This is a genomic window from Bradyrhizobium iriomotense (assembly GCF_018130765.1).
GTDB lineage: Bacteria > Pseudomonadota > Alphaproteobacteria > Rhizobiales > Xanthobacteraceae > Bradyrhizobium > Bradyrhizobium iriomotense_A.
This window is the reverse complement of record NZ_JAFCJZ010000020.1, coordinates 115,344-164,846: the sequence shown is the minus strand read 5'-3', so window position 1 is coordinate 164,846 and position 49,503 is coordinate 115,344. Positions and strand designations below refer to the sequence as shown.

At 64.5% G+C, this 49,503-nt stretch carries 50 protein-coding genes and 1 tRNA gene (1 of these 51 cut by a window edge); 27 read left to right on the top strand and 24 right to left on the bottom strand.

The window, feature by feature from the left end; all coding sequences use genetic code 11:
• Positions 1 to 104 precede the first annotated feature (104 nt).
• From JQ635_RS29280 to trxB, 3 genes are all read right to left on the bottom strand, one after another.
• Positions 105 to 1,013, bottom strand: coding sequence for a 4-hydroxy-tetrahydrodipicolinate synthase family protein (locus tag JQ635_RS29280; RefSeq protein WP_211413237.1), 909 nt, complete (start codon positions 1,011 to 1,013; stop codon positions 105 to 107).
• A gap of 446 nt (positions 1,014 to 1,459) precedes the next feature.
• Positions 1,460 to 2,383: a LysR family transcriptional regulator gene (locus JQ635_RS29275; RefSeq protein WP_027575284.1), complete on the bottom strand. Its 924-nt coding sequence runs from the start codon at positions 2,381 to 2,383 to the stop codon at positions 1,460 to 1,462.
• Positions 2,384 to 2,388: 5 nt separating this feature from the next.
• Entirely contained in the window at positions 2,389 to 3,354 is a 966-nt protein-coding gene (gene trxB, locus JQ635_RS29270; protein ID WP_211413236.1) for a thioredoxin-disulfide reductase, read from the bottom strand.
• Positions 3,355 to 3,621: 267 nt separating this feature from the next.
• Between trxB and JQ635_RS29265 the strand changes: the two genes are divergently transcribed.
• Positions 3,622 to 4,101 carry an Lrp/AsnC family transcriptional regulator gene (locus tag JQ635_RS29265; protein WP_026312113.1) on the top strand — a complete coding sequence of 160 codons (480 nt, stop codon included), beginning with the start codon at positions 3,622 to 3,624 and terminating at the stop codon, positions 4,099 to 4,101.
• Between the two features lie 291 nt (positions 4,102 to 4,392).
• Here JQ635_RS29265 and greA read toward each other — a convergent pair whose 3' ends face one another.
• The 3 genes from greA to JQ635_RS29250 form a co-directional block, all read right to left on the bottom strand.
• Positions 4,393 to 4,866, bottom strand: a complete 474-nt coding sequence (gene greA, locus JQ635_RS29260; RefSeq protein ID WP_018643807.1) for a transcription elongation factor GreA — start codon at positions 4,864 to 4,866, stop codon at positions 4,393 to 4,395.
• Between the two features lie 209 nt (positions 4,867 to 5,075).
• Positions 5,076 to 8,540: a carbamoyl-phosphate synthase large subunit gene (gene carB, locus JQ635_RS29255; RefSeq protein WP_211413235.1), complete on the bottom strand. Its 3,465-nt coding sequence runs from the start codon at positions 8,538 to 8,540 to the stop codon at positions 5,076 to 5,078.
• A 142-nt stretch (positions 8,541 to 8,682) separates the two neighbouring features.
• Positions 8,683 to 9,852, bottom strand: a complete 1,170-nt coding sequence (locus JQ635_RS29250) for an MFS transporter (protein WP_211413234.1) — start codon at positions 9,850 to 9,852, stop codon at positions 8,683 to 8,685.
• Between the two features lie 114 nt (positions 9,853 to 9,966).
• On the opposite strand from JQ635_RS29250, the gene JQ635_RS29245 reads away from it, so the two are divergent.
• The gene (locus tag JQ635_RS29245; RefSeq protein WP_211413233.1) at positions 9,967 to 10,344 is read left to right on the top strand and encodes an ArsR/SmtB family transcription factor; all 378 of its coding nucleotides are present in this window, start codon (positions 9,967 to 9,969) and stop codon (positions 10,342 to 10,344) included.
• Between the two features lie 148 nt (positions 10,345 to 10,492).
• On the opposite strand, the gene JQ635_RS29240 is transcribed toward JQ635_RS29245, so the two are convergent.
• A tRNA-OTHER gene (locus JQ635_RS29240) sits at positions 10,493 to 10,568 on the bottom strand.
• A 54-nt stretch (positions 10,569 to 10,622) separates the two neighbouring features.
• Complete coding sequence (locus JQ635_RS29235; RefSeq protein WP_211413232.1) at positions 10,623 to 11,324, bottom strand: class I SAM-dependent methyltransferase; 702 nt, start codon at positions 11,322 to 11,324, stop codon at positions 10,623 to 10,625.
• Between the two features lie 114 nt (positions 11,325 to 11,438).
• Between JQ635_RS29235 and JQ635_RS29230 the strand changes: the two genes are divergently transcribed.
• Positions 11,439 to 11,963: a Dps family protein gene (locus JQ635_RS29230; RefSeq protein ID WP_211413231.1), complete on the top strand. Its 525-nt coding sequence runs from the start codon at positions 11,439 to 11,441 to the stop codon at positions 11,961 to 11,963.
• A 126-nt stretch (positions 11,964 to 12,089) separates the two neighbouring features.
• Here the strand turns inward: JQ635_RS29230 and JQ635_RS29225 are convergent, their stop codons facing one another.
• Complete coding sequence (locus JQ635_RS29225) at positions 12,090 to 12,611, bottom strand: cupin domain-containing protein (protein ID WP_211413230.1); 522 nt, start codon at positions 12,609 to 12,611, stop codon at positions 12,090 to 12,092.
• Between the two features lie 149 nt (positions 12,612 to 12,760).
• Here JQ635_RS29225 and JQ635_RS29220 point away from each other — a divergent pair, with 149 nt between their 5' ends.
• The gene (locus JQ635_RS29220) at positions 12,761 to 12,976 is read left to right on the top strand and encodes a hypothetical protein (RefSeq protein WP_211413229.1); all 216 of its coding nucleotides are present in this window, start codon (positions 12,761 to 12,763) and stop codon (positions 12,974 to 12,976) included.
• Positions 12,977 to 13,012: 36 nt separating this feature from the next.
• Here JQ635_RS29220 and carA read toward each other — a convergent pair whose 3' ends face one another.
• On the bottom strand, positions 13,013 to 14,203 hold the full coding sequence (gene carA / locus JQ635_RS29215; RefSeq protein WP_211413228.1) for a glutamine-hydrolyzing carbamoyl-phosphate synthase small subunit: 1,191 nt from the start codon (positions 14,201 to 14,203) through the stop codon (positions 13,013 to 13,015).
• Between the two features lie 146 nt (positions 14,204 to 14,349).
• Here carA and JQ635_RS29210 point away from each other — a divergent pair, with 146 nt between their 5' ends.
• The 7 genes from JQ635_RS29210 (at position 14,350) to JQ635_RS29180 (ending at position 20,024) form a co-directional block, all read left to right on the top strand.
• Positions 14,350 to 15,051 carry an alpha/beta fold hydrolase gene (locus tag JQ635_RS29210; protein WP_211413227.1) on the top strand — a complete coding sequence of 234 codons (702 nt, stop codon included), beginning with the start codon at positions 14,350 to 14,352 and terminating at the stop codon, positions 15,049 to 15,051.
• Positions 15,052 to 15,111: 60 nt separating this feature from the next.
• Positions 15,112 to 15,567, top strand: coding sequence for a GatB/YqeY domain-containing protein (locus JQ635_RS29205; protein WP_211413226.1), 456 nt, complete (start codon positions 15,112 to 15,114; stop codon positions 15,565 to 15,567).
• Between the two features lie 208 nt (positions 15,568 to 15,775).
• Complete coding sequence (locus JQ635_RS29200) at positions 15,776 to 16,915, top strand: epoxide hydrolase family protein (protein WP_211413225.1); 1,140 nt, start codon at positions 15,776 to 15,778, stop codon at positions 16,913 to 16,915.
• A 126-nt stretch (positions 16,916 to 17,041) separates the two neighbouring features.
• Complete coding sequence (locus tag JQ635_RS29195; protein WP_211413224.1) at positions 17,042 to 18,652, top strand: acyl-CoA synthetase; 1,611 nt, start codon at positions 17,042 to 17,044, stop codon at positions 18,650 to 18,652.
• A gap of 9 nt (positions 18,653 to 18,661) precedes the next feature.
• Complete coding sequence (locus JQ635_RS29190) at positions 18,662 to 19,129, top strand: MarR family winged helix-turn-helix transcriptional regulator (protein WP_211413223.1); 468 nt, start codon at positions 18,662 to 18,664, stop codon at positions 19,127 to 19,129.
• 80 nt (positions 19,130 to 19,209) lie between these two features.
• The gene (locus JQ635_RS29185) at positions 19,210 to 19,578 is read left to right on the top strand and encodes a YybH family protein (RefSeq protein WP_211413222.1); all 369 of its coding nucleotides are present in this window, start codon (positions 19,210 to 19,212) and stop codon (positions 19,576 to 19,578) included.
• A gap of 2 nt (positions 19,579 to 19,580) precedes the next feature.
• Entirely contained in the window at positions 19,581 to 20,024 is a 444-nt protein-coding gene (locus JQ635_RS29180; RefSeq protein WP_211413221.1) for a hypothetical protein, read from the top strand.
• On the opposite strand, the gene JQ635_RS29175 is transcribed toward JQ635_RS29180, so the two are convergent.
• The gene (locus tag JQ635_RS29175; protein ID WP_211413220.1) at positions 20,025 to 22,256 is read right to left on the bottom strand and encodes an ATP-binding protein; all 2,232 of its coding nucleotides are present in this window, start codon (positions 22,254 to 22,256) and stop codon (positions 20,025 to 20,027) included. It lies immediately after the preceding gene.
• Positions 22,257 to 22,519: 263 nt separating this feature from the next.
• On the opposite strand from JQ635_RS29175, the gene JQ635_RS29170 reads away from it, so the two are divergent.
• Positions 22,520 to 23,293 (top strand): DUF2189 domain-containing protein, encoded by a 774-nt coding sequence (locus tag JQ635_RS29170; protein WP_211413219.1) that lies wholly within the window; start codon positions 22,520 to 22,522, stop codon positions 23,291 to 23,293.
• A 202-nt stretch (positions 23,294 to 23,495) separates the two neighbouring features.
• Here the strand turns inward: JQ635_RS29170 and JQ635_RS29165 are convergent, their stop codons facing one another.
• From JQ635_RS29165 to JQ635_RS29155, 3 genes are read right to left on the bottom strand one after another with little or no spacing between them, the layout of a single operon-like run.
• Entirely contained in the window at positions 23,496 to 24,008 is a 513-nt protein-coding gene (locus JQ635_RS29165) for an SRPBCC family protein (protein WP_211413218.1), read from the bottom strand.
• Positions 24,005 to 24,475, bottom strand: coding sequence for an SRPBCC family protein (locus JQ635_RS29160; RefSeq protein ID WP_211413217.1), 471 nt, complete (start codon positions 24,473 to 24,475; stop codon positions 24,005 to 24,007). Before JQ635_RS29160 ends, JQ635_RS29165 begins: the two co-directional genes overlap by 4 nt.
• Positions 24,468 to 24,782: an ArsR/SmtB family transcription factor gene (locus tag JQ635_RS29155; protein ID WP_211413216.1), complete on the bottom strand. Its 315-nt coding sequence runs from the start codon at positions 24,780 to 24,782 to the stop codon at positions 24,468 to 24,470. The genes JQ635_RS29160 and JQ635_RS29155 overlap by 8 nt, the downstream gene beginning before the upstream one ends.
• Before the next feature lie 116 nt (positions 24,783 to 24,898).
• On the opposite strand from JQ635_RS29155, the gene JQ635_RS29150 reads away from it, so the two are divergent.
• The 4 genes from JQ635_RS29150 (at position 24,899) to JQ635_RS29135 (ending at position 28,792) form a co-directional block, all read left to right on the top strand.
• A complete protein-coding gene (locus JQ635_RS29150; protein WP_211413215.1) occupies positions 24,899 to 26,344 on the top strand; it encodes an LVIVD repeat-containing protein in 1,446 nt (481 codons plus the stop codon).
• A 2-nt stretch (positions 26,345 to 26,346) separates the two neighbouring features.
• Positions 26,347 to 26,880, top strand: coding sequence for a hypothetical protein (locus JQ635_RS29145; protein WP_211413214.1), 534 nt, complete (start codon positions 26,347 to 26,349; stop codon positions 26,878 to 26,880).
• Between the two features lie 233 nt (positions 26,881 to 27,113).
• Positions 27,114 to 27,734, top strand: a complete 621-nt coding sequence (locus tag JQ635_RS29140; RefSeq protein ID WP_211413213.1) for a LysE family translocator — start codon at positions 27,114 to 27,116, stop codon at positions 27,732 to 27,734.
• Between the two features lie 74 nt (positions 27,735 to 27,808).
• Entirely contained in the window at positions 27,809 to 28,792 is a 984-nt protein-coding gene (locus tag JQ635_RS29135) for a DUF3592 domain-containing protein (RefSeq protein ID WP_211413212.1), read from the top strand.
• A gap of 209 nt (positions 28,793 to 29,001) precedes the next feature.
• Here the strand turns inward: JQ635_RS29135 and JQ635_RS29130 are convergent, their stop codons facing one another.
• Positions 29,002 to 29,805 carry an N-formylglutamate amidohydrolase gene (locus JQ635_RS29130; protein ID WP_211413211.1) on the bottom strand — a complete coding sequence of 268 codons (804 nt, stop codon included), beginning with the start codon at positions 29,803 to 29,805 and terminating at the stop codon, positions 29,002 to 29,004.
• 91 nt (positions 29,806 to 29,896) lie between these two features.
• Here JQ635_RS29130 and JQ635_RS29125 point away from each other — a divergent pair, with 91 nt between their 5' ends.
• From JQ635_RS29125 to JQ635_RS29115, 3 genes are all read left to right on the top strand, one after another.
• Positions 29,897 to 30,808, top strand: coding sequence for a transglutaminase family protein (locus tag JQ635_RS29125; RefSeq protein ID WP_211413210.1), 912 nt, complete (start codon positions 29,897 to 29,899; stop codon positions 30,806 to 30,808).
• Positions 30,809 to 31,639 (top strand): transglutaminase-like domain-containing protein, encoded by an 831-nt coding sequence (locus tag JQ635_RS29120; RefSeq protein WP_211413209.1) that lies wholly within the window; start codon positions 30,809 to 30,811, stop codon positions 31,637 to 31,639.
• A gap of 222 nt (positions 31,640 to 31,861) precedes the next feature.
• Positions 31,862 to 32,260, top strand: a complete 399-nt coding sequence (locus tag JQ635_RS29115; RefSeq protein WP_211413208.1) for a gamma-glutamylcyclotransferase family protein — start codon at positions 31,862 to 31,864, stop codon at positions 32,258 to 32,260.
• 173 nt (positions 32,261 to 32,433) lie between these two features.
• Here JQ635_RS29115 and JQ635_RS29110 read toward each other — a convergent pair whose 3' ends face one another.
• Positions 32,434 to 32,997, bottom strand: a complete 564-nt coding sequence (locus JQ635_RS29110; RefSeq protein WP_211413207.1) for a chlorite dismutase family protein — start codon at positions 32,995 to 32,997, stop codon at positions 32,434 to 32,436.
• A gap of 288 nt (positions 32,998 to 33,285) precedes the next feature.
• Between JQ635_RS29110 and dnaG the strand changes: the two genes are divergently transcribed.
• From dnaG to JQ635_RS29095, 3 genes are all read left to right on the top strand, one after another.
• Complete coding sequence (gene dnaG / locus JQ635_RS29105; protein WP_211413206.1) at positions 33,286 to 35,298, top strand: DNA primase; 2,013 nt, start codon at positions 33,286 to 33,288, stop codon at positions 35,296 to 35,298.
• Positions 35,299 to 35,673: 375 nt separating this feature from the next.
• Complete coding sequence (rpoD, locus tag JQ635_RS29100) at positions 35,674 to 37,830, top strand: RNA polymerase sigma factor RpoD (RefSeq protein ID WP_211413205.1); 2,157 nt, start codon at positions 35,674 to 35,676, stop codon at positions 37,828 to 37,830.
• A 255-nt stretch (positions 37,831 to 38,085) separates the two neighbouring features.
• Entirely contained in the window at positions 38,086 to 38,466 is a 381-nt protein-coding gene (locus JQ635_RS29095) for a thiol-disulfide oxidoreductase DCC family protein (RefSeq protein ID WP_211413204.1), read from the top strand.
• 18 nt (positions 38,467 to 38,484) lie between these two features.
• Here the strand turns inward: JQ635_RS29095 and JQ635_RS29090 are convergent, their stop codons facing one another.
• The 4 genes from JQ635_RS29090 to JQ635_RS29075 all read right to left on the bottom strand — a co-directional run bounded on the left by JQ635_RS29090 (position 38,485) and on the right by JQ635_RS29075 (position 41,414).
• Entirely contained in the window at positions 38,485 to 38,721 is a 237-nt protein-coding gene (locus tag JQ635_RS29090; RefSeq protein ID WP_211413203.1) for a hypothetical protein, read from the bottom strand.
• A gap of 533 nt (positions 38,722 to 39,254) precedes the next feature.
• A complete protein-coding gene (locus tag JQ635_RS29085; RefSeq protein WP_211413202.1) occupies positions 39,255 to 39,593 on the bottom strand; it encodes a hypothetical protein in 339 nt (112 codons plus the stop codon).
• Between the two features lie 236 nt (positions 39,594 to 39,829).
• A complete protein-coding gene (locus JQ635_RS29080; protein ID WP_211413201.1) occupies positions 39,830 to 40,774 on the bottom strand; it encodes an OmpA family protein in 945 nt (314 codons plus the stop codon).
• Between the two features lie 112 nt (positions 40,775 to 40,886).
• Positions 40,887 to 41,414 carry a hypothetical protein gene (locus JQ635_RS29075; RefSeq protein WP_211413200.1) on the bottom strand — a complete coding sequence of 176 codons (528 nt, stop codon included), beginning with the start codon at positions 41,412 to 41,414 and terminating at the stop codon, positions 40,887 to 40,889.
• A 166-nt stretch (positions 41,415 to 41,580) separates the two neighbouring features.
• On the opposite strand from JQ635_RS29075, the gene JQ635_RS29070 reads away from it, so the two are divergent.
• Positions 41,581 to 42,387 (top strand): lytic murein transglycosylase, encoded by an 807-nt coding sequence (locus tag JQ635_RS29070; RefSeq protein WP_211413199.1) that lies wholly within the window; start codon positions 41,581 to 41,583, stop codon positions 42,385 to 42,387.
• 142 nt (positions 42,388 to 42,529) lie between these two features.
• On the opposite strand, the gene JQ635_RS29065 is transcribed toward JQ635_RS29070, so the two are convergent.
• Positions 42,530 to 43,360: an SDR family NAD(P)-dependent oxidoreductase gene (locus tag JQ635_RS29065; protein WP_211413198.1), complete on the bottom strand. Its 831-nt coding sequence runs from the start codon at positions 43,358 to 43,360 to the stop codon at positions 42,530 to 42,532.
• Positions 43,361 to 43,483: 123 nt separating this feature from the next.
• Here JQ635_RS29065 and JQ635_RS29060 point away from each other — a divergent pair, with 123 nt between their 5' ends.
• The 4 genes from JQ635_RS29060 (at position 43,484) to JQ635_RS29045 (ending at position 47,168) form a co-directional block, all read left to right on the top strand.
• Positions 43,484 to 43,858 carry a response regulator gene (locus JQ635_RS29060; RefSeq protein WP_211413197.1) on the top strand — a complete coding sequence of 125 codons (375 nt, stop codon included), beginning with the start codon at positions 43,484 to 43,486 and terminating at the stop codon, positions 43,856 to 43,858.
• Between the two features lie 56 nt (positions 43,859 to 43,914).
• Positions 43,915 to 44,526 carry a LysE family translocator gene (locus JQ635_RS29055; RefSeq protein ID WP_211413196.1) on the top strand — a complete coding sequence of 204 codons (612 nt, stop codon included), beginning with the start codon at positions 43,915 to 43,917 and terminating at the stop codon, positions 44,524 to 44,526.
• Positions 44,527 to 45,294: 768 nt separating this feature from the next.
• Positions 45,295 to 46,506, top strand: coding sequence for a GGDEF domain-containing protein (locus JQ635_RS29050; RefSeq protein ID WP_211413243.1), 1,212 nt, complete (start codon positions 45,295 to 45,297; stop codon positions 46,504 to 46,506).
• Positions 46,507 to 46,541: 35 nt separating this feature from the next.
• Positions 46,542 to 47,168, top strand: coding sequence for a peptidoglycan recognition protein family protein (locus JQ635_RS29045; protein WP_211413195.1), 627 nt, complete (start codon positions 46,542 to 46,544; stop codon positions 47,166 to 47,168).
• A gap of 154 nt (positions 47,169 to 47,322) precedes the next feature.
• On the opposite strand, the gene JQ635_RS29040 is transcribed toward JQ635_RS29045, so the two are convergent.
• From JQ635_RS29040 to JQ635_RS29030, 3 genes are all read right to left on the bottom strand, one after another.
• Positions 47,323 to 47,664, bottom strand: coding sequence for a hypothetical protein (locus JQ635_RS29040; protein ID WP_211413194.1), 342 nt, complete (start codon positions 47,662 to 47,664; stop codon positions 47,323 to 47,325).
• A 182-nt stretch (positions 47,665 to 47,846) separates the two neighbouring features.
• Positions 47,847 to 48,746, bottom strand: a complete 900-nt coding sequence (gene rpoH, locus JQ635_RS29035; RefSeq protein ID WP_018643767.1) for an RNA polymerase sigma factor RpoH — start codon at positions 48,744 to 48,746, stop codon at positions 47,847 to 47,849.
• 217 nt (positions 48,747 to 48,963) lie between these two features.
• Positions 48,964 to 49,503 carry the 3' portion of an RluA family pseudouridine synthase gene (locus tag JQ635_RS29030; protein ID WP_211413193.1) on the bottom strand. 468 nt of this gene lie beyond the right edge of the window, so only the last 540 of its 1,008 coding nucleotides appear in the window; its start codon lies beyond the right edge, outside the window; it ends in the stop codon at positions 48,964 to 48,966.

Genomic DNA, 49,503 nt, shown 5'->3' with positions numbered 1-49,503 from the left:
CAACAGACCTGAACGAAACGAGAATTGTGTTACCCATGTCGTCGGTCTGAACTGTTACCTATGTTGCCGGTTGCTCAGTGCAGCGTGCGTGTGGAGAGGAAAAACTACGCCGCGACTTTCATCCGTCGCTCGATCTCGCGATCGATCGTGGCGGCGAGCTCGCTGCTCACTTCCACCATCGGCAGGCGCACTTCGGGGCTGTCGATCAGGCCGGATCGCCACAGCCAGTACTTTGCCGGCGCAGGGCTCGGCTCGGTGAAGAGCAGCCGCGTCAGCTCGGCCACCTCGTGCCAGCGCGCCTGCGCAGCGTCATGGTTGCCGCGCTTGAGCTCGCTGTAGATCGCCGCGAACGTCGCGGTCTCGACATGGGCCGACAGCACGATGCCGCCATCGGCGCCGTCGGTGAGTGCTTCAAAATAGTTCGCGTCCTCGCCGGTCAGCACGCGGAAATTCTTCGGCCGGTCGCGCAGCAGCGCGATCGATTGCTCGCGGCTGGCGCCGCAATCCTTGAGGCCGACGATATTGGGATGCTCGGCGAGCCGCAGCATGGTCTGGTTGGTGATGTTGACCGCGCAGCGATAGGGAATGTTGTAGAGCGCGATCGGCCAGGCGGCGTGGTCGGCGAGCGCCTCGAAATGCGCCAGCAGACCGCGCTGCGACGGCCGCACGTAATAGGGGCTCGCGATCAGATAGCCCTCGATCGGCCAGTCCGCGGTTTCATCAAGGCGATCCTCCAGCCGTGCCGTGTCCGCGCCCGACAGGCCGAGGCAGATTGGCAAGGTGCGGCGGCCGGCCGCGATCTCATCGCGGACGATCGCGACGAGGCGCTCGAGCTCGCCCTCGCGCAGCGTCATGCCTTCCCCGGAGGTCGCCCCCAGGATGAAGCCGTCGACAGCTTGTCCGCTGTAGTGCCGCGTCAGCCGCCGCAACGAGGTTTCGTCGAGCTTGCCGTCACGGAACGGCGTCACCAGCGGCAGCCAGAGCCCGTGCAAATGTTCGCGTAGTCCGGTCATGTTCCATCTCCTTCTCGGAAAAAACCTGAGACGGAGGGCACATGAAAAAACCCCGTCCAGGTGGCGGGGTTTTCGGGATTGGCTCGCGATGACGAAGTCAGCCTAGCGCGCGCAACATTCCGAGGTCCCCGGATGGGGGCCTTTTTTCGAAACGAGTGCGCACGACTTCGTGATCATTGGCAAATGATGCGGGGCACGCCCAAGACTGTCAATACACGCGGAGGGCGAAAGCCGTTTTCGGCAGAAAAAAAGCCGGACCCGAAGGGCCCGGCTTAGGTATTGGCCACGTGAGGCCGACACAATCACCTTCCAAGAGGGATTACTGAACTCCCGCGCCACTGGAGGAGGGGGACAAATGCGCAACGCGAAGGCTCAGCGTGCAAACAGTATGGGCTTGACGAGCGCCATGCAGCAACAGCCGAGGCCGCATGTCAGACATGCGGAAATCAGGACGGCCAGCGTTGCGCCTTGCTCACCACGAAGTCGCGGAACACTTGCACGCGCGCGACCGTCTTCAACTCCTCGGGATAGACGAAATAGGTGTCGAGCTGGATCGAATCCGATTCGCCAAACAGTTGCACGAGCTTGCTCTGCTCCTCGACCAGATAGTCGGGCAGCGCCGCGATGCCGAGGCCCTGCTGACAGGCGCGCACGAGACCGAGGATGTTGTTGACCTTGAAGTAAGCTTCGCGCGGGCCCGAGCCGTTGCGCCCGGCTTCGACCAGCCAGTTGCGGTTCTGCAAATGCGGCGCGAAGTTGCCGTCGGCGAGCGTGATAATGCGGTGGGAGTCGAGTTCCTCCAGCGTCCGCGGCGTGCCGAAACGCTTGATGTATTCCGGCGAGCAATAGGCATGGAATCCCATCGCGAACAGCTTGCGCTGGATCAGATCCGGCTGCGTCGGCTTGCGGGTGCGGATCGCGACGTCCGCCTCGCGCATCGACAGATCGAGCTCCTCGTCGGTGACGATCAGCGAGATCCGGATCTCCGGATAGAGCGCGGTGAATTCGCCGAGCCGCGGGATCAGCCAGTTGATGCCGACGCCGGGCGTGGTGGTGATCTTGAGATCACCGCTCGGCCGCTCGCGGCTGTCGGTGAGCTTGGCGCGCGCCGCCTGCAGCTGCATGAACACGTCATGCGCGGTGCGGAACAACAGGTCGCCCTGCTCGGTGAGGATCAGGCCGCGGGCATGGCGGTGGAACAGCGAGACCGAGAGCTCCTGCTCCAGCGCCGAGACCTGGCGGGAGACCGCCGATTGCGACAGGCCGAGCTGCTCGCCCGCGTGCGTGAAGCTGCCCGCTTCCGCTGCCGCGTGAAACACCTTCAGCTTGTCCCAGTCCATATCCGTAAATCCGTCGCGTGTTCGAGGCATGATCTTCATTCCGCTGCCGCGCGCTCGCTGGCGCGAAGGGCCAAGAAACGTTCGGCTTCGAGCGCTGCCATGCAGCCGAGGCCTGCGGCCGTCACGGCCTGGCGATAGGTTTCGTCGGCGACGTCACCGGCGGCGAACAGGCCGGGCACCGACGTGGCGGTCGAGTTCGGGGCGACCTCGACATAGCCCGACGGTTTCAGCTTGACCTGCCCCTTGACCAGCTCGGTTGCCGGGGCATGGCCGATGGCGATGAAGACGCCGTCAGTCTTCACGTCCGTCAGCGCGCCTGTCCTGACGTTCTTCAGGCGGACATGGGTGACCTTGTTCGGGCTCTCGGTGCCGCAGATCTCGTCGATGGCGGAGTCCCAGATCACCCTGATCTTCGGGTGCTTGAACAGGCGTTCCTGCAGGATGCGCTCGGCGCGGAAGTGATCGCGGCGATGCACGATGGTGACCTGCGAGGCATGGTTGGTGAGGTACAGAGCCTCCTCGACCGCGGAATTGCCGCCGCCGACCACCACGACCTCCTTGTTGCGGTAGAAGAAGCCGTCGCAGGTGGCGCAGGCCGACACGCCGCCGCCCTGGAATTTCACTTCGGACGGCAGCCCGAGCCAGCGTGCTTGTGCGCCCGTGGCGAGGATGACGGAGTCGGCGAGATAGACGTCGCCGGAGTCGCAGGTGAGGCGGAACGGCCGGTGCGCCGTCTCCAGCTTGACGACCAGGTCGGTGACGATTCTGGTGCCGACATGGACCGCCTGCTTCTCCATCTGCTCCATCAGCCAAGGGCCCTGGATCACGTCGGCGAAGCCCGGATAGTTCTCGACGTCGGTGGTGATGGTGAGCTGGCCGCCCGGCTGGATGCCCTGGATCAGGATCGGCTCGAGCATCGCGCGCGCGGCGTAGATGGCGGCGGTGTAACCGGCGGGGCCGGAGCCAATAATGACGACCTTTGCATGAACAGGAGCGGACATTTCGATGGACGCCTTTCACGGGGGATCTGCAGCGCGGGCGCGGAAGAAGCCAGGAGGCCTCGCGGAGGCGCTGAAATATCAGAGCTAATCTAAGCCTTCTGGTGAGCTATGCAAGAATTGCATTCCCTCTCGGCGGATTTTTCCAACAGGGAACAAAAGTCGATTGCGCTGCACGCGCAATAAAATTGCGCTAACCGCGCGGACTAGGCTATGAGGATTGCGACAGACCCACCCAATACCGCCGCAAAGGCCAGGAGTTCCAATCACGTGTCGCGGAGCCTAGACGAGATCGACCTGAAAATTCTCACCGAGATTCAGGCCGACGGTCGAATCACCAATGTCGAGCTCGCCAAGCGCGTCGGCATCTCGCCGCCGCCCTGCCTGCGCCGGGTCCGGGCGCTGGAGGAGGAGGGCTACATCCACGGCTATCGCGGGCTGCTGGATGCACGAAAGCTCGGTTTCGACGTCACGGTGTTCGCCGCCGTGCACCTGTCCAGCCAGGCCGAGGCTGACTTGCGCGCCTTCGAGGAGTTCGTCCGCGCCGAGCCCCTGGTGCGGGAATGCTGGATGCTGTCGGGCGAGGTCGATTTCATCCTCAAATGCGTCGCCCCTGACATGGCTACGTTCCAGGATTTCGTGACGCACCTGACGGCGGCGCCGCACGTGCGCAACGTGCGGACGTCACTGGTGCTGCACAATTCGAAGTACGAGGCGGCGGTGCCGCTCGAGGTGAAGGGACGGCGATAAGTTTCCGCTCTCGTGCCCCGGACGCAGCGCAGCGCCCCGGCGATGCGAAGCATCGTCCGGTGCGGTGCTGCGCGTCCGGGACACGAGAGTTGGGCGCGCTGCTGCCACACCGTCATTGCGAGCGTAGCGAAGCAATCCAGACTGTCTTCGCGGAAAGATTCTGGATTGCTTCGCTGCGCTCGCAATGACGGGCGGTGAGAGTGTGCTTCGCTATGCGCAGGCAACACGCGGAAACAAAAAGGCCGCGCAATGCGCGGCCCTTTCGGAGGTCAGTGCGACAGCGGCAAACGCTTACCGCCACTCCACCTTGGTGATCTCATACGCCTTGGCGCCGCCGGGTGCATTGACCTCGACGGTCGAGCCCTTCTTCTTGCCGATCAGTGCGCGCGCGAGCGGCGAGGTGATGGAGATGCGGCCCTTCTTGGCGTCGGCCTCGACCTCGCCGACGATCTGCCACACCGTCTTCTTCTCGGTGTCCTCGTCGACCAGCGTCACGGTGGCGCCGAACTTGATGGTGTCGCCGGACAGTTTCGAGATGTCGATGATGTCGGCGCGCGCGAGCTTGTCCTCGAGCTCGGCGATGCGGCCCTCATTGTGGGACTGCTCTTCCTTCGCGGCATGGTATTCCGCGTTTTCCGACAGGTCTCCGTGCGAGCGCGCCTCGGCGATGTGCTCGATGATCCGCGGGCGGTCCTCCGACTGGCGCTTCTTCAATTCTTCCCCAAGCGCGACAAAGCCGGCCTGGGTCATCGGAACCTTTTCCATCTCTTCTCTCGTCCTTCGGCCGGCGCGCCCCACCAAACAGAGGGGCGCGGCAACCTTGATTCGTCGATATGTCCGGGGCTGAATACGCCACCACCGGAACGTTACGTGGGTCTGGCGCCGGAACAGAACAACCACATGGCCGGACAGTTCCTCCGGCCATTGTAGCTTCATTGCCAATCACTTAGCGGCGGGTCCACCGCCGCTCGCGATCAGGTTTCCGAAAAGTAGCTCTGCAGGGTACGAACCTCAAGGTCCCCGCCCAGATAGGCGCGGATGCCCTGCGCGGCCGCCACGGCCCCGGAAAGAGTGGTGTAATACGGCACTTTATGCAAGAGGGCCGCGCGCCGCAGCGAACGGCTGTCGGCGAGCGCCTGCGGGCCTTCGGTGGTGTTGAGGACGAGCTGGACGTCGCCATTGGTGATGGCGTCGACGATGTGCGGCCGTCCCTCCAGCACCTTGTTCACCTTCTCCGCCGGGATGCCCTGGTCGGTCAGGAAGCGCGCCGTGCCCGAGGTCGCCAGCACCTTGAAGCCAAGCGAATGCAGCTGGCGCACGGCGTCGGCGATACGGACCTTGTCGCTCTCGCGCACCGAGACGAACACCGTGCCCTTGCGGGGCACCCGCGTGCCGCCGCCGAGCTGGCTCTTGGCGAATGCCACCGCGAAGGAGCGGTCGATGCCCATGACCTCGCCGGTCGAACGCATCTCGGGGCCGAGCACCGTGTCGACGCCCGGGAAACGGGCGAACGGAAACACCGATTCCTTGACGCCGACATGCTTGAGATCGGCCTTCTTCAATTTGAAGTCGGCGAGCTTTTCGCCGGCCATGATGCGCGCCGCGATCTTGGCGACCGGCGTGCCGATCACCTTGGCGACGAACGGCACCGTGCGCGAGGCGCGCGGATTGACTTCCAGCACGTAGATCTCGCCGTCCTTGATCGCATATTGCACGTTCATCAGGCCGACGACGTCGAGGCCGAGTGCGAGCTCGCGCGTCTGCCGCTCCAGCTCCGCGATCATCTTGGTGTCGAGCGAGTGCGGCGGCAGCGAGCAAGCGCTATCGCCGGAATGGATGCCGGCTTCCTCGATGTGCTCCATGATGCCGACGATGAAGGTGTCCTTGCCGTCGCAGAGGCAGTCGACGTCGATCTCGGTCGCATCCGACAGGTAGCGGTCGAACAGCAGCGGGTTCTTGCCGAGCACGGTGTTGATCTGCCCGGTCTTGTCGTTCGGGTAGCGCGCCTTGACGTCGGCGGGCACCAGTTCCGGCAGCGTGCCGAGCAGATAGTCGTTGAGCTGGTTCTCCTCGCGGATGATCTGCATCGCGCGGCCGCCGAGCACGTAGGACGGACGCACCACCAGCGGCAGGCCGAGATCGGCGGAGACGAGCCGCGCCTGCTCGACCGAATAGGCGATGCCGTTCTTCGGTTGCTTGAGGCGAAGCTTGTCGAGCACGCGCTTGAAGCGGTCGCGGTCCTCCGCGAGGTCGATCGCATCGGGCGAGGTGCCGAGGATCGGCACTTCGGCGGCTTCCAGCGCACGCGCGAGCTTCAGCGGGGTCTGGCCGCCGAACTGCACGATCACGCCGTGCAGCGTGCCGTTCGAGCGTTCCTTCGCGATGATCTCCAGCACGTCTTCGGCGGTGAGCGGCTCGAAATAGAGCCGGTCCGCGGTGTCGTAGTCGGTCGACACCGTCTCCGGGTTGCAGTTGACCATGATGGATTCGTAGCCGGCATCATGCAGCGCGAAGCAGGCGTGACAGCAGCAATAGTCGAACTCGATGCCCTGGCCGATGCGGTTCGGGCCGCCGCCGAGGATGATGACCTTCTGCTTGTCCGAGGGCGTGCTTTCGTCCGCCGGTACGCCCGCGAACGGCGCTTCATAGGTCGAATACATGTAGGCGGTGGGCGAGGCGAACTCGGCCGCGCAGGTGTCGATGCGCTTGTAGACCGGACGGACGCCGAGCGCGTGGCGCTTGGCGGTCACCTCGGCATCCGTGGTGTGCGCGAGCACCGCGAGCCGCGCATCCGAAAAACCCATGGCTTTCAAGGTGCGCATGCCGAACGCGTTGGCGGGAAGGCCGCTCTTCTTGATCTTCTCTTCCATGTCGACGATGCCGCGCATCTCGCCGAGAAACCACGGATCGATCTTGCAGGAGTTGAAGATGTCCTCGTTCGACCAGCCGAGCCGCATCGCCTGCGCGACCTGAAGGATGCGGTTCGGCGTCGGCGTGCCGAGTGCGGCGCGGATCGCGTTCTTGTCGTCGTCGCGGCCGAGACCTTCGATCTCGATCTCGTCGAGGCCGGTGAGGCCGGTCTCGAGCCCGCGCAGCGCCTTCTGAAGGCTCTCCTGGAAGGTGCGGCCGATCGCCATGACTTCGCCGACCGACTTCATCGAGGTCGTCAGCGTCGAGGAGGCGCCGGGGAATTTCTCGAAGGCGAAACGCGGGATCTTGGTCACCACGTAATCGATCGTCGGCTCGAACGAGGCCGGCGTCGCGCCGCCGGTAATGTCGTTGGCGATCTCGTCGAGCGTGTAGCCGATCGCGAGTTTTGCCGCGACCTTGGCGATCGGGAAGCCCGTCGCCTTCGAGGCCAGCGCGGACGAACGCGACACGCGCGGATTCATCTCGATCACGACCATGCGGCCGTCTTCCGGATTGACGCCGAATTGCACGTTGGAGCCGCCGGTCTCGACGCCGATCTCGCGCAGCACCGCCAGCGAGGCGTCGCGCATGATCTGGTATTCCTTGTCCGTCAGCGTCAGCGCCGGCGCGACCGTGATGGAGTCGCCGGTGTGCACGCCCATCGGATCGAAATTCTCGATCGAGCAGACGATGATGCAATTGTCCTTCTTGTCGCGCACCACCTCCATCTCGAACTCTTTCCAGCCGAGCACCGATTCTTCGATCAGCACTTCGTTGGTCGGAGATGCATCGAGACCGCGCTCGATGATGTCGAGGAACTCTTCCTTGTTGTAGGCGATGCCGCCGCCGGTGCCGCCCATGGTGAAGGAGGGACGGATGATCGCGGGCAGGCCGATCTCGGACAGCGCCATCATGGCCTGGCCGAAGGCGTATTCCTGATAGCGCTTGCGGCGGTCGCTTTCGCCGAGGGTCCATTGCCGATCAAGCTCTTCGAGCGCGGCGCCCGACAGCTTCTCACGCTCGGCGTGGTATTTGTCGCGGAAGGACTTCTTCAACTCGGACGCATTGGCGAGCCGCGACTTCGGCGTCTCGAGCCCGATCTTGGTCATGGCCTCGCGGAAGAGCTGGCGATCCTCGGCCTTGTCGATGGCATCCGCCGTCGCGCCGATCATCTCGACGTTGAATTTCTCGAGCGTGCCCTGCCGGCGCAGCGACAGCGCGCAGTTCAGCGCGGTCTGTCCGCCCATGGTCGGCAGCAGCGCGAAGCCGCCGGGAATGACGTGACGTTCCTTCTCGATGATCTTGGCGACGATCTCCGGCGTGATCGGCTCGATATAGGTCGCATCGGCCAATTCCGGGTCGGTCATGATCGTGGCCGGATTGGAATTGACGAGGACGATGCGATAGCCCTCCTCCTTCAGCGTCTTCACTGCTTGCGTGCCCGAATAGTCGAACTCGCAGGCTTGGCCGATCACGATGGGGCCGGCGCCGATGATCAGGATGGTCGAGATGTCGGTTCGTTTAGGCATCACCGCTCGCGGGCTGGAATTTGGGCACAAAAAAAGGGCGCGCTTGCCGCGCGTCCCCTAAGCCGAGAGCGCGGGGGTCTCCCTCGCGCGCGGGTGGGTCTTAGACCAGTTTTCGGGGCGGCGAAACCCCGAAAAATGCCCATCAACCGGCAATTTTGACCGGTTTTGGCCGGGCCTGCCAGCCCCGGGCGAGGTGCACCAGAAGCGAGGCCGCAACGCTCGATCCGCCGATCCAGCCGAGGTCGGTCGGCGACAGGGTGGCCAGCACCGCTCCCCCTAAGGCCCCGCCGATGGCGAAGCCGAGATACATCGAGGAGGCATTGAGCGAGAGCGCGATCATCGAGGCCTGCGGCTCGATCCGGATGATGCTGGCGATCTGGGCCGGATAGAATGCCCAGCCCGAGATTCCCCACAGGAAGATCGCGCCCAGCACGGCGTAATGCGCCTGCCCGGGCATCAATTTGAGGACCAGCGAATGCAGGATCAGGGCGCTCGCCATGCCGGCGAGGCCGAGCGCTGCGGTGGTCAGCGAGCCGAGCCGGTCGGCCAGCGCGCCGCCGAGCATGTTCCCGATCGCGGCCGCGCCGCCGAACACCAGCAGCGCCAGGCTGATATGCGATGCATCGAAGCCGAGATCGCGCAGAGGGACCGCGAAATAGGTGAACACGGTGAAGCCGCCGAGCGCCCAGAGAATGGTGATCAGAAGCGCGATCAGGACGTTGCTGTGACGCGCGACCGCCAGCCGGTCGCTCAGCGAAGCCGTGTTGCGCGGCAGCCCGCGGGGCAGGCCGAGCAGGAGGCCGGCGAGCGCAACCGCGCCGATCACGGCAACCATGGCAAAGGTCGCGCGCCAGCCGAGCAGGCTGCCGACGATATTGCCGAGCGGCACGCCGATGACGGTCGCAACCGTGAGGCCCGAGGTGACCAGCGCCACCGCGCGGCCGCGCCTTTCAGGGGAGGCGACCGCAACCGAAACCGCAAGCGCGGTCGGCATGCATAGCCCGGAGCCCAGCGCCATCAGCATCCGCGAGGCCAGCAGCAGGGCGTAGTTGGAGGCCACCATCGCTGCAAGGTTGCCGGCGATGAAGGTCGTCAGTGCCAGGGCCAGCACGGTGCGCCGATCGATATTGTTCAGCGCCACCGCCAGGACCGGCGAGCCCACGGCATAGGTGAGGGCGTAGGCCGTGACCAATTGACCCGCGGCCGAGACCGAAATCGACAGGTCGCCGGCGATCGCAGGTAAAAGCCCAGCAATCACAAAGCCTTCAGTGCCGATCGCAAAGGCCCCCAGGGCCAGCCAGAACACGCTCATTGACAGTAACCTCTATGTTCAATGTTTATTGAACTATCGAACGATAGTGGTGCCGCTGTCAATTGGTTCAAGAACTATTGAACATTGCGGCCGCATCGCTATGATTTTCGGACCATGAGCCGCACGCCCCACCATCCCACCCGCGAGCAGATCGAGCTGCCGATGGTCCTGGATTGCCTGAGCGATCCGATCCGTCTGGCGATCGTCTACCAGCTCGCCCAGCAGGAACGTGTCAGCAGCGAACTCCGCTGCAGCGACTTCAGCGCTCTAAGTGGCAAGTCGAACCTCGCCTATCACTTCGCCAAGCTGCGCGACTGCGGCCTGATGCAGACGCGCGTGGCGGGCACCAACCGCTTCATGCGGTTGCGACGTGAGGATCTGGAGGCGCGCTTCCCGGGCCTGCTCGATGCCGTGCTCAGCTCCGCAGCCAAGGATGCCGACCGGCTACCGCTGCTGCCGGAGTGCGAATTGGTCGAGGTTGACCGAAAATGAGACGGTTGTGCGTGGGCTGCTGATTTGCCCGCAGCGCGTTAGCCGCCAGTCCGTCTACGCTTTCGCTCCGCTCAAGCTACGCCGGACACGCTTCGCCCCTGCTGGTCTAGCATGGCTGCGCCACGCGTAGCCCCGCAGGGGCGAAGCGTGGAGACCCGGCCTGGATTTGAACCAGGATGAAGAGCGTTGCACCGCCCTCGCGTAGACGCTTCCGCCACCGGGCCGGGGCGGACATTACCGATTGCAGTGCGACAAGCCACAACGGCTAATTGTTATGCTTAACGAACCAGCGGTGGCCGAGCGATGAAGGTCATGCGCCAGCGATTGTGGCCGATATTGGCGTGGGCGCGCTGGACCGCGAAGCCGGCCGCCTTCAGCTTCGCGGTGATCTCGTCCTCGCTGTAGCGCTGCAGCCCGATCTTTGAGCGCAACTGGCGGTAATCCGACAGCGCGGTGCTGATCAGCCCGATCAGCGCGTCCTTCAGGAAGCCGTGACGCAGACCGAAGCCGAGCAGGGCCATCACGTCCCTGACCATGCCGACCTGGGGCTGAAGGATGTCGCCGAGCACCAGCTTTCCGGATGGCGTCAGCAATCGCCGGATATTGAGCAGTGCGGCGTCGAGCTCCTCGCCCGTCATGTATTGCGCGACCGAGTTCATCACGACGAGGTCGATGGACTGGTCCTGCATCTTGCGGACGTCGTCGAGCGAGCGGACGCGGATCCTGGTGTTGGGGGCAAACCGCGCGATCAGCCGGCCGCGCACGCCCGGTGCGGGTTCAGCCAGGATCAGCTTGCCGCAGGCGGCCGCCACCTGGTTCGCCGACAGCGCCTCGCCGCAGGCGTAGTCGAGCACGGTCGCCTCGGGCGAGGTGATGTAGCCGATGATGTCCCGCGCGATGATCTGGAAGTGCAAGTCGCGATGCAGCTTGCTGACATAGATCGTGTGCGTCGAGTCGTAGTAATCGATCCAATCGTCCATGGTATCCGAGGGTCCCGGCCAAACGGTTCCTGCCAAGGAACTGGCGCTGCCCGCCTTGCGTTAGGGGTGCGACGGCGCGCCGTCAATGTCCGCGTCCTAACAGGAAGGTTTCCCGTGAGCAAAACCAACAACAAGGTCTCGCCTGAACTCGACACCCCCACCGATCTGTCGCCCGACGGGGTCAAGAAGGTCTCGGAGTCACTGAACGTGCTTCTGGCGGACGCGTTCGCACTGTATCTCAAGACCAAGAATTTCCACTGGCACGTCAGCGGCCGGCACTTCCGGGACTACCATCTGCTGCTCGACGAGCAGTCGGACCAGATCTTCGCCACCACCGACCAGCTCGCCGAGCGCGTCCGCAAGATCGGCGGCACCACGCTGAAGTCGATCGGCCAGGTCGCAAAGCTCCAGACCATCAAGGACAACAACGAAGACTACGTCCCGCCGCGCGAGATGCTGCGCGAGCTGATGCAGGACAACAAGCACGTCGCAGCCGCTATGCGCAAGGCGCACGACGTCTGCGACGAGGCCGGCGACGTCGCGAGCGCCAGCATCCTCGAAGTCTTCATCGACGAGACCGAGCGGCGGACGTGGTTCCTGTTCGAGGCGACCCGTCGGGAAGGTGCGAACGAAGCGTAGAGCCGAGCTGTCGTAGGGTGGGCAAAGGCGCGCATCTTGCGCGCCGTGCCCACCATTTATCATTACGGCATGAATCGAATGGTGGGCACGCTTCGCTTTGCCCACCCTACGGCACCCCGCTTTTGGTTACCCCCAAAACCGCATCAACGCTCCATCCTTCCCCGTCACGGGATCAGCCGGCGGCAGCGCGACCTCTGGAATCGTCTTCAGCGCCTTCGCATGGTTCTCCGGCGTCGCCCGCGTGATCTCCATCTTCGCGCCGGGCGGGTAGGCGCCGATGATGCAGAAATCATCGCTCGCCTTGATGCACTGATGCCCGGTGCCGGCAGGCAGGATCGCGACATCGCCGGCCTTGATCTCCAGCTCCTGGCCATGGTCGCCGCCGAAACGGACGCGGGCACTGCCGCGCGCAACGCCAAGCACCTCATGCACCGTCGCGTGATAATGCAGGTAGTCGTAGACGCCGTTGCGCCACGTCCCGCCCCAGCCGTTCGATTCGAACAGGCTTTCGATGGTTTCTTCGGGACGCTTCGGATCGAGCTTGACCGCGCCCTGGTAGACCAGGAACGGATGGATGTTGTTCGGCACGAGCCCGTCATCCTCAAAGACGATGGCGAGCGGCTCGGCATGGTCGCGGACGATCGACATGGCTGGGCTCCGGGTAACAACAGACCCGGGATCAAGACGGTGCAGGCCCCCCTTGTTCCTTACGCCACTCCATACGCCGGCTTGATAGAGATCAAGGCGCAGGCGGCCGTTCGGCGGCACGCAGATCAAAGCGAAAGAGGGGGAGCGCCATGTACGCATCCGACGTTGCGCAGCGTCATTTCTCGGCGGCCATTGATGAAGCTGAGACGGCCGGCCTCGGGCACGAAGCCGTCTGCCGCGCCTTGCTCAGTCTCGTGATTTCGAAATATCTGGAGACGAGGTCCGTCGCCGACATCCAGGCGGAGCTGCGCTTCGTCGCCGAGAACTGCGATCCCGACACGGACTTCATGTTCATGCGTCCGTGACGGAGCCGGCGGAGTCATCCGCCGGCGATTTTGGCCTTACGCGCTCTTCTTCTGCCGCATCAAATCGGCGAAGCGCTGGAACAGATAGTGCGAGTCGCGCGGACCGGGCGAAGCCTCGGGGTGATACTGCACCGAGAACACCGGCTTGCCGTCGAGCTGGATGCCGCAATTGGATCCGTCGAACAGCGAGATGTGGGTCTGCGTCGCGCCCTTCGGCAACGTCTTTTCGTCCACAGCGAAACCGTGGTTCATCGAGGTGATCTCGACCTTGCCGGTGGTCTCGTCCTTGACCGGGTGATTGGCGCCGTGATGGCCCTGATGCATCTTTTTGGTTCTGGCGCCGACGGCGAGGCCCAGCATCTGGTGGCCGAGGCAAATGCCGAAGGTCGGCGTGCCCGACTTGATGACGTCCTGGATGACAGGCACGGCATATTTGCCGGTCGCGGCCGGATCGCCCGGGCCGTTGGACAGGAACACGCCGTCCGGCTTCATCGCCAGAATGTCTGCGGACGAGGTTGTCGCCGGCACCACCGTCACCTTGCAGCCGACACCGGCGAGCAGGCGCAAGATGTTGCGCTTGATGCCGTAGTCGATGGCGACGACGTTGAACTCGGGCTTGTCCTGCCGGCCAAAGCCCTTGTCCCACAGCCACGGCGTCTCGTCCCAGGTGAAGCGCTGGCCGCTTGTGACCATCGGCACGAGGTCCATGCCTTCGAGGCCGGGCCATTCGCGCGCTTCTTCCTTGAGGCCGTGCAGGTCGAACTCGCCGGTCTTGGAATGCGCGATCACGGCATTGGGCATGCCCTTGCTGCGGATCAGCGCGGTCAGGGCGCGAGTGTCGATGCCGGAGAGGCCGATGATGCCGCGCGCCTTGAGCCACTGGTCGAGATGCTTGGTGGCGCGGTAGTTCGAGGGATCGGTGATCGCCGTGCGCAGGATCACGCCGCGCGCGCCCGGCGTCGCGGCCATGTTCACCGTCTCGATGTCTTCCTCGTTGGTACCGACATTGCCGATATGCGGGAAGGTGAAGGTGATGAGCTGGCCGGCGTAGGAGGGATCGGTGAGGATCTCTTCATAGCCGGTCATCGCGGTGTTGAAGCAGACCTCGCCGACGGCGTGGCCTTCGGCGCCGAGACCAAAGCCCTCGAGCACCGTGCCATCGGCAAGCACGAGGAGCGCGGTCGGTTTGTGGTCCGGCCAGGCAGGATCGTTGTCATGTTGTGTCATGAGCCCGCTTCATAAGCCCCCAACACGCGCCCGTCAAAGCAGAGAAGCGCCGATTCACATGCGTTTTTGCATATTTGACAGCTCGTCTCGGGCACTTAAGCTTGACTGCACAATTTCCGGTAAATCTAGGGGCTTTCGAGGCAATAATGGACCAGACCACCCCGCTCTTGCTGGTTCCGGGGCTGGCCTCCTCGGCCCGGATCTACGCCCCGGTTCTCCCCGCCTTGTGGCGGCTCGGCCCGGTGATGATTGCCAACCATATCCGCGACGATAGCATGGCCGCGATTGCCGCCCGGGCCCTGAGCGGGGCGCCGCCGCGCTTTGCGCTCGCCGGCCATTCCATGGGCGGCTACATCGCCCTCGAGATCATGCGCCAGGCGCCGGAGCGGGTGGCCAAGCTCGCGCTGATCAACACCCAGGCGCGCCCCGACACGCCGGAGGCGACCGCGCGCCGGCGCGGCCTGATGGAGCGGGCGAGGCGCGGCGAACTTCGCGCCATTCGCGAGGAGAGCTTTCCGGAGCTCGTGCATCCGTCGCGGCGCAATGATGCCGATATTCTGAAGCTCGTACATGCGCAGGATGAGGACGTCGGCGTCGAAGGCTATCTGCGGCAACAGACCGCGATCATCGCGCGGATGGACTCACGCCCGACGCTTTCGACCATCAAGTGTCCGACCCTGGTGCTGACGGGCGATGCCGATAACACCATCCTCAACGCGTTCTCGAAGGAGATGGCGGAGGGCATTGCCGGCGCAAGGCTGGTGGTCCTCGAGCGTTGCGGGCACCTGCCGCAACCGGAACAGCCGGAAGCGACAGTGCGGGCGCTCACCGAATGGCTCGGGGGCTAGGTTGTGTGGAGGCCGCAAACGGCCTAGATCAGGCGTCATATATTCGAAGGGATCACGATCATGCTGCGCGACGACATCAACAATGCGGTCAAGGAGGCCATGAAGGCCAAGGACGAGCGCAAGCTGTCCACGCTGCGCATGGTGAACTCGACCTTCAAGAACGCCGACATTGAGGCGCGGGGGCAGGGCAAGCCGCCGCTGTCGGACGCTGACCTGCTCGCCGTGCTGCAGAAGATGATCAAGCAGCGCCAGGAATCAGTGGCGCTCTACGACAAGGGCGGCCGCGCCGAGCTCGCCGCGCAGGAGCGCGAGGAGATCGCCGTGATCTCGGCGTATTTGCCGAAGCAGATGTCCGAGGACGAGGTGAAGAAGGCGATCGCCGACGCGGTCACTGAAACGAGCGCGGCCGGCATGAAGGACATGGGCAAGGTGATCGCCGTGCTGCGCGCGAAATACGCGGGCCAGATGGATTTCGGCAAGGCCAGCGGCTTGGTGAAGGCCGCGCTGTCGGGCTAGCTTCTTCCCCTCTCCCCTTGAGGGAGAGGGTGCCTCGCGAAGCGAGGGGGGTGAGGGGTCTCTCTCCGCGGGTGAGTCTTTCACATTAGTTCACGCGGACAGATACCCCTCATCCGGCGCGCCACCTTCTCCCACAAGGGGAGAAGGTGCACCTTTGATGCGGCATCGGTTCGGTCTACTCTCTCCATAAGAAAACAGGGGAGGCACGATGACCGCCGCCATCAAACCGTTCCGCATCGCCATCAGCAACGACATCCTCACCGACCTCAAATCGCGCCTCGCGCGCACCCGCTGGCCCGAAGCTGAGCTCGTCGACGACTGGAGCCAGGGTGCGCCGCTGAAATGGATCCAGGAGATTTGTACCTACTGGGCTGATGGTTACGACTGGCGGGCGCGCGAAGCAAAACTCAATCGCTTCGCCCAGTTCACCACCGAGATCGACGGGCTCGACATCCACTTCATCCATGTGCGTTCGAGAGAAGCAAACGCGCTGCCGCTGATCATCACCCATGGCTGGCCCGGCTCGATCGTGGAATTCCAGAAGGTGATCGCGCCGCTGGTCGATCCTGCCGCGCATGGCGGCAATCCCGCAGATGCCTTCCATGTCGTTTGTCCCTCGCTGCCGGGTTTCGGCTTCTCCGCCAAGCCGAAGACCACCGGCTGGGGCGTCGACCGCATCGCCGCGACCTGGGCGAAGCTGATGGACGTGCTCGGCTATATCAGCTACGGCGCGCAAGGCGGCGATTGGGGCTCGGCGGTGACGACCTCGCTCGGCGCGCAGGATGCAGAACATTGCGCCGGCATCCACATCACGCTCGCCTTCAACGCGGCGCCGAAAGTCGAGGGCGAGCCGACGGCGGAGGAGAAGCGCGCGCTCGCCGGCCTCAAGCACTACGTCGATCTCGACTCCGGCTATTCAAAACAGCAGTCGACGCGGCCGCAGACGCTCGGCTACGGCCTGACGGATTCGCCGAGCGGGCAGGCGGCCTGGATCCTGGAAAAATTCTGGGCCTGGACCGATTGCAACGGTCATCCCGAGAATATCTTCAGCAAGGACGAGCTGCTCGACAACGTCATGCTCTACTGGGCGACCGAGACGGCGACCTCGTCGGCGCGGCTTTATTGGGAAAGCTTTGGCAAGCGCCGCACGACGCCGGTGGTGAAGGTGCCGACGGGCGTCGCGGTGTTCCCCAAGGAGATCATCACGCCGGTGCGGCGCTGGATGGAGCCGAACTTTTCGAACATCACCCACTGGAGCGAGATGGAGAAGGGCGGCCATTTCGCAGCCTTCGAGCAGCCAGAACTGTTCGTGCGCGATGTCAGGAAGTTCTTCGCGACGGTGCGGTAAGCCCTGCTGTCATTCCGGGTTCGACGCTGGCGCGTCGCCACGGAATGACGTCGCGGGGCTTGTTCCGAGCACTCACGGCTCTAGACTGGGCCATAACAACAAGAGACCGGGAAGACGACCAAGCCCATGCTCACCGAAGCCAAGACCTACGACGAGCTCTATCGCAACTTCCGCTGGGACGTCCCGGCGCGCTTCAACATGGCGGAGGCGTGCTGCGATCGCCATGCCGACGGCACCGGCCGCCTCGCGCTGATCTATGTCGACGAGAACGGCGCCACCACGCGCACCTCTTTCGACGAGGTTGCCGACATGTCGCGCCGCTTCGCCAATGTGCTGAAGGCGGATGGGCTTGTCCGCGGCGACCGCGTGGCCGTGTTCCTGTCGCAGTCGCTGGAATTGCCGATCGCGCATATGGCGGCGTTCCGCTCCGGGCTGATCTCGATCCCGCTGTTCGCGCTGTTCGGCGAGGACGCACTGGAATTCCGCCTGTCGAATTCGCAGGCGAGAGCCATCATCACCGATGAGGCTGGCTGGGAGAAGCTCACGAAGATCCGCGACCGGCTGCCCTATCTGCAGGACATCTATGTCACGAGCGGCGCCGTCCACGCCGGCGCAAAGCCGTTCTGGTCCGCGATCGAAACCGCGTCCGAGGATTTTGCCAACGTCGACACCTCGGCCGACGATCCTGCGCTGATCATCTACACCTCGGGCACGACGGGCAATCCAAAGGGCGCGCTGCATGCGCACCGTGTCGTGCTCGGCCATCTCCCGAATGTGGAGATGTGTCACAATTTCCTGCCGCGGCCCGGCGACCTGATGTGGACGCCGGCCGACTGGGCCTGGATCGGCGGGCTCGTCAACGGCCTGCTCGCGTTCTGGTATCACGGCATCCCGCTGGTCGGCCACCGCGCGCGAAAATTCGAGCCGCAGGCGGCGATGCAGATGATGGCCGATCTCGGCGTTCGCAACGTCTTCCTGCCGCCGACCGCGTTGAAGCTGATGCGGCAGGCCGGCGTGAAGCATCCGGGTGTCAAGCTGCGCAGTATCTTTACCGGCGGTGAATCCCTCGGCGGCGAATTGCTGGGATGGGTGCGCGAGACTTTTGGCATCGACGCGCATGAGGTGTTCGGCCAGACCGAGTGCAACCTCGTGATCGGCAGCAACTCAAATCTTTTTCCGATCCGCCCGGGTTCGATGGGCAAGGCGACGCCGGGTTTCGATGTCCGCATCGTCAACGACAAGGGCGAGGAACTGCCGCGCGGCCAGCGCGGCATCATCGGCGTGCGCCAGCCGTGCCCGGTCACCATGCTCGAATACTGGCGCAATCCGGAGGCGACGGCGAAGAAATATGCCGGCGAATTCCTGCTGACCGGCGATCTCGGCGTTCAGGACGAGGACGGCTATTTCTGGTATGTCAGCCGCGAGGACGACGTCATCACAACGGCCGGCTACCGCGTCGGCCCCTCCGAAATCGAGCACACGCTGATGAAGCATCCGTCGGTGGCGATGGCCGCCGTGGTCGGCATCCCCGATCCAATCCGCACCGAGTCAATCAAGGCCTGGATCGTGCTGCGTCCGGGCTTTACCGGCAGCGACGCGCTCGCGCGCGAGATCCAGGAGTTCGTGAAGGTGCAGCTCGCCGCGCACGAATATCCGCGCTACGTGGAGTTCGCCGAGACGCTGCCGATGACGGCGACGGGCAAGGTGCTGCGGCGCGAGCTGCGGGCGAGGGGTTAATTTCTTACAATGGCAAAGACGTCTCAAGCCGCGGGACTTCACCGCGCCTCGCTTGCGAAGCTGCACGATCTCGATGCGGCGCTGGAGCTGATGTATTACGGCTGGCGCGGGATGACGCTGGAGGCCGACGACTATCTCGCGAAGCAGGGGCTGTCGCGCCCGCACCATCGTATCCTCTACGTCGTGGCGCGCCGGCCCGACATCGCGATCGGCGCGCTGATCGAGATCCTCGGCATTTCCAAGCAGGCCCTGAACCGGCCGCTCAATTTGCTGCTGGAGCGCAAGCTGCTGACGTCGAAGCGCGCACCCGAACAGCATCGCTCAAAGCTGTTGCGCCTGACGGCCGCGGGGCAACGCATCGAGCAAAGGGCGTCGGACCACGAGCGCAAGGTGATGCGTCAGGCGTTCGAGCGCGCCGGGGCGTCGGGCACGGCGGCCTGGATGGCCGTCATGGAGGCGATCGCCGACAACAACTGACGGCTTCTCAAGTCAACATAGTTGACATGAGGGCGCGGCTTTGCCACTTTCCCGGCCAACGGGCCAGGGAGGGCTCTGCCATGAGCGCAGGGAAGATGGATCGCGCGGCGGCCGAACGTTTCGTCGCGGCATGGTGCGCGAGCTGGTGCAAGGTCGATATCGACGCGGTCGTCGCGCATTTTGCCGACGATGCGCAGATGCGCAGTCCTCTCGCGCTCGAACTGACAGGCTCCCCCGTTGTCACCGGCGCGGAGAACATCCGCACCTATTGGCGGCAAGCCTATGGCCACATCGAAAGCGCCGACCTGAAGATCCTCAGCTGGAGCTGGGACGAGACGATCGCGCGATTGACGGTGTGGTGGCAATTGGGCGGCACGCGCGCCAGCGAATTCATGGACTTCGACGACGCGGGCCGCGTGGTCCGCAGCGAAGCCTTTTACGGAAAATAGCCATGCGTCTTTTGGATATCGTTCTGCTTCTCAACGCGCTCTGGTTCGTCGGCGCGTTCATCCAGTTCAGCATCGCGCAAGCCAACACGCTGAAGATATTGCTGCCGCGGGAAGAGCGTAGCAATCCGATCGCGCCGACCCTGGCGGCCAGCGTCGCATTCCTCGGCGGGATGAACCTGCCGATCGGGCTGCTGTCGTTCTATCTTCTGGCCGCGCGTCCGATTTTCTTCCAGCCGCTGCAGGCGCAGCTGGTGCTGTTCCTGTTCTTCTCTGCCTGCCACTTCAGCCAGTTCGCCTACAACATTCCGGTGCTGATGCGCGGCGGACGCGTCGGGGTCGCTTACTGGCCCGTGTTGAAGGGCCCGATGCTCCGGATATTCGTCATCGATGCGGCGCTGTTCGCGGCCAATCTCGGCGTGGCGCTCCAGCTCGCGTTCTCGTCCTGATTATCGCGACGGCGTCGAGAGGGCGGCCCGCAGCATCGCGGCGAGATCCTTGCGCCGGAACGGCTTTGTCAGAATGCGGGCGTCGCCGACCCCGTCGGGTGTCTTGACCGGATCCTGGGTGTAGCCGGAGGTGAAGAGCACCTTGAGCCCGGGCCGCAGCGCCGTTGCTTGCCGTGCAAGCTCCGGCCCGAACATGCCGCCGGGCATCACGACGTCGGTGAACAGCAAATGGATATCCCCGCGCTGGCGCAACAAGTCCAGCGCCGCGGGACCGTTCGAGCGCGCGATGACGCGGTAGCCGAGCGCCTTCAGTTCGTTCTCGACATAAGCCCGCACCATGTCGTCGTCCTCGACGACGAGAATGGTCTCGCTGCCATCGGGGGCTGCGATCTGCTCTGCTGGTAACGGATCCTCGGCCGGCGGCGTTGCAAGACGGGGAAAGAACAGCCTGACCACGCTGCCGTGTCCCGGTTCGGACTGCATCTGCACCAGGCCGCCGGACTGTCGCACGAAGCCGTAGACCATGCTGAGGCCGAGCCCGGTGCCCTTGCCGACCTCCTTGGTGGTGAAGAACGGCTCGAAGGCGCGGCTCGCCACCTCGGGGGTCATGCCGGTGCCGGTGTCGGCCACGGCCACCATGACGTAGTCGCCCGGCCGCGGTTCGCCGTTGACGTCGAGGTCGGATTCGCCGAGCGAGGTGTTGCGCGCCTCGACCGTCAGCTTGCCGCCCTCGGGCAAAGCGTCGCGCGCGTTGAGCACGAGGTTGAGCAGGGCGGTCGCCAGCTGGCCGGGATCGACGCTGGTCATCCACAGATCCGCATCGAGCGAAAAAGTGCACTCGATATGCTCGCCCAGCGACCTGCGCAGCAACGGCTCCATGTCGAGCAGCTTGCCGGCGATGTCGATGTCGAGCGGCCTTAAGGGTTGCTTGCGCGCGAAGGCGAGCAGGCTGCGCGTCAGGTCGGAGCCGCGCTCGGCGGCGGTGGCGATGTCGCCGGCGATCCGGTGCAATTCCTTGTTGCCCGCCAGCTGGTCGGCCAGATGCTCCGAATTGCCGAGAATGACGGTCAGGAGATTGTTGAAATCGTGCGCCACGCCGCCGGTGAGCTGGCCCATGGCTTCCATCTTCTGCGATTGGCTGAGCTTCTGGTTGAGGTCGGCGATGGCGGCGCGTTGCTGCTGCAGCGATTCGGCGGTGTCGTTGAGGAGGGTCATCAGTCCGCCGAGCTCGCCCTCCGGATGGGGCGGCGGAATGCGCGCGCTGAGATCGCCGCGCCCGAGATTCTTCGCCATCGCGGCGAGCCGTCCGACCTGGCGCCCGACGCTTACGGTCGCAAGGATCCAGACCGCGGCCAGCAGCAGCAGCGAGGCCACCGCCAGGATCGCCAGGTCCTCATAGAGCCGGCGGTTCGCTGCCGAGACCAGCCCGTCCTTGGACCGTCCGACCAGGATGTAGAGACCGGCATCCCGCGTCGACGGCGAGCGGGCGGCGACACTCCAGACATGGGTGCGGCCCGCGCCATCGGTCAGCTCGTGGAAGGACTCCTGGTCGGGCGTTGCTGCGAAGCGGAACAGTTCGGTTCCCGCAATCGACCCGCCGACGGGCACGGACCAGCCTGCGCCCGAGGGAGCAACCAGAACCGTGCCCTTGCCGTCGACGAGCAGGACTTCCTTCTCGGCGAGCAGGCGCTTGTGGTGAAACTCCGCGAATTTGCGCAGGTTGAACGAAGCCAGCAGGATCAGCTTCAGCGTACCCGCGTCCGAGCGCACCGGATAAGCGATCTGGAGCACCGATATTCCGGTCAGCCGGCCGAACACCGGTTCGAGCACGACGCGGTTCGAGACCAGCGCCTGCTTGAAATAGGCGCGGTCCCGGAGATCGAGGCTGCGGTTGGTCCGCAGCGAGTCGCAGAACAGGCTGCCGTCGGGATCGATGGTCAATATCCCGGTGAACTGCGGGTATTCCTCGCGCACTTCCGACAGAAACGCCGAGCACGCCGCCTTGTCGCGCGTGTCGAGGTCGCGGGCACGGGCGAGACCATAGTGAAGCTGCGCGGTGCCCTGGATCTTCTCGTCCAGATCGCCTGCAATCTCGTCGGCCGCCGCCGCCAGATTGGTCAGGGCGGCGTTGATGTCGCTGCTGCGGTTCTGCATGAAGCGCAGGCCGACGAGGCCCGCCGGCACCAGCATGGCCGCGATGACGAGGATCAGTAGCCGGGTACGCAAGCTCATTGGTCGAATGGTCCGCTCTGGTCATCGCGCGTGGGGGCGGAGGTACAATTTGCGGCACCGCCCTCCGCTCCGTCCATAGGCATGGTGCCGAAAAGCGAGGAAAGATTTTGACGCACACGCTTGGCGGGTGGGCGACGCGGCGTTGCCGGCTCACCGCGATACCGTCGTTCCGCGGTCAACTTGCGCGTGCGCGCGGTGCGGGAGGGCGCTAATATCGAGGTCGCGTGCGACGGAGATCGCGCCGGCAAATGAGGAGGAAGCTGATGTCCATCTCGGGCAAGGTCGATCCGGTGGTGCGTCCCGTCGTGGCCACCGACATCGCCGAGGCGCTGGTCGAGGGCCTGCGCGACTTCCAGGCGCTGCCGCTCTACGGGCTTTGCTTCGGCGCGCTCTACGCCGCCGGCGGCATCGCCATCATGCTCTGCCTCACCGCCTTCGGCATGGTCTATCTGGTCTATCCCCTGGCTGCCGGTTTCGCGCTGATCGGCCCGTTCGTGGCGATCGGTCTCTATGAAGTCAGCCGCCGCCGCGAACGCGGCGAGCCGGTGTCGTTCGGTGCAATCTGGTCGGCGGTGCGCTCGCGCAGCGAAATCGGATGGATGGCCTTCGTCACGCTGTTCATGTTCGTGATCTGGATGTACCAGGTGCGGCTCTTGATCGCGCTGCTGCTCGGCCTGCATGCGTCGTTTTCGAGCCTGCAGGAATTCATGACGGTGGTACTAACGACCAACGAAGGCCTGCTGTTCCTCGCCATCGGCAACGCGGTCGGCGCCGTGCTGTCGCTGATCCTGTTCTCGCTGACCGTGGTGTCGTTTCCGCTGCTGCTCGATCGCGAGGTCGATTTCGTCACGGCGATGGTGACGAGCGTGCGTGCGGTGGTGACGAGCCCGCTGCCGATGATCGGCTGGGCCGCTGTGATCGTGATGCTGCTGATCGTCTCGGCGCTGCCGTACTTTCTCGGCCTGATCGTGACGCTGCCCGTGCTCGGGCACGCGACGTGGCATCTGTATCGGCGGCTGGTGGCGCCTGTGCCATAGTGTCCGCTGCCTTTCTTCCTTCTCCCCTTGTGGGAGAAGGTGGCGCGAAGCGCCGGATGAGGGGTTCTATCCGCGGGGACTAATGCGAGAGGGGCGCGCGTGGAGAGAGACCCCTCACCCGTCTCGCCGCTTTCGCGGCGAGCCACCCTCTCCCACAAGGGGAGAGGGGAAGAGGCCATAGCGACAGTGTTGATTGCCGCACCTACGGCGTCTTGATCCCCATCGCCTTCAGCGCATCCAGCATCCGCTGCGGCGGACCCATTTTCACCACCAGCGGCTTGCCGGTCTCGAGCACGCTCTTGAGGCTGGAGAGGATCGCCGGCCAACCCTGCCGGCCACCTGCAAGGATATCGTCGCTGAGCGGCCGGTCATGGCCTTCGCTCATGGTGAGACGGACCGCATCGCCGGCCTGTTCGATCTCATAGGTCACGAGCGTCGGGCCGAGCTTTTCGATCAGCTCCGGCCAGTTGACGTTGAAGGTGACGGAGAGCTTTCGCGGCGGGTCATATGCGAGAACCTCGCCGCTGATGTGCAGCGCGCCGTCAGGCGTGCGCACGATGAACGCGCCGCCAAGCCGCGGCTCGACTTCCACGGCATTGCCGAAGAAATACTGCTTGCTGAACTCCGCCGAGGTCAGCGCCTCCCACACCTTCTCAGGCGTGGAGGCGATGTAGATGGTGTAGACCGTGAGCGGCTTGAATTGATCGAGGTTCATTTTGCATCGAATCCCTTGTTCAGGGCTGCGCGCGGAATGCCGAGCAGCTTGCCGGTCTCGAGCAGGCTCTTGAGCTGGGACAGGATCGCCGGCCAGCCGTTGGAGACGGCGCCGAGATATTTGCCGCCCTCGACGAAGCCGTCATGCAGCACGGTCAAACGCACGAGCGAGCCGAACGGTTCGATGGTGAAGACGACGCGTGAGATCGGCTCGCCCCGAAGCTCTTCGAACTTGTGGTGCTTGAAGCTGTAGGACAGGCGCCGCGGCGGATCGGCCTCCAGAATCTCGCCGGAATCGGTGACCTCGCCGTCGAGCAGGAGCGCAAAGGGCGAACCGACCTTCCAGTCTGAGCGGACCTCGGCGCCGAACCAGTATTGCCTGGTGAACGCGCTCGACGTCAGCGCCTCCCACAGTTTCTCCGGAGTGGTCTCGATATAGCTCACATAGACGAATTGCGGCTTACTCATCGCGCTTCTCCAACTGGCGTTTCAACTCGCTGAGCGCGACGAGCTTGTCGCGCTCGAACTTCCTGATCCAGCGCTCGCCGATCTGATGGATCGGCACCGGATTGAGGTAATGCAGCTTCTCGCGACCATGTCTGATGGTCGTGACGAGGTTGGCCTCTTCGAGAATGACAAGGTGTTTTGTGACGGCCTGCCGCGTCATCGTGAGGCCTTCGCAAAGCTCGTTCAGCGTCTGGCCGTTCCTGGCGTGAAGCCTGTCCAAAAGCGAGCGTCGTGACGCGTCGGCGAGCGCTTTGAAGACCTCATCCATGGCAGCGATAATAGGCAACCAAATGGTTGCATGTCAAGATGGTGTCTTTGGGCCGCAGGATCGGCCGTGTTAGCCTTTCATCTCAGCCAACGCAGATTGGTTCCGGGAGGACATTGATGTTCCGTTGCGTCTTGACTGCCGCAGGCCTCGCTCTTTTCGCCTGCAGCACCGTCGCCTACGCCCAGAAGCAGACCATCGGCGCGCCGCCGGAAGCTTCCAACATGAAGCTGGTCGGCACCAACGACCTCCAGGCGCGCAGCGCCTATCAGCCGACAATCCATCATCAGGGCGATCGCTGGATCGCCTATATCGGCCATCACGGCGGCACCGACGATGCGCCCGCGCCCGTCAATCCGATGACGGGGCAGGCGGAGCCGAACGGAACCTCGATCGTCGACGTCACCGATCCCGCGCGTCCAAAATATCTGCGCCACCTGCCGGGGCAGGAAGGCAAGTATGAATCCGGCGGCGCGCAGATGGTGCGGGTCTGCGACGGCAAGACCTTGCCGAAGGGCGACCCGAATGCAGTCTACATGCTGCGCACCTTCGGCGGCGAGGCGCATGAGATCTGGAACGTCACCGATCCCGCCAGCCCCGTGCTCATCACGCGCATCGCTGGCCTGAAGGACACGCACAAGAGCTGGTGGGAATGCGACACCGGCATCGCCTTTCTGGTCTCGGGCGCGCCGGAGTGGCGGACGCGCCGCATGACGCAGGTCTATGATCTCTCCGATCCCGCGCATCCGCAGAAGATCCGCGACTTCGGCCTGCCGGGCCAGGAGCCCGGCTCGACCGGCGCGGTGCCGACCGAATTGCACGGGCCAATCTCGACCGGGCCGAACGGCAACCGCGTCTATTTCGGCTACGGCACCAACAAGGGCGGCATTTTGCAGATCGTCGATCGCGAGAAGCTCCTGACCGGGCCGAAGGAGCCGACAGCGGACAATCTCCGCTTTCCCGAGATTTCACGAATGCCGATGTCCGCCTTCAACGGCGCGCATACGACGTTCCCGATGCTCGACATGCCGGTCGCGGAGTTTTCCGAGGACAAGGACGGCAAGACGCGCGACATCGTCATGATCGTAGACGAGGCGATTTTGAACGAATGCGGCGAGGCGCGGCAGATGGTGTGGTTCGCCGACGTCACCACCGAGACACGGCCGATGATGATCTCGAGCTACACCGTGCCGGAGGCGAGTGGGCAGTTCTGCCAGCGCGGCGGTCGGTTCGGCTCGCATTCGTCGAACGAGAGCATGGCGTCGGTCTATTACAAGAAGATGGCCTTCATCGCCTTCTTCAATGCCGGCGTGCGCGCGCTCGATATCCGCGATCCCTATCACCCGAAGGAAGTCGGCTATTTCATCCCGGCGATCACGGCGGCGACCGACAAGCGCTGCATTCCCGTCGAGGGCGGCGAGCGCTGCAAGGTCGCGATCCAGACCAACAATGTCGAGACCGATGATCGCGGCTACATCTACATCGTCGACCGCGCCAATACCGGCTTGCACATTCTCGAACTGACCGGTCCCGCGCGCGCTGTGGCCGGTCTGCCGAGGAACTGACGATGCGGCGCGCGGCAACCATGCTGATGGCGGTGATCGCTCTCGGCGCGGTATCGAACCTGCGTGCCTCCGAGATGCCACGCGCCGGGGGCTGGCGGGAGATCGCGTGGTCGTTTCCCCGCGACGGCTGGCCCGCGGGCCGGGCGTTCCGCTGTATCGCCGGCGGATGCGATGGTGCCGAGCTCTACATTCGCGCCAAGCGCGGCTTCTGCAACTGCGACACCGGTGTTGCCGATGACGACGAAGTCGATCGCGTTACCGACATCGACCTGATCAGTCCGCGCTTTGTCCCCGCAGGGCCAGGGCACGCCGTGGGCGTCGCCGCCATGCTGGGGCGCATCAGGCTCTACGACCTCGACATGCCCGATGGCGCCCGCCACGCCGCTACCGGCCTCGCGCTGTCGCGCCGCTGCGATTTGCTCGTCGCAGTGGCGCAAGGCGCGGGCGAGGCGAACGCCGTGCAGAGCGCGGCGCTGGTATTTCTGGAAACGGAGGAGATGACGCGATGGATGGCCGAAGCATTGGATGGTCGGTGATGTTGGTGCGCCCGCTTCCACATTCTCCGCTGTCATCCCCCGCGGCTCTCCGCTGTCATCCCCCGCGAAGGCGGGGGATCCGGTATTCCAGAGACGAATGTGGGATGCGGAGAGGCCGCGGCGTACTGGATACCCCGCCTTCGCGGGGTATGACGGCTGTGATTGAGGAGCCTTCCGTTCCCGCCCCTCCCATGCATTAATACCTCCAAATCACCCTCAGCCGAGTCCCGCCCATGATGTCCATGCAAGCCTATCTCGCCTTCGTCGCCGCCTGCATTGCGCTGGCATTGCTGCCGGGTCCGATCGTCACCCTGGTCATCGCCAATGGGCTGCGCCATGGCACGCGTGCGGCGCTGACCAACGTTGCCGGCGCGCAAGCCGGTCTTGCCATCGTCATCGGCATCGTCGCGATCGGCCTGACCTCGCTGATGGCGACCATGGGCTACTGGTTCGACTGGGTGCGCTTTGCCGGCGCGGCCTATCTGGTCTGGCTCGGCATCAGGCTGATCTGGGCGCCGGTCGAGGGCGTCGATGTCGACGAGCCGCCGGCCCCGCCCCGCGGCGGGTTTTTCCTGCAGGGCTTCCTGGTGCTGCTGTCGAACCCGAAGGTGCTGGTGTTCTTCGGCGCCTTCATCCCGCAGTTCATGGACATGAGCCAGCCGCACTTTCCGCAAGTCGCGCTGCTGGGCATAACCTTCATGGTCACGGCCGTGATGACGGACGCGCTCTACGCCATCGCTGCCGGGCGCGCGCGAAAATTCTTCTCGGCCCGTCGTACCCGGATGATGTCGCGCATCTCCGGCGGCTTCATGATCGGCGGCGGTATCTGGCTGGCGCTGACCCGGGCGAAATGAGCTGACATCGGTTGAACCTTTGGCAGTGGCGGTGCGTCCAAGGAAGCATTGCCGCTGACCCAAGGATTTTGACCGTGCCGAATTTGCCTCCGCTCGTTTACGCGATGCTGCTTGCGCCGCTCGCGCTCATCCTGATTGCCGCAATTGTCAAGACCTGGCAGGCGCGTGAGGCGCGAAGCTGGCCGCAAGCCGCGGGCAAGGTCATCACCTCGGTCGCCGAGGTGCGCGAGGTCAAGGTGTCCGATGACGAGCGCGAGGACGGCTATCGCACCGAGAGCCGCAACTTCGCCAACGTCACCTACGAATATTCGGTCGGCGGTCGCAAGCTGCGCTGCAACCGCATCTCGATCGGCGAGGACCTCGGCAATTTCCAGGTCGCCGAGAAGCTCGCGAAATATCCGGCCGGCAGCATCGTCACCGTCTACTACAATCCGCGGCATCCGGATCAGGCGGTGCTGGAGCGTGATCTGCCCAAGGGGCTGTGGGGCTGCCTCGGCATCGGCTCGGCGATCGTGCTCGCCATCATCTTCGGCTCGGTGTTCGGCCTCAACCAGAGCTACCAATATCTCGCCCATCACATCGGCCGGCCCGATCTTGCGGGCCTCGTCGTCGCTTTCGGTGCGTTCGGCCTCGTCATCGGGCTGATGGCGTGGGCCGTGCAGCGGCAGGCGTCGATGGCGACGCGCTGGCCGGTCGTGCCGGGCACGATCAAGCTGTCGGGCATCGAGGAGTATCACGAGGCCAGCGAGCCGGGTGAGGCGCGCGGCCTCGAGATGTTCGGCAAGCGCGTGACCTACACCTATCGCTATCAGAACATCAGCTACACCAATGAATGCGCGCGCGTCGCGGCCGAAACGCCTGCTGCCTCCGACGAGATGCTGAAGAAGCTGATGTCGCGCTACCAGGACGGTGCGAACGTCGAGGTCCGCGTCAATCCCGACAATCCGGCCGAAGCCACGTTAGATGCCCGCGGCGACGGCCGCATGGCCTACGTGCTGTGGGGCATCGCCGCGATCTTCGCCGCGCTGGCGCTGTTCGTGGCAACGCGCGGCGGTTGAGATCGTCCTCAGCAGCTTCGCCGCACTCCGCCGCGCTCCCTCCCCCCTTGCGGGGGAGGGCGGGGGAGAGGGGTAGCCCAGCAAAGATTGTATCCGTCGTCGAGAAGAATTCTTGCACTCACGAGAGAGTGTGCCGTGTGGCACCCCTCTCCCTAACCCTCCCCCGCAAGGGGGAGGGAACGCAGTGTGCGATGTGGTGGCGCTTCGGCCTACACCAGCAACTCAGCCCGCAGCTCCACCTCGATCTCCGCGAAGACCCTGGCCAGCCGCTCCGCCCATTGCTGCTGGCCGGACTGGTCCGCGATCAGATCCTGGCGGATCTCGATGCCGGTGTTGACGAGGCCGCGGGCTTCGCCGTGGACGGGGATGGTGTAGTCGGTGAGGTCGCTCACCGCATAGGGCTCGTTGTCGCCCACGACGAGATCGCCCTGGCTACGAAGATGCTTCACCAAGAGCCGCGGCAACACGGGGTCGCGATTGTACAGCGCGCCGATGTGCCAGGGCCGCGCGACGCCGGCATAAACCGGCGTGAAGCTGTGCAGCGACACCAGCACCGTCGGCCGCTTGTCGTGCAGGCGGCGGCCGATCGTCGTGTCGATGCGGTGATGATAGGGCTCGAAGATCTCGCGCCGCCGCGCCGCGCGCTCGGCGTCTGAGATGGCCTCGTTGCGGGGGATCGTGGTTGCCTCTGATATCACCGGGATCGAGCTGGCCGCGCCGGGAGGACGGTTGCAGTCGATCACGAGTCGTGAATAGCGCTGCGCGATCAGATGCGCATCGAGCATTCTGGCGAGGCGCTCGGCGACGCCGGCAATGCCGATATCCCAGCCGATATGCCTGACAAGCTCGCTCTCGGGAATGCCGAGATCGCCGAGCGCGCGCGGCAGCGCCCGTCCGTAGTGATCGGAGGTGAGCAGGAAGGGCGATGTGCCTTCTGCATTCGCCTCATGCACTGGCGGAATGTCACCCTCGCCGAGCAGTTGATCGGCCGCGCCGGCTGTGTCTAAAGCCATCCTGATTGCCTATGGAAAATGCAGTCACCCCGAAAATTGGGCAGGAATCGGTATAGATTGGTCTGCCCAAAATCACCATGATTGCCGGACGATGCCGCTGCTCACGATTCATCACAAGACCGAATATCGCTACAACCGCCCCGTGGCGTTCGGCGAACACCGCATCATGCTGCGTCCGCGCGACGGGCATGATTTGCGCGTGGTCGACAGCAGGCTCGAGATTTCGCCCGAGCCGATGTCGTTGCGCTGGATCCACGACGTTTTCGGCAACTCGGTCGCGATCGCCAGTTTCGACGAGCGCGCGGACCATCTGACCTTCGACTGGCACGTCACGGTCGAGCACAATCCCGTCGACGAGTTCGCGCTGACCGCGGACGATGCCGCCTATTTCTACCCGTTCGTCTATGACGACGAGGAGTTTGCCGATCTCGTCCAGTACATCACGCCGCAATATGCCGATCCCGACGGCGAGATCGGAGAGTGGGCGCGCGGCTTCCTCGACGAGGAGGCGCCGACGCCGACCTTCAAGATCCTGAGCGGCATGACGCACGCGATCCGCAAGCAGTTCAAGTACCGCAAGCGTCATGAGCCCGGCACGCAGCATCCGCTCGACACTTTGCAGTCGGGCACAGGAACCTGCCGGGACTATGCGCTGTTCATGATCGAGGCGCTGCGCCAGCTCGGCATCGCCGCGCGCTTCGTCTCGGGCTACATCTTCGTCCCCGAGGACATCGCGCAGCGCCATGTCGGCGGCGGCTCGACGCATGCCTGGGTGCAGGTCTATCTGCCGAGCGCGGGGTGGATCGAGTTCGATCCGACCAACGGCATCGTCGGCACCCGAGACCTCATCCGCGTCGCGGTCGCCCGCGACCCGCGCCAGGCGATTCCGCTGCATGGCGTCTATATCGGCTCCGAAGAGGCCTTCGATGTCATGGAAGTGAACATCAAGGTGGTCTCGGACGACCAAGACAGCGACGCAGAGATGGAGGCAGAGGTTTCATAGATGGAGATCAAGGTCGGCTTCGAGATCACCTACACGGCGGTGCAGCCGACACCGATGGTGATCATGCTGAACATCCACCCCTCGCGACAAGCCGACATCATCGGCAAGGAGACGGTGGTTGCCGAGCCCGACGTTCCGATCCGCTTCTATCACGATAGTTTTGGTAATGTGTGCGGCCGCCTCATGGCGCCCGCCGGCGGCGTGACGCTGAAGGGCAGCGCGCTGGTGCGCGACAGCGGCCTGCCCGACGAGGTGATGCAGGGCGCGCAGCAGATCCCGATCGAGCAATTGCCGAACGAGCTGCTGCTCTATCTGATGCCGAGCCGCTATTGCGAGACCGACAAGCTCACGGACATCGCCTGGTCGCTGTTCGCTAAGACGGAGCCCGGTTGGAATCGAGTCGCGGCGATCACCGCGTTCGTGCATCAGCATGTCACCTTCGGCTATGAGCACGCCCATCACATGAAGTCGGCGCACGACGTCTACGAGCAGAAGACCGGCGTCTGCCGCGACTTCGCGCATCTCGCCGTCGCGCTCTGCCGCTGCATGGGCATCCCCGCGCGCTACTGCACCGGCTACATGGGCGACATCGGCATCCCGCCCGAACCGTTCCCGATGGATTTCTCCGGCTGGTTTCAGGTCTGGCTCTCGGGCCAATGGTTTACCTTCGACGCCCGCCACAACATCCCCCGCATCGGCCGCATCCTGATGGCCACGGGGCGCGACGCCGCCGACGTTGCGCTATCGACGAGCTTCGGCCGGATGGAGCTGAAGAAGTTCGTGGTGGTGAGCGACGAGGTGGTCGGCGCGGATGTGGCGAAGGCGGGGTGAGGGGGGCGCGACGCGCTTGTGTGAGGGAGTAGGGCGCAATACCTCCTCGTCGTCGTCCTGGTGAAAGCCAGGACCCATTACCCCGACTGTTCGTGTTGCGCACCGCTCTGGCCATCATCGTGCCCATTCCCGCTTTCGGTGGTTATGGGTCCTGGCTTTCGCCAGGACGGCGGCGCGTTTGTAGCGCTGTCGTTCCGCGTCAATCGCAGCTATAGACCCCCCATGACCTCCAACCGTCTCTTCGTCTACGGCACCCTGATGCGCGGCTTCGACCATCCGATGGCGCGGCTGCTGGCGCAGCACGCGGACTTCATCGGTGAAGCGACCTGCCGCGGCCGGCTGTTCCTGATCAAGCATTATCCGGGATTGCTGCTGTCGGATGCTTCCTCCGACCTCGTCCATGGCGAGCTCTTCCAGCTGCGCGTGGCCGACGAGCTGCTGCGCGAGCTCGACATGTATGAAGCCTGCGGCGAAGGCTTTCCCGAGCCGACCGAATATCTGCGTGAGCTGATCGACGTGACGCTGCCGGACGGCACATCCGAGAAGGCCTGGACCTACATCTACAACTGGCCGGTCACCGATCTGCCCCGCATCGCGTCGGGACGCTTCCTTGACCATTAGAGCGCAGCTGCGGATTTCACCTTTCCCCGCTTGCGGGGAGAGGTCGGATCGCTCTTGCGATCCGGGTGAGGGGGTACAGGTCGCTCGGCAGTCGTACGTGTGGAGAGAGAGGCCCCTCACCCCAACCCTCTCCCCGTAAGAACGGGGCGAGGGGGCGCACCGTCACCGCGGTACTAAGCCGACAGCACTTCCTTCACCACGCGCACATCGACCTCGCGCTCGACATAGCTCCATTCCTCGGTCTGCCTGAGCATCGCCACCAGTTCCTCGAACAGCGAGGCATCCGCGGGGGCGTATTCGAACCAGGTCAGGAAATCGAAGGGCTCGCCGAGGTCGCGGCAGTGATAGAGCTGGCGTGCGATGGCGGGCAGGAAGCGCAGGCTGCTGGCGATGTGGTGCGACCTGTCCTCGAAGATTTTTCGACGCTCCTCCTGAGTCAGATCCCACCAGGCCTGCGACTTGCGGATCGGGATCAGCGCCGCGCTGGTGGCTTCCACCCGGCCGAGCCCGGCCTGCACCGCGACGAGTTGCTCCTTCTCGGGCCGCTCGGTGTAGCGCAGGCTGCTGGCAACGCCGACCAGCCGCCAGGCATTGCGCGAGGGTACCAGCGGCAACGAGACCGCGTCGCTGTCGGTGACCGACAGCGCCGGCATGAAGGGCAGGGGCTCGCCCGTCACCGATGAAATCGAGGTGACGCGCCAGCCCCCGCTGTGGCCGCCTCGAAAGGTCCTGAACATGGCGATATGGAAGCGTGGAACCGGGCGCGGTTCAAGTGGCTCTGTCTGGTCATTCCGGGGCGCGCCACTTGGCGCGAACCCGGAATCCATTTCTCCGAGCATCCCGGCGGCGCCATGGATTCCGGGCTCGATGCTTTCGCATCGCCCCGGAATGACGGGGAGATGACGGAAGCCCTGTGAATAGGTCGAATAACCCGGATAACCCGCCTAAACCTGACTTTTGGTGAGGCTGCACCTATATCCCTGATCCTTCGCCCGACTCACCCCGGTTCGCGCTAGACAGAGCCCATGCGCTTCACGCCCCAATTCCTTGACGAGCTTCGTGCCCGGCTTTCGGTCTCCGAAGTCGTGGGCAAGCGCGTCAAGCTGAAGAAGGCAGGAAGGGAGTGGAAGGGGCTGTCGCCGTTCCAGCAGGAGAAGACGCCGTCCTTCTACGTCAACGACCAGAAGGGCTTTTACCACGACTTCTCCTCTGGCAAGCACGGCGACATCATCAATTTCGTGATGGAGACCGACGGCCTGCCTTTCGCCGAGGCCGTGGAGCGGCTCGCGAACATGGCGGGCCTGCCGCTGCCGGCGGTGACGCCCAACGCGGCACGCGAGGAGCAGCGGCGGCGCTCGCTGCATGACGTCATGGATCTCGCCGCAAAGTATTTTGCGGAGACGCTGGCCTCGCGCGTCGGCGCGAAAGCGCGCGGCTATCTCGCCGACCGCGCCATCTCGCCGGCAACGCAATTGCAGTTTCGCCTCGGCTACGCCTCGCCCGATCGCTTCGCGCTGAAGGAGCATCTCGGCAAGCTCGGAATCTCCGCCGACGACATGGTCGAGACCGGGCTGCTGGTGGCCGGCAACGACATTCCCGTTCCTTACGACCGTTTCCGCGATCGCGTGATGTTTCCGATCACGGATCTGCGCGGCCGCGTCATCGCCTTCGGCGGGCGCGCGCTGGAGAAGGACGTCCCGGCAAAATACCTGAACTCGCCGGAGACGCCGCTCTTCCACAAGGGCGACAATCTCTACAACCACCAGACCGCGCGCAAAGCCACGCATGACGGCGCATCGCTGATCGTGGTCGAAGGCTATGTCGACGTCATCGCCATGGTCACCGCGGGCTTTGCAGGAGCCGTCGCGCCGCTCGGCACCGCGCTGACCGAAAGCCAGCTCACCCTGCTCTGGAAGATGGCGGACGAGCCGATCCTCTGCTTCGACGGCGACCGCGCCGGACAGAAGGCGGCTTATCGTGCTGCGGACCTTGCCTTGCCCTTCCTCGCGCCCGGAAAGAGTCTTCGCTTTGCGCTGCTGCCGGAAGGGCAGGACCCCGACGATCTCGTGCGCTCCGGTGGGCGCGGCGCGATGGAAGAGGTGATTGCGGCCGCGCGTCCGCTCGCCGACATGCTTTGGTCGCGCGAACTCGAAGGCGGCAATTTTGCCACCCCGGAGCGTCGCGCGGCGCTGGAAGCGCGCATCAAGGAATTGTCCAATGGCATCCGCGACGAGGTGGTGCGGCGCTATTACCGCGACGATTTTGTCGAGCGGCTGCAGCGCACCTTCGCGCCCGAAGGCGGCCGCGGCGGCTTTGGCGGCCGCGGCAATTTCCGCCCCGGTCAGGGCGGCCGGCCGTTCCAGCCGCGGGGCGGGGGTGGTGCGAATCGATTCGGGGCCCAAGGATTTGGCGGCGGCCGCCGCGGCGCCCCCGGTCCGACCCTGCTGCCCTCCGGTCCCTATCAGGCGGCGAGCCCCCAGCTGGCGGCGAGCCCGATCATGCGCGGACAGCGGGGCGCCATTTCCCGCCGGGAGGCCCTGATCCTGCAATGCCTGATCAACCACCCCTGGCTGCTGCACGACCATCTCGAGGAGGTGGCCGCCCTGGAGATCGCCCATCCCGAGGCCCACAAGCTCCGGGCCGCCATTATCGGCGCCTTCGTCAACGACCATTACCACTCGCCGGATCCCGAGGAGCAGGCCGAGAAGATGCGCGGCGACCTCGCGATAGGTGGATTTTCTCAAGTTCTTCAAAGAGTTGAAGGCGCCATCACCACCGCGGCGGTGTGGGGCGCCCGCGAGGGGGCCGCTAGGGACGACGTTCTTGCCACCTGGCATCAGCTGGTTGCCTTGCATCGGCAATGGCATTCACTACTTAGAGAGCTGAAGGACGCCGAGCTGGCCTTGGGGGAGGACCCCAGCGAGGCCAATTTGGCATGGCTGCGTGACGTCAAGGCCCGTATGGCCGAAGTCGACGGTACCGAGGCCCTGATCGAGGGTTTTGGCGAACTGTCGGGTCGGGTCCAGAAGAGCGTGTGACGAAAGAATCATGCGGACGGCCGTGGCCGGAACCGCTAAAAGACTCGCCAAATCCAAGGTTTGGCGGCAAAAACAGGGTTAATCGAGGCTTAACGGTCTTGTAGCACTTTGGCCCGGAGGCGGCCGCAGGCAGAACAGACGCGTCAGGAATGAATCCGCGCAATAGCTGTTGGCACTACACCTGCATCCGCCGCGACAAAGAGGCTCACGAAGCGTTAGGCAATTCCGGCGAGAGAGAGTTGGGGGTGGCGAGAGACATGTGCGCCGCCCTTTCCGTGTCGAGAGCTGCCGAAGCGAGAGCGACGAGCAACAGGTTCAAGTGAATTCACGCGAGCGCGGCGAACGTCTCGCATGAAGCGCGTTTAGGAGCAATGGATGGCCACCAAGGCAAAGACGCTGCAGGCGAAGGACAAGGAAAAAGACGACAAGGCAGCGGATGCTCCCGAGAAGGATTCCCAGGACGCGCCGTCTCCCTTGCTCGATCTGTCCGACGCGGCAGTGAAGAAGATGATCAAGCAGGCCAAGAAGCGCGGCTTCGTGACCTTCGATCAGCTCAACGAAGTCCTGCCGTCCGACCAGACCTCGCCCGAACAGATCGAGGACATCATGTCGATGCTCTCGGACATGGGCATCAACGTCACCGAAGCCGACGACAGCGAAGGCGAGGAGGACAAGGACGAGGGCGGCGAGGACGAGACCGACAACGAACTCGTCGAGGTCACCCAGAAGGCCGTCACCGAGGTCAAGAAGAGCGAGCCGGGCGAGCGCACCGACGATCCCGTGCGCATGTATCTGCGCGAGATGGGCACGGTCGAGCTGCTCTCTCGCGAAGGCGAAATCGCGATCGCCAAGCGCATCGAGGCCGGCCGCGAGGCGATGATCGCAGGTCTTTGCGAAAGCCCGCTGACCTTCCAGGCCATCATCATCTGGCGCGACGAGCTCAACGAAGGCAAGATCTTCCTCCGCGACATCATCGATCTCGAAGCGACCTATGCCGGTCCCGACGCCAAGGGCGGCATGAACACCGCGATGATCGGCGGCCCCGCCGGCGAGAACGGCGAAGCCTCGGCTGAGGGCGGCGAGGCTGCAGCCGCGACCGGCGCTGCGCCCGCGCATGTCGCCCCGCCCGCAGCTCCGCCGTCGCCGACCCCGTTCCGCGCCGCGCCCGCCGCCGGCAATGGCGAAGCCGAGAAGGATCCGGGCGAGGCCGCCGCCGAAGCCGACATGGACGAGGACGACGAGTTCGAGAACCAGATGTCGCTCGCGGCGATCGAGGCCGAGCTCAAGCCGAAGGTCGTCGAGATCTTCGACAAGATCGCCGAGAGCTACAAGAAGCTGCGCAAGCTCCAGGAGCAGGACATCCAGAACCAGCTCGAGAGCACCTCGCACGGGCCCTCGCTGTCGCCGCACCAGGAGCGCAAGTACCGCAAGCTCAAGGACGAGATCATCGTCGAGGTGAAGTCGCTGCGCCTCAACCAGGCGCGCATCGATTCGCTCGTCGAGCAGCTCTACGACATCAACAAGCGCCTCGTCTCGCATGAGGGCCGCCTGATGCGCCTTGCCGACAGCCACGGCGTCGCGCGCGAGGACTTCTTGCGCAATTACACCGGCTCGGAGCTCGACCCGCGCTGGCTCAACCGCGTCTCGAAACTCTCGGCCAAGGGCTGGAAGAACTTCGTCCATCACGAGAAGGACCGCATTAAGGACCTTCGCCACGAGGTGCATCAGCTCGCCGCGCTGACCGGCCTCGAGATCGTCGAGTTCCGCAAGATCGTGCACTCCGTGCAGAAGGGCGAGCGCGAAGCACGCCAGGCCAAGAAGGAGATGGTGGAAGCCAACCTCCGTCTCGTGATCTCGATCGCCAAGAAGTACACCAACCGCGGCCTGCAGTTCCTCGACTTGATCCAGGAAGGCAACATCGGCCTGATGAAGGCGGTCGACAAGTTCGAGTACCGCCGCGGCTACAAGTTCTCGACCTACGCCACGTGGTGGATCCGGCAGGCGATCACCCGCTCGATCGCCGACCAGGCCCGCACCATCCGCATTCCCGTGCACATGATCGAGACGATCAACAAGATCGTGCGCACCTCGCGCCAGATGCTCAACGAGATCGGCCGCGAGCCGACCCCGGAAGAGCTCGCCGAGAAGCTCGGCATGCCGCTCGAGAAGGTCCGCAAGGTTCTCAAGATCGCCAAGGAGCCGCTGTCGCTCGAGACGCCGGTCGGTGACGAAGAGGATTCACACCTCGGCGATTTCATCGAGGACAAGAACGCGATCCTCCCGATCGACGCCGCCATCCAGTCGAATCTGCGCGAGACCACCACGCGCGTGCTCGCCTCGCTCACCCCGCGCGAAGAGCGCGTCCTGCGCATGCGCTTCGGCATCGGCATGAACACCGACCACACGCTGGAAGAAGTCGGCCAGCAGTTCTCGGTGACACGCGAACGCATCCGCCAGATCGAAGCCAAGGCGCTGCGCAAGCTGAAGCATCCGTCGCGGTCGCGGAAGCTGCGGTCGTTCCTGGATAACTAATCCGGATCGTCATGCCCGGGCCTGACCCGGGCATCCATCCAAACGAAAACGGCGGGCCGAAAGCCCGCCGTTTTTGTTTGTGCCAGGCTTGAAGCGATTTTCAGGCCAATTGATTTGCAGATATAGTTCGTGCGTGCTTCCGGTTTCGCTGGTACGCGTTCGAACTCCGGTATCAAAGCAAGAAGCTGAAGCCGCGAGATCAGGAAGGGTGAGCACTGCCGGAGTTGGATTGCATTAGGCTTGCTGTGATTCTGGATGATCGGTCCCTATCTCACCGTCTGGTACAACACCCGCTGCCCCGTCTGCGACGCCGGTATCGACTGGCAGCGCAACAAGCTGCTGGCGCTGGTGCGTGCGGGCACGGTCGAGTTCAAGGACATCAACGAGCAGCCGGACGCGCTGGCGCACTTTGGTGCTTCGCTCGATGACATCAGGCGCCGCCTGCATGCGACCGATGAGGACGGCGGGCTCATCGTCGGTGCGGATGTCGCGATTGCGCTGTGGAGGCTGACGCCGGGGGAGGGGTGGCTTGCGGCGCTGTTCGGCAATCGCGTGGCGCTGCCGTTCACGCGGTTCTTCTATGACCGGTTTGCCGATCTTCTGTTCGCCTGGAACAAGTGGAGCGGGCGCTGGTGAGCGCCTGCCGATGCCGACCTACTTCTTCTTCGCGCCGACCCGATCGAGGCTCTTGATTGCCAGCGGCGGGCGGCCGCTCTTCTCCGCGATCTCGCGGTCTTGCTCCATGATGAAGCTACGGGCGGGTTCGTCGCCGTCGAGGCCGCCGAGCAGCTCGGCGGGCACGCGGCGGTTGGAGCGCTGGGAGCCGTCTTCATAGACGACGTTGAAGAAGGCGAACTCGCCCTTGGGATTGGTTCCGGGTTTCTTGGCCATGGCGGCTTGTCGTCGATCAGGGCGCCGCAGTCAAATGGCTTTCGCGATTTTGGGCATGCAGCCGTGGTCTTGCGGAGGGCTCCGCGACATCGATCGGCGATATTTTCTTGCAGGAGGGAAGCTATTTGCACAAGGGAAGCGCCCAGCGCTTCGGAAGGTCCGATGCGAACCCTCAATAAACGGCGGGCCGCAAAGCCCGCCGTCTATTTTTGGTCTTCAGTGTCGCCCGGGGCTGGCAGGGCAACAACCTAAAATAGAAGACTATAGGTTGTGTCATGCCGTGGCAAGCCAAATCGTGAGCGCGTTGGTGTCGCAGCGAGCGCAGCGGAAATGCGGTGATCGTAAAGTTAAGTTCCGATGCACATCGAAGCAATTGTTTGGATCAGCAAATCACTTTGTTCATATTGGCGTTCTCGCAATGCAGCGGGCGTTGCACGCCCTGTAGAGAATTGCGTTCCGCTGCACGTCTTCCCGTCCACGTGCAGACCTACGGTTCCCTTGCGCAAGGGCGAGTTCCATCGCTGCAGTGGGTATCAGCGCGTGCGAGGGCGTTGCGTCACTTCCTGAACGGCGAGCCGCGATCCGTTGCCGCCACTGTGCTCACCATCATTCTCCTTCCGTCCCTGCGCCATGATCGCGCTGCCCATCGCTGCGGAACCGAAGGTGATGAGGAAGGAGGCGAGCAGCAGAACAAGCGCGATGCCGGGTGTACGGTCGGCGAAGATCAGCTCGCGCAGATGCCCGGGATTGAGCCAGAGCAGCCCGCCGACGAGCAGCACTGCTGCGCAGGCGCCGATCGCAAGGTTGATGGCGAGCAGGCGGAACAGCGGGATGCGAAAGAGGCGGGGTGATGTGGGCTTGGTATTGGGCATCGCTGATTGCCTCATGCTCGGCAGCGCGGCGAGAGCATCAACATTATAGCGGCAACTCTTTCATCCGTCATTCCGGGGCGCGACGAAGTCGCGAACCCGGAATCCATTCATCCACCAGCTCTGCCGCTCGATGGATTCCGGGTTCGCGCTATGCGCGCCCCGGAATGACGAGAGGAGGGCGCAGGCTCTCCCTCGCATGTTGCCCGCCTGGCGATGTTGATGCGCATCAAACTCGCTCACGGCGCCACCAGCTCCACCCGCCGGTTCAGCGCGCGGCCGGCATCCGTTGCATTCGAGCCGACCGGTGCCAGCAATCCGATGCCGGCGGTGCGCAGCCGTCCTTGCGCGATGCGAAAGCTCTTCACCAGCTCAGCGGCGACCGCTTCGGCGCGGCGCTTGGAGAGGTCGAGATTGTACTCATACGCACCCTGGCTGTCGGTGTGGCCGACGATGAAGACGCTCAGCTGCGGCTGGCTCGTGAGCAACTTTGCGATCTGCTCCAGCGTCGGGCGGCTTTCCGGCTTCAGCACCGCCTTGTCGGTGTCGAAATAGATGCCGTAGAGCGCGATGTGGCCGGTCTCACCAAGACCCTTCGCCATCGCGGCGGCATCGACCATCTTGTTTGCGATCGCGCCCAGCTCGGCGATGGTGACCTGCGCATAGACCTCCTGGTTGTTCTGGCTGACGAGGACGCTGGCATAGGTCTCGCGTCCGCCTTCGCTCTTGCGGTCGGCAAAATAGCGGTAGTTGAAGCCGTCGATCCACATCTGCGGGATCGGCAGCGTGTCGACGCTCTCGGTGAAGGGAATAGCGCCACAGGCCTCGGTTTCGCAGGCCAGCAAGGTCTCGAACCCGGCTTTTGCAAGCTGCGTCTCGAAATTGCGCGATACTTCCAGGATCGAGGGGCCGGGATTGGTGCGATAGGCGATGCGGACGATGCGGCCTTCGAGCCGGCGCGCGTCGGTCGGCTGGCCGTCCTTGAAGCTTGCTGCTTGCATCCGCGCCGCGTCAAAATCCTTCACGACATAGCCGGTGATGACGCTGCCGGCGAACCGGCCGATGCCGGGATAGTCGCGCGCGCCGGCGACATCGCGCGTCTGCGCGGCGGCGGCAGTGCAGGCGAGAAGGCAGACGAGGGCAGCAAGGGCGAGCGATCCGGGGTTCGTTTGCGGAGCGGGCATCGGCACTCTCTGTCGGTTGGGGGAAATGGGGGGCGCAGACGTTAGTGTCGCCCACCACGCCGCGGGTTCTCACCCGCAGCCCATTCCCTTGTCGATCGTCCGAAAACCCGTCTCACGCCGCCGGTGCAACCCGGCTGCCGCCCTCGTGCGCCTGCGCCGCCTGCTGGCGCTCCATCATGGTCTGCCACAGCGTGGCGATGCTCACTTGCGTCTCTGGCGCGATCAGGCAGTGGCCCTCATTGTCGAAGCCGCAGAACCGCACCGAGGGATCTTTCCTCACCTCGGTCAGGGCCTGGTTGAGCATCTCCAGGCACGTCATGACCTGGCCGATGTCCTGCAGGCGCGTGTGATGAAGGATGTCCATCAGTCGGAACGTCATCACCGCGGGCTGGCCGAAGCTGATGCCGGGACGGCCGAGCTCGAACAGCACGTTCACGGCGGGAAACACGCCGCGGATGTGCTCGAGCACGCCGGCCATGTCCTCCACGCTGCAGGCGACGAGATGGGCGGCCTGCGGCGGCGGCGCCGCTTGCGTCCGCGGCGCAAGGCCGAGCGAATTGATCACCTCCTGCTCGATCCATTGCCGCACCGGGGCCGGTGCATTGCGGATCTGCTCGGCGGTCAAGGTAATTCCGGTCATTGGTACTTCTCTCCTGGGCACTTCTCCTGGACGGCTCTCTTGGCCAGTCTAGAAAGCAGGGCATCGGACACGTTGATGCGGATCAAGCGCGCCGCTTTGACGCTGGCGGCTTTCCCGGGCATGATCGCGCGCTGCTTCGCACTGGAATTTTGGGGGATCGCTCGACATGTTGAGATACGCTCTGGCCGCTGCCTGCTTCATTGGTCTGGCCGGCGGCTCGGCGCAGGCCGCGCGCTGCGGCGGCGACTTCAACGGCTTCATCGCCACCATAGCCTCGGAAGCGCAGGGAGCCGGTGTCTCGGGAAACGTGACCAGCGCGGCGTTCAGCGGCATCACCCAGGACGGCGCCGTGCTCGCCTTCGACCGGCGCCAGCGCTACACCTTCAACAAGAGTTTTGAGCAGTATGTCTCGACCCGCGTCGGCCCGGGCCGCATCAATGGCGGCAGGGCGCTGCTGCAGCGTCACGCCGCGCTGCTTTCGCGCATCGAGCAGCAGTTCGGCGTGCCCCGCTACATCCTGGTCGCGATCTGGGGGCTGGAGAGCGATTTCGGCAAGGGCGACATCGGCAAGCTGCCGGTGATCCGCACGCTGGCAACCCTTGCGCATGACTGCCGCCGCACCGACCTGTTCCAGGGAGAGCTGCTCGCCGCGCTCAAGATCGTTCAGCGCGGCGACCTGCCGCTGCGTGACCTCATCGGCGCCTATGCCGGCGAGATCGGCCAGACCCAGTTTCTGCCATCGTCCTACATCAAGTACGGCGTCGATTTCGATGGCGACGGCCATGTCGACCTCCGCCACAGCGTTCCCGATGTGCTCGCCTCGACCGCGAACCTCTTGCACACGAGCGGCTTCAAGATGGGCCAGCCCTACGGCGAAGGCACCGCCAATTTCGAGGCGATGCGGGAGTGGAACAGGGCGGTGGTCTACCGCAAGACGATCGGCTATTTCGCCGATCGGCTGGCGGGGCAGTGAGTACACACACGGTCTTGTAGGGTGGGCAAAGGCGCGAAGCGCCGTGCCCACGATTTCCATCGGTTGTCGGAAGTCGTGGGCACGCTACGCTTTGCCCACCCTACGGCAGCGGAGGGCGAGGCAACGCCATCGCGTCCCCGGCTCACTTCCGCTTCGCCATCTTCTCCAGCCGCCGCTGCAGTGGGGCCCAATACGTCCCCGGGCGGAAGCGCTGCAACAGGTCCATGAAACGGGCGTCGTTGCCGATCAGGATGCGTGGCTCGTTCCGCTCGATACCCTTGATGATGCGCAGCGCCGCGTCCTTCGGCGTGGTCTTCGCCGCGTTCTCGAACCGCTCGATCATCTGCGAGCGGCGCGCATTGTCGGTGACGCCGACCCCGGTGCGCGAGCTGCGCGCGATCGCGGTGGCGACGCCGCCGGGATGCACCACCGAGAGCTTCACCGGACTGCCCGCCACCGCGAGTTCATGCCGCACGCTCTCGGAAAAACCGCGCACCGCGAATTTTGCCGCGGCGTAGGCCGATTGCCCCGGCGGTGCGATGATGCCGAAGATCGACGAGACGTTGACGATATGCGCCTCTGCCATGGTCTTCAGGTGCGGCAGGAAGGCGCGCGTGCCGTGCACCACGCCCCAGAAATTGATGTCGAACAGCCACTCCATCTGCGCCTGGTCGATCTCCTCGAACGTCCCCAGCAGCGCGACGCCGGCATTGTTGACGACGATGCCGAGCGATGGATGCGCCGCGATCGCCTCGGCCGCGAATTGCGCGATGTCATCACGCTCGCTGACGTCGATGCGATGCAGGCTGACCTTGCGGTCTTGTCCGATCTCGGCCGCGAGCGCCTTCAGTCCGGACTCGTCGCGATCGGCCAGCGCCAGATCGCAGCCGCGCCGGGCCAGCTCGATCGCCAGTGCGCGGCCGATGCCGCTGGCGGCTCCCGTGATGGCGGCGGCGCCGCGAATCGCAGTCATGAAATCCCCCCGTCAGGTCCCGGTCATGGAACCACGGTTTACATTTTTTTGAAATGAAACCGAACCGTAGCCGCACTTGTGGTTTTTAACATAGGTTACGCAATCGATCATTGGGAGCGTCCGATGGGACAGGCTCAGCCATTTCGCGCAACCGCGCTGATCGTTGAAGACGATGTCATGCAGCGGCAGATGTTGTGCCTTCTGCTGGAAGAGAGCGGCTACGAGGTCATTCAGTGCGAAAGCGCCGAGGCGGCCGAACGCGTGCTGGAGAAGAACGCCGGCGCACTATGCCTGATGCTGACCGACGTTCAGCTTGCGGGCCGCATGAACGGTGTCGAGCTTGCCTACGTCGCCAAGGACCGCAATCCGAAGCTCGACGTCGTCGTCACCTCCGGTCGCCCCTTGAAGCAGCCCTTGCCGGAGGGCGCGAAATTCTGGGCCAAGCCCTGGGCGCCGCTCGACGTGCTGCGCGAGGCCGAGATCGCGCAAATGTCCTGACGGCCGACTGCGCCGGCCGGCTTTCCTGGTGCGAGGCGGGGTGATAGCGTTGGCCCATGTCCTGGTCCTTCCTGCTCACCTCGCTCATCGTCGTCGCCTCGCCCGGCACCGGTGTGCTTTACACGCTGGCGGCGGCACTGACGCGCGGCTCGCGCGCCAGCATTGCGGCGGCGTTCGGCTGTACGCTCGGGATCGTGCCGCACATGTGTGCGGCGATGCTCGGGCTTGCCGCCGTGCTCCACACCAGCGCGCTCGCCTTCGCCGCGCTGAAATGGGGCGGCGTGCTCTATCTGCTCTACATGTCCTGGCAGGCGCTGCGCGAGACCGGGGCGCTGGCCGTGGAAGGCGAGATCCGCGAGCGGTCGAGCGGCCGGGTCGTCGTCACCGGCTTCCTGATCAACATCCTCAATCCAAAACTGTCGATTTTCTTCCTCGCCTTCCTGCCGCAGTTCATCGCGGCGGACGAGGCCCATGTGCTGGCCCGGATGCTCGAGTTGAGCGGTGCCTTCATGGCGATGACCTTTGCGGTGTTCGCCGTCTACGGCCTCTGCGCCGCTTCGGTGCGCGAGCGCGTCATCTCCCGCCCCGCCGTGATGGCCTGGCTGCGCCGCAGCTTTGCGGCCGGCTTTGCCGCACTCGGCGCCAAGCTGGCGTTTGCGGAGCGGTAGGCTTCTCCACTCCCCGCTTCCTTCTTCACCTCTCCCCGCTTGCGGGTGAGGGGGTACAGGTCCATCGACAATGGCGCGTGGGGAGAGAGGCTCTCACCCCACCCTCTCAGCGCGAGCGAAGCTCGTCGCGACCCCGCGAAGGGCGGGGCGAGGGAGCGAGAGAGCGGAGCTCGTCGCTAAGCAGCCAATAAAAAAGCGGGCCTTGCGCCCGCCACCTTCGACCCAATCTGTCTCGACGCCCGGGCGGAGCGAGGCTCCACCCGGGCAAAGAAAAAGAAGCCTCGTTACTTCTTCTTCGCCTTCTTGGCCTTTTTCGCCTTCTTCTTCGCCGCCTTCTTCGCTTTCTTAGCCATAGTATCCTCTTAGGGGTTAATGGTGGAACGCGACACGAGGGATGCTCGGCGGAGGGCCAGCCTCGCAATATCCTCGACCATAAACTCAGCAGATTCGCAGGGCTCTGCCCCGTGCTGTCACATCCGTGTCATCGCGTTATCCACAGCTCAGATGCATTTTCGGGTGATTTTTGCCCGCGAATCCGCATCGAGCGCGTCGCGACAGGGACGCGCGGGACGGCGGCGATATCCCTAACGATCCGACAACGCGGCCGCGCCGTTCATGAATCCAAAACCAAGGGCGCGCTTTGAAGGATCGCAGTGAGACTCCGTTAAGTGCAACCCGCGCATTGTTCTCCGCAAGAAAACGGGGATGGGTCATGGACGGACGGCTGCCAGGAATGGGGGACGCGACGCTGTGCGCGCTGCGCTCGCCATGCTGAACGTACCGACGCTCTGGACGGTCTTCGTCGTCAATTTCCTCGCGCTCGGCCTGATCTGGGCCTACGTGACGCGCTCCTATCCGAAATTTGCGGCCGCGCGGTTCTGGATGGCATCGTCCTTCGTCGGCGCGGCCGGCGCGATGACGGCCCTGATCCGCCTGTTCGTCACATCTCCCGTGCCGCTTCTGCTTGGCGCTGCCGGCGTCATGGCGGCGAGCTGCTTCGCCGCCATGGGCATTCAGCGCTTCTATGACCGGCCGGTCTCGTGGCGCATCATGGTCGCAACGGAATGCCTGAGCCTCGCCGGCGTCGTGTTCTTCATGATCGGCTTCGAGCACATGCAACTGCGCATGCTCAGCTACACGGTCGGTCAGGGGCTGCCGCTGGTGCTGTCGCTGCATCTGCTGCTGTCGCCGCCGGAAGGCCGCGTCAGCCCGGGCGCGCGGCTGTCCGGCATCGTTATTCTCAGCATCATCGGGTTACTCCTGGTGCGTACGGTGGGTAACCTGCTCGGCTATGATTTCTCGGCCGTCGCGGGCGGTCAGAACCACGCCGTCATGGTGCTGGGGCTCCTGTTCCTGTCGATGACGCTCAATTTCGGCTTCCTGCTGATGGCGATGGACCGGCTGCGCGGCGAGGTCGCCGACCTCGCGCTGCTCGACGATCTCACCGGCGTCGCCAACCGGCGCCATCTGCTGCAGCGCCTGTCCGAGGAGTGCGCCCGTTCGGAGCGCAGCGGCGAGCCGTTCGCGCTGCTGGTGATCGACCTCGACGGCTTCAAGACCATCAACGATACCCACGGCCACGCCGCGGGCGACGATTGCCTGCGGCACTTCACGCTGATGGCGCAGACGCGGCTGCGGCCCGGCGACATGCTCGCCCGCACCGGCGGCGACGAGTTTTGCGTCGTGCTGCCGTCGTCGTCCCTGCGCGAGGGGGCCGCGATCGCCCGCCGCGTGCTCGAGGTCTGCCGTCAGGATGCCGCCGCCTGCACGGCCAAGGAGATCCCGATTGCGATCTCGATCGGTGTCGCCGAGTGGGACCGCGGCATCGGCCAATTCCCGGACCGCCTCATCGCGCATGCCGACCATGCCCTCTATGCCGCCAAGAAGAACGGCAAGAACGATTTCGCGGTCTACGACCCGGCCCCGCCGCTCGCGCCGGAGCCGATCGGGCTCGCCGAGAGCAAGCGCACATTCGCGTAAAGCCTGCTACGATTTGGGTCCGCTATTGGATCCGCATGATGATGTCTCGCCTGCTCGTGGCCATTCTCGCCGCACTCTTCGTGACCGCACCAGTCGCCGCAACCGACGCCGGGCTAACAAACCCCGCGCGCGCCTCCGGCACGCCCGACATTCCCGGCCTCAAGATGGTCTGGCTCGCACCGTGGGGCGATGTCCGCAGCGCCCATCCGTGGCGCAACATCATCGTGCACCAGACCGAGGGACCGGCGGGCTCGGCGCGCGGCGGCGCCGCGGAGCAATCGAAGAATCCGACGCGTCGCGGCGTCACGGTGTGGGTGGAGACCGACGGCACGGTCTATTGGGCCGTCGCCGAGAACCTGGTGCCGACCCATGGCGACGGCGCCAACCGCAACGACAACAAGTACATCGACAACAGGCCGACCTATCGCCAGGTCGTGCGCGACAATTCGATCGGCGTCGAGTTCGCCGGCAACTATCCGGATGTCGCGACAGGACCGACCGAGGCACAGGTCGCGGCGTGGAGGATCCTCGTGAAGGTGCTGCGCGCGCGCTACGACATCCCGCTCGATCACGTCTATGCGCACAACTGGATCGACTACAAGGACGCACGCTATTGCGAAGGCTGCTGGCTGGCGACGCTGGCGAGGGTGTGGGGTGAGTAGGCCTCCGCCGTCATTCCGGGGCGCGACGTAGTCGCGAGCCCGGAATCCATCCTGCGTCAGAGTTGGTGGATGAATGGATTCCGGGCTCGCGCTTCCGCCTTCGCTCTGCGAGCTTCGGCGGACAAGCCGCGCGCCCCGGAATGACGGGAAGGCGTCACACCGGCTGAGCCATCCAGCCGAACAGCCGCCGGATCAGGCCCGGCCGTTGCGGCAATTCGGGCGGTCCATCTGCCGCCAGCACGCGTTTGAAGAAGTAGTCCAGGAACACCATGTCGTTCGGCTCGGTGACGGTGAACGTCTCCTCGCCGAAGAACACGCTGTAGCTGAAGAAGAACGGACCCATGAGCGGGATCGTCGCTGTGCCCGCATAATCCTTCGATATCACGAACTCGGATGGCTCCAGCCCGTGCTCGCGCATCGCCTGCTCGACCAGCGGCAGCTTGCGCATGAACTGGGCTTCGAAGCCGCCGACGGTGGATTGCAGGATGATCGACACGGCGCGTATCCGTTCTCTGGATGTGGCCCGACAAGAGTTTGTCGGGCGACCCGTCGCAGGCGTTCAAGGACCCCGCTGGCGTCTCCGCGAAACGTGCCGCAGCTCACACCTCAACAAAAAAGCCGGCGTTGCCGCCGGCTTTCTGTCTTTCGATCCGCCAATCTCTTACCGCGTAAGCCCGCTTAATGCGCGGCTTCCAGCGCGGCCTGTTCCTGCCTTGCGATCGTGCCCTTGACCGCGGACTGCACCTTCTCGAAGGCGCGGACCTCGATCTGGCGGACGCGCTCGCGCGACACGCCGAACTCGGCGGCAAGGTCTTCCAGCGTCATCGGCTCATCGGCGAGGCGGCGGGCCTCGAAGATGCGGCGTTCGCGCGGGTTGAGCACGCCCATAGCGCCGTTCAGGGCGTCACGGCGGTGATCATACTCCTCGTGCTCCGCCATCAAGGCTTCCTGGTTGGGCGTGTTGTCGACCAGCCAGTCCTGCCATTCGCCGGCTTCGCCGTCGTCGCGGATCGGGGCATTGAGCGACGCGTCGCCACCGAGGCGGCGGTTCATGTCGATCACGTCCTGGTCCGTTACGCCGAGGCGCTTGGCAATGGTCGCGACCTGGTCGGGACGGAGATCGCCCTCGTCCAGCGCGTTGATCTTGCTCTTCGCCTTGCGCAGGTTGAAGAACAGCTTCTTCTGGTTCGCGGTGGTGCCCATCTTCACGAGCGACCAGGAACGCAGGATGTACTCTTGAATCGACGCCTTGATCCACCACATGGCGTAGGTGGCGAGACGGAACCCCTTCTCGGGTTCGAAACGCTTCACCGCCTGCATGAGGCCGACATTGCCTTCCGAGACGACCTCGGAGATCGGCAGGCCGTAGCCGCGATAGCCCATGGCGATCTTGGCCACGAGGCGGAGATGGCTGGTGACGAGTTGGTGCGCCGCGTCGCGATCGTCATGCTCGCGCCAACGCTTGGCGAGCATGTATTCCTGCTGGGGTTCCAGCATCGGGAACTTGCGGATCTCGGCGAGGTAGCGAGATAAGCCGGATTCTCCATTGAGGACCGGCAAAGCAGCGGTACGGGCCATAGTGCGCCCTCCAAAGGTTCAGGCCCCCGATAGCGGCGGGCCAGGCAGACGACCGCTGTGTCAAAGCCGGCCGGGCTGCGATGTTCCGCGCTGGTCATTTCCAACGCAGGCGCAATATACCCCATGGGGGGTCGAAAAGGGAAGGATTGCTGACGTCACGTCCCCGTGTGGCAGCTATAACTTTTTGTAATGTAACGCCTTTCTTAAAAGGCCTGCGTCATAGCGCCGCTTTGAGGGCGCCCTCCAGGAGAAGCAAATCCTCCGGCAGAGGCGCCTCCCAGTGGAGTAATTCTCCCGTCCTCGGGTGCTCCAATACCAGCAGATAAGCATGCAGGGCCTGCCGTCCAAGTGCGGTCAACGCTCCCTGCGATTCCGGCCCGAGCTGATTGGCCTTGGTCTTGAAATGCGGGCCATAGACGGAATCTCCCATCAGGGGGTGGCCGATATGGGCGAGGTGGACGCGGATCTGGTGGGTGCGTCCGGTCTCGAGCTGGCAGGCGAGAAGGGCGGCCACCGGCTTGCCGTCGCGCCCCGAAAAACTCTCCAGGATCTCCCAATGCGTCACCGCCTCGCGTCCGCCCTGGCGCACCGCCATCTTCTCCCGCGCATGCGGATGGCGATCGATCGGCGCATCGACGGTGCCGCGATGCCGGTTCGGCACGCCCCAGGCGAAGGCCATGTAGCCGCGCCGCATCTCGCCGGTGCGGCCGTGGTCGGCGAACTGAGCTGACAGCGAGGCATGGGCGAGGTCGTTCTT

What these genes read in the sequence shown, in the direction of transcription:
- JQ635_RS29280 (WP_211413237.1), bottom strand. Translation starts at nt 1,013, where the DNA reads ATGACCGGACTACGCGAACATTTGCACGGGCTCTGGCTGCCGCTGGTG.
- JQ635_RS29275 (WP_027575284.1), bottom strand. Translation starts at nt 2,383, where the DNA reads ATGCCTCGAACACGCGACGGATTTACGGATATGGACTGGGACAAGCTG.
- trxB (WP_211413236.1), bottom strand. Translation starts at nt 3,354, where the DNA reads ATGTCCGCTCCTGTTCATGCAAAGGTCGTCATTATTGGCTCCGGCCCC.
- greA (WP_018643807.1), bottom strand. Translation starts at nt 4,866, where the DNA reads ATGGAAAAGGTTCCGATGACCCAGGCCGGCTTTGTCGCGCTTGGGGAA.
- carB (WP_211413235.1), bottom strand. Translation starts at nt 8,540, where the DNA reads ATGCCTAAACGAACCGACATCTCGACCATCCTGATCATCGGCGCCGGC.
- JQ635_RS29250 (WP_211413234.1), bottom strand. Translation starts at nt 9,852, where the DNA reads ATGAGCGTGTTCTGGCTGGCCCTGGGGGCCTTTGCGATCGGCACTGAA.
- JQ635_RS29245 (WP_211413233.1), top strand. Translation starts at nt 9,967, where the DNA reads ATGAGCCGCACGCCCCACCATCCCACCCGCGAGCAGATCGAGCTGCCG.
- JQ635_RS29235 (WP_211413232.1), bottom strand. Translation starts at nt 11,324, where the DNA reads ATGGACGATTGGATCGATTACTACGACTCGACGCACACGATCTATGTC.
- JQ635_RS29225 (WP_211413230.1), bottom strand. Translation starts at nt 12,611, where the DNA reads ATGTCGATCGTCCGCGACCATGCCGAGCCGCTCGCCATCGTCTTTGAG.
- JQ635_RS29220 (WP_211413229.1), top strand. Translation starts at nt 12,761, where the DNA reads ATGTACGCATCCGACGTTGCGCAGCGTCATTTCTCGGCGGCCATTGAT.
- carA (WP_211413228.1), bottom strand. Translation starts at nt 14,203, where the DNA reads ATGACACAACATGACAACGATCCTGCCTGGCCGGACCACAAACCGACC.
- JQ635_RS29210 (WP_211413227.1), top strand. Translation starts at nt 14,350, where the DNA reads ATGGACCAGACCACCCCGCTCTTGCTGGTTCCGGGGCTGGCCTCCTCG.
- JQ635_RS29205 (WP_211413226.1), top strand. Translation starts at nt 15,112, where the DNA reads ATGCTGCGCGACGACATCAACAATGCGGTCAAGGAGGCCATGAAGGCC.
- JQ635_RS29200 (WP_211413225.1), top strand. Translation starts at nt 15,776, where the DNA reads ATGACCGCCGCCATCAAACCGTTCCGCATCGCCATCAGCAACGACATC.
- JQ635_RS29195 (WP_211413224.1), top strand. Translation starts at nt 17,042, where the DNA reads ATGCTCACCGAAGCCAAGACCTACGACGAGCTCTATCGCAACTTCCGC.
- JQ635_RS29190 (WP_211413223.1), top strand. Translation starts at nt 18,662, where the DNA reads ATGGCAAAGACGTCTCAAGCCGCGGGACTTCACCGCGCCTCGCTTGCG.
- JQ635_RS29185 (WP_211413222.1), top strand. Translation starts at nt 19,210, where the DNA reads ATGAGCGCAGGGAAGATGGATCGCGCGGCGGCCGAACGTTTCGTCGCG.
- JQ635_RS29180 (WP_211413221.1), top strand. Translation starts at nt 19,581, where the DNA reads ATGCGTCTTTTGGATATCGTTCTGCTTCTCAACGCGCTCTGGTTCGTC.
- JQ635_RS29175 (WP_211413220.1), bottom strand. Translation starts at nt 22,256, where the DNA reads ATGAGCTTGCGTACCCGGCTACTGATCCTCGTCATCGCGGCCATGCTG.
- JQ635_RS29170 (WP_211413219.1), top strand. Translation starts at nt 22,520, where the DNA reads ATGTCCATCTCGGGCAAGGTCGATCCGGTGGTGCGTCCCGTCGTGGCC.
- JQ635_RS29165 (WP_211413218.1), bottom strand. Translation starts at nt 24,008, where the DNA reads ATGAACCTCGATCAATTCAAGCCGCTCACGGTCTACACCATCTACATC.
- JQ635_RS29160 (WP_211413217.1), bottom strand. Translation starts at nt 24,475, where the DNA reads ATGAGTAAGCCGCAATTCGTCTATGTGAGCTATATCGAGACCACTCCG.
- JQ635_RS29155 (WP_211413216.1), bottom strand. Translation starts at nt 24,782, where the DNA reads ATGGATGAGGTCTTCAAAGCGCTCGCCGACGCGTCACGACGCTCGCTT.
- JQ635_RS29150 (WP_211413215.1), top strand. Translation starts at nt 24,899, where the DNA reads ATGTTCCGTTGCGTCTTGACTGCCGCAGGCCTCGCTCTTTTCGCCTGC.
- JQ635_RS29145 (WP_211413214.1), top strand. Translation starts at nt 26,347, where the DNA reads ATGCGGCGCGCGGCAACCATGCTGATGGCGGTGATCGCTCTCGGCGCG.
- JQ635_RS29140 (WP_211413213.1), top strand. Translation starts at nt 27,114, where the DNA reads ATGATGTCCATGCAAGCCTATCTCGCCTTCGTCGCCGCCTGCATTGCG.
- JQ635_RS29130 (WP_211413211.1), bottom strand. Translation starts at nt 29,805, where the DNA reads ATGGCTTTAGACACAGCCGGCGCGGCCGATCAACTGCTCGGCGAGGGT.
- JQ635_RS29125 (WP_211413210.1), top strand. Translation starts at nt 29,897, where the DNA reads ATGCCGCTGCTCACGATTCATCACAAGACCGAATATCGCTACAACCGC.
- JQ635_RS29120 (WP_211413209.1), top strand. Translation starts at nt 30,809, where the DNA reads ATGGAGATCAAGGTCGGCTTCGAGATCACCTACACGGCGGTGCAGCCG.
- JQ635_RS29115 (WP_211413208.1), top strand. Translation starts at nt 31,862, where the DNA reads ATGACCTCCAACCGTCTCTTCGTCTACGGCACCCTGATGCGCGGCTTC.
- JQ635_RS29110 (WP_211413207.1), bottom strand. Translation starts at nt 32,997, where the DNA reads ATGTTCAGGACCTTTCGAGGCGGCCACAGCGGGGGCTGGCGCGTCACC.
- dnaG (WP_211413206.1), top strand. Translation starts at nt 33,286, where the DNA reads ATGCGCTTCACGCCCCAATTCCTTGACGAGCTTCGTGCCCGGCTTTCG.
- rpoD (WP_211413205.1), top strand. Translation starts at nt 35,674, where the DNA reads ATGGCCACCAAGGCAAAGACGCTGCAGGCGAAGGACAAGGAAAAAGAC.
- JQ635_RS29095 (WP_211413204.1), top strand. Translation starts at nt 38,086, where the DNA reads ATGATCGGTCCCTATCTCACCGTCTGGTACAACACCCGCTGCCCCGTC.
- JQ635_RS29090 (WP_211413203.1), bottom strand. Translation starts at nt 38,721, where the DNA reads ATGGCCAAGAAACCCGGAACCAATCCCAAGGGCGAGTTCGCCTTCTTC.
- JQ635_RS29085 (WP_211413202.1), bottom strand. Translation starts at nt 39,593, where the DNA reads ATGCCCAATACCAAGCCCACATCACCCCGCCTCTTTCGCATCCCGCTG.
- JQ635_RS29080 (WP_211413201.1), bottom strand. Translation starts at nt 40,774, where the DNA reads ATGCCCGCTCCGCAAACGAACCCCGGATCGCTCGCCCTTGCTGCCCTC.
- JQ635_RS29075 (WP_211413200.1), bottom strand. Translation starts at nt 41,414, where the DNA reads ATGACCGGAATTACCTTGACCGCCGAGCAGATCCGCAATGCACCGGCC.
- JQ635_RS29070 (WP_211413199.1), top strand. Translation starts at nt 41,581, where the DNA reads ATGTTGAGATACGCTCTGGCCGCTGCCTGCTTCATTGGTCTGGCCGGC.
- JQ635_RS29065 (WP_211413198.1), bottom strand. Translation starts at nt 43,360, where the DNA reads ATGACTGCGATTCGCGGCGCCGCCGCCATCACGGGAGCCGCCAGCGGC.
- JQ635_RS29060 (WP_211413197.1), top strand. Translation starts at nt 43,484, where the DNA reads ATGGGACAGGCTCAGCCATTTCGCGCAACCGCGCTGATCGTTGAAGAC.
- JQ635_RS29055 (WP_211413196.1), top strand. Translation starts at nt 43,915, where the DNA reads ATGTCCTGGTCCTTCCTGCTCACCTCGCTCATCGTCGTCGCCTCGCCC.
- JQ635_RS29050 (WP_211413243.1), top strand. Translation starts at nt 45,295, where the DNA reads ATGCTGAACGTACCGACGCTCTGGACGGTCTTCGTCGTCAATTTCCTC.
- JQ635_RS29045 (WP_211413195.1), top strand. Translation starts at nt 46,542, where the DNA reads ATGATGATGTCTCGCCTGCTCGTGGCCATTCTCGCCGCACTCTTCGTG.
- rpoH (WP_018643767.1), bottom strand. Translation starts at nt 48,746, where the DNA reads ATGGCCCGTACCGCTGCTTTGCCGGTCCTCAATGGAGAATCCGGCTTA.